This is a genomic window from Roseateles sp. P2_H4, from assembly GCF_056403315.1.
Map to the genome: position 1 here is coordinate 55,613 of NZ_JBFUFR010000002.1, position 57,671 is coordinate 113,283.

General features: G+C 67.6%; 50 protein-coding genes and 1 tRNA gene (2 of these 51 running past the window's edge). 14 read left to right on the plus strand and 37 right to left on the minus strand.

The genetic code is table 11. The features are described from left to right. Positions 1–70, plus strand: partial view of a LuxR C-terminal-related transcriptional regulator gene (locus tag AC1DW3_RS01915; protein ID WP_477928082.1) — the 3' portion only. The gene continues 530 nt to the left of window position 1, outside the view; the window shows 70 of its 600 coding nt (coding positions 531–600); the start codon falls outside the window, past its left edge; it ends in the stop codon at positions 68–70. Next, positions 67–1,062, plus strand: coding sequence for a DUF3667 domain-containing protein (locus AC1DW3_RS01920; protein WP_477928084.1), 996 nt, complete (start codon positions 67–69; stop codon positions 1,060–1,062). The genes AC1DW3_RS01915 and AC1DW3_RS01920 overlap by 4 nt, the downstream gene beginning before the upstream one ends. Here AC1DW3_RS01920 and AC1DW3_RS01925 read toward each other — a convergent pair. The 5 genes from AC1DW3_RS01925 to AC1DW3_RS01945 are packed head-to-tail and all read right to left on the minus strand — an operon-like array spanning position 1,044 to position 3,822. Next, on the minus strand, positions 1,044–1,886 hold the full coding sequence (locus AC1DW3_RS01925) for a 2OG-Fe(II) oxygenase (RefSeq protein WP_477928085.1): 843 nt from the start codon (positions 1,884–1,886) through the stop codon (positions 1,044–1,046). The genes AC1DW3_RS01920 and AC1DW3_RS01925 overlap by 19 nt on opposite strands. Continuing rightward, positions 1,883–2,662, minus strand: a complete 780-nt coding sequence (yaaA, locus tag AC1DW3_RS01930; RefSeq protein ID WP_477928087.1) for a peroxide stress protein YaaA — start codon at positions 2,660–2,662, stop codon at positions 1,883–1,885. Before yaaA ends, AC1DW3_RS01925 begins: the two co-directional genes overlap by 4 nt. A 16-nt stretch (positions 2,663–2,678) precedes the next feature. Then, positions 2,679–3,077 carry a DUF6691 family protein gene (locus AC1DW3_RS01935; protein WP_477928089.1) on the minus strand — a complete coding sequence of 133 codons (399 nt, stop codon included), beginning with the start codon at positions 3,075–3,077 and terminating at the stop codon, positions 2,679–2,681. After that, the gene (locus AC1DW3_RS01940; protein WP_477928091.1) at positions 3,074–3,502 is read right to left on the minus strand and encodes a YeeE/YedE family protein; all 429 of its coding nucleotides are present in this window, start codon (positions 3,500–3,502) and stop codon (positions 3,074–3,076) included. The genes AC1DW3_RS01935 and AC1DW3_RS01940 overlap by 4 nt, the downstream gene beginning before the upstream one ends. Next, a complete protein-coding gene (locus AC1DW3_RS01945; protein ID WP_477928093.1) occupies positions 3,499–3,822 on the minus strand; it encodes a metalloregulator ArsR/SmtB family transcription factor in 324 nt (107 codons plus the stop codon). Before AC1DW3_RS01945 ends, AC1DW3_RS01940 begins: the two co-directional genes overlap by 4 nt. A 55-nt stretch (positions 3,823–3,877) precedes the next feature. On the opposite strand from AC1DW3_RS01945, the gene AC1DW3_RS01950 reads away from it, so the two are divergent. Next, positions 3,878–4,666, plus strand: a complete 789-nt coding sequence (locus AC1DW3_RS01950) for an MBL fold metallo-hydrolase (RefSeq protein WP_477928095.1) — start codon at positions 3,878–3,880, stop codon at positions 4,664–4,666. Here the strand turns inward: AC1DW3_RS01950 and yedA are convergent. Continuing rightward, positions 4,663–5,565 carry a drug/metabolite exporter YedA gene (gene yedA / locus AC1DW3_RS01955; protein WP_477928096.1) on the minus strand — a complete coding sequence of 301 codons (903 nt, stop codon included), beginning with the start codon at positions 5,563–5,565 and terminating at the stop codon, positions 4,663–4,665. The genes AC1DW3_RS01950 and yedA overlap by 4 nt on opposite strands. A gap of 108 nt (positions 5,566–5,673) precedes the next feature. Between yedA and AC1DW3_RS01960 the strand changes: the two genes are divergently transcribed. After that, positions 5,674–6,189: an Lrp/AsnC family transcriptional regulator gene (locus AC1DW3_RS01960; RefSeq protein ID WP_477928098.1), complete on the plus strand. Its 516-nt coding sequence runs from the start codon at positions 5,674–5,676 to the stop codon at positions 6,187–6,189. Between the two features lie 18 nt (positions 6,190–6,207). Here AC1DW3_RS01960 and AC1DW3_RS01965 read toward each other — a convergent pair whose 3' ends face one another. The 3 genes from AC1DW3_RS01965 to AC1DW3_RS01975 form a co-directional block, all read right to left on the minus strand. After that, complete coding sequence (locus AC1DW3_RS01965; RefSeq protein ID WP_477928100.1) at positions 6,208–7,554, minus strand: TolC family outer membrane protein; 1,347 nt, start codon at positions 7,552–7,554, stop codon at positions 6,208–6,210. A 212-nt stretch (positions 7,555–7,766) separates the two neighbouring features. Then, the gene (locus AC1DW3_RS01970) at positions 7,767–8,420 is read right to left on the minus strand and encodes a protein-L-isoaspartate O-methyltransferase family protein (protein ID WP_477928102.1); all 654 of its coding nucleotides are present in this window, start codon (positions 8,418–8,420) and stop codon (positions 7,767–7,769) included. Between the two features lie 46 nt (positions 8,421–8,466). Beyond that, positions 8,467–9,102, minus strand: coding sequence for a TetR/AcrR family transcriptional regulator (locus AC1DW3_RS01975; protein WP_477928104.1), 636 nt, complete (start codon positions 9,100–9,102; stop codon positions 8,467–8,469). Between the two features lie 128 nt (positions 9,103–9,230). Here AC1DW3_RS01975 and AC1DW3_RS01980 point away from each other — a divergent pair, with 128 nt between their 5' ends. The 3 genes from AC1DW3_RS01980 to AC1DW3_RS01990 are packed head-to-tail and all read left to right on the plus strand — an operon-like array spanning position 9,231 to position 13,481. Next, positions 9,231–10,055 (plus strand): undecaprenyl-diphosphate phosphatase, encoded by an 825-nt coding sequence (locus AC1DW3_RS01980; protein ID WP_477928106.1) that lies wholly within the window; start codon positions 9,231–9,233, stop codon positions 10,053–10,055. A gap of 12 nt (positions 10,056–10,067) precedes the next feature. Next, on the plus strand, positions 10,068–10,889 hold the full coding sequence (gene map, locus AC1DW3_RS01985) for a type I methionyl aminopeptidase (protein WP_477928108.1): 822 nt from the start codon (positions 10,068–10,070) through the stop codon (positions 10,887–10,889). A gap of 3 nt (positions 10,890–10,892) precedes the next feature. Next, complete coding sequence (locus AC1DW3_RS01990) at positions 10,893–13,481, plus strand: [protein-PII] uridylyltransferase (protein WP_477928109.1); 2,589 nt, start codon at positions 10,893–10,895, stop codon at positions 13,479–13,481. Here AC1DW3_RS01990 and AC1DW3_RS01995 read toward each other — a convergent pair whose 3' ends face one another. Both AC1DW3_RS01995 and AC1DW3_RS02000 read right to left on the minus strand, forming a co-directional pair. After that, positions 13,482–14,060 (minus strand): DUF3501 family protein, encoded by a 579-nt coding sequence (locus tag AC1DW3_RS01995; protein ID WP_477928111.1) that lies wholly within the window; start codon positions 14,058–14,060, stop codon positions 13,482–13,484. Beyond that, on the minus strand, positions 14,057–14,839 hold the full coding sequence (locus tag AC1DW3_RS02000) for a heterodisulfide reductase-related iron-sulfur binding cluster (RefSeq protein WP_477928390.1): 783 nt from the start codon (positions 14,837–14,839) through the stop codon (positions 14,057–14,059). Before AC1DW3_RS02000 ends, AC1DW3_RS01995 begins: the two co-directional genes overlap by 4 nt. On the opposite strand from AC1DW3_RS02000, the gene AC1DW3_RS02005 reads away from it, so the two are divergent. Continuing rightward, entirely contained in the window at positions 14,720–15,499 is a 780-nt protein-coding gene (locus AC1DW3_RS02005) for a DUF6207 family protein (protein WP_477928392.1), read from the plus strand. The genes AC1DW3_RS02000 and AC1DW3_RS02005 overlap by 120 nt on opposite strands. Here AC1DW3_RS02005 and AC1DW3_RS02010 read toward each other — a convergent pair. Both AC1DW3_RS02010 and AC1DW3_RS02015 read right to left on the minus strand, forming a co-directional pair. Beyond that, entirely contained in the window at positions 15,496–15,915 is a 420-nt protein-coding gene (locus tag AC1DW3_RS02010; RefSeq protein ID WP_056193371.1) for a rubrerythrin family protein, read from the minus strand. The genes AC1DW3_RS02005 and AC1DW3_RS02010 overlap by 4 nt on opposite strands. Before the next feature lie 81 nt (positions 15,916–15,996). Continuing rightward, positions 15,997–16,887 carry an alpha/beta hydrolase gene (locus tag AC1DW3_RS02015; protein WP_477928113.1) on the minus strand — a complete coding sequence of 297 codons (891 nt, stop codon included), beginning with the start codon at positions 16,885–16,887 and terminating at the stop codon, positions 15,997–15,999. A 51-nt stretch (positions 16,888–16,938) separates the two neighbouring features. On the opposite strand from AC1DW3_RS02015, the gene AC1DW3_RS02020 reads away from it, so the two are divergent. The 4 genes from AC1DW3_RS02020 (at position 16,939) to AC1DW3_RS02035 (ending at position 21,913) form a co-directional block, all read left to right on the plus strand. Further along, a tRNA-Ala gene (locus AC1DW3_RS02020) sits at positions 16,939–17,014 on the plus strand. Positions 17,015–17,732: 718 nt separating this feature from the next. Further along, a complete protein-coding gene (locus AC1DW3_RS02025) occupies positions 17,733–18,368 on the plus strand; it encodes a sigma-70 family RNA polymerase sigma factor (RefSeq protein WP_477928115.1) in 636 nt (211 codons plus the stop codon). 31 nt (positions 18,369–18,399) lie between these two features. After that, entirely contained in the window at positions 18,400–20,934 is a 2,535-nt protein-coding gene (locus AC1DW3_RS02030; protein WP_477928117.1) for a protein kinase domain-containing protein, read from the plus strand. A 199-nt stretch (positions 20,935–21,133) separates the two neighbouring features. Next, the gene (locus AC1DW3_RS02035; protein ID WP_477928119.1) at positions 21,134–21,913 is read left to right on the plus strand and encodes a helix-turn-helix transcriptional regulator; all 780 of its coding nucleotides are present in this window, start codon (positions 21,134–21,136) and stop codon (positions 21,911–21,913) included. 71 nt (positions 21,914–21,984) lie between these two features. Here the strand turns inward: AC1DW3_RS02035 and AC1DW3_RS02040 are convergent, their stop codons facing one another. The 14 genes from AC1DW3_RS02040 to sctV all read right to left on the minus strand — a co-directional run bounded on the left by AC1DW3_RS02040 (position 21,985) and on the right by sctV (position 39,039). Then, complete coding sequence (locus AC1DW3_RS02040; protein ID WP_477928120.1) at positions 21,985–26,946, minus strand: MCP four helix bundle domain-containing protein; 4,962 nt, start codon at positions 26,944–26,946, stop codon at positions 21,985–21,987. A 103-nt stretch (positions 26,947–27,049) separates the two neighbouring features. Further along, on the minus strand, positions 27,050–28,081 hold the full coding sequence (locus AC1DW3_RS02045) for an EscU/YscU/HrcU family type III secretion system export apparatus switch protein (protein ID WP_477928122.1): 1,032 nt from the start codon (positions 28,079–28,081) through the stop codon (positions 27,050–27,052). Beyond that, a complete protein-coding gene (sctT, locus tag AC1DW3_RS02050; RefSeq protein ID WP_477928124.1) occupies positions 28,074–28,868 on the minus strand; it encodes a type III secretion system export apparatus subunit SctT in 795 nt (264 codons plus the stop codon). Before sctT ends, AC1DW3_RS02045 begins: the two co-directional genes overlap by 8 nt. After that, positions 28,868–29,353 (minus strand): serine kinase, encoded by a 486-nt coding sequence (locus tag AC1DW3_RS02055; protein WP_477928126.1) that lies wholly within the window; start codon positions 29,351–29,353, stop codon positions 28,868–28,870. Before AC1DW3_RS02055 ends, sctT begins: the two co-directional genes overlap by 1 nt. Position 29,354: 1 nt before the next feature. Further along, on the minus strand, positions 29,355–30,683 hold the full coding sequence (gene sctN, locus AC1DW3_RS02060) for a type III secretion system ATPase SctN (protein WP_477928128.1): 1,329 nt from the start codon (positions 30,681–30,683) through the stop codon (positions 29,355–29,357). Further along, a complete protein-coding gene (sctL, locus tag AC1DW3_RS02065) occupies positions 30,683–31,318 on the minus strand; it encodes a type III secretion system stator protein SctL (RefSeq protein WP_056193343.1) in 636 nt (211 codons plus the stop codon). Before sctL ends, sctN begins: the two co-directional genes overlap by 1 nt. Next, positions 31,300–32,001: a type III secretion system protein gene (locus AC1DW3_RS02070; RefSeq protein WP_477928130.1), complete on the minus strand. Its 702-nt coding sequence runs from the start codon at positions 31,999–32,001 to the stop codon at positions 31,300–31,302. Before AC1DW3_RS02070 ends, sctL begins: the two co-directional genes overlap by 19 nt. Positions 32,002–32,195: 194 nt before the next feature. Then, positions 32,196–32,969, minus strand: coding sequence for a type III secretion system inner membrane ring lipoprotein SctJ (gene sctJ, locus AC1DW3_RS02075; RefSeq protein ID WP_477928132.1), 774 nt, complete (start codon positions 32,967–32,969; stop codon positions 32,196–32,198). After that, on the minus strand, positions 32,962–33,351 hold the full coding sequence (locus AC1DW3_RS02080) for a hypothetical protein (RefSeq protein ID WP_457321805.1): 390 nt from the start codon (positions 33,349–33,351) through the stop codon (positions 32,962–32,964). Before AC1DW3_RS02080 ends, sctJ begins: the two co-directional genes overlap by 8 nt. A gap of 73 nt (positions 33,352–33,424) precedes the next feature. Continuing rightward, complete coding sequence (locus AC1DW3_RS02085; protein ID WP_056193332.1) at positions 33,425–33,619, minus strand: hypothetical protein; 195 nt, start codon at positions 33,617–33,619, stop codon at positions 33,425–33,427. A 111-nt stretch (positions 33,620–33,730) separates the two neighbouring features. Then, positions 33,731–34,864: an FHA domain-containing protein gene (locus tag AC1DW3_RS02090; protein ID WP_477928135.1), complete on the minus strand. Its 1,134-nt coding sequence runs from the start codon at positions 34,862–34,864 to the stop codon at positions 33,731–33,733. Continuing rightward, on the minus strand, positions 34,861–36,585 hold the full coding sequence (sctC, locus tag AC1DW3_RS02095) for a type III secretion system outer membrane ring subunit SctC (RefSeq protein ID WP_477928136.1): 1,725 nt from the start codon (positions 36,583–36,585) through the stop codon (positions 34,861–34,863). The genes AC1DW3_RS02090 and sctC overlap by 4 nt, the downstream gene beginning before the upstream one ends. Continuing rightward, a complete protein-coding gene (gene sctS, locus AC1DW3_RS02100) occupies positions 36,585–36,851 on the minus strand; it encodes a type III secretion system export apparatus subunit SctS (protein ID WP_457355492.1) in 267 nt (88 codons plus the stop codon). The genes sctC and sctS overlap by 1 nt, the downstream gene beginning before the upstream one ends. Positions 36,852–36,924: 73 nt before the next feature. Continuing rightward, entirely contained in the window at positions 36,925–39,039 is a 2,115-nt protein-coding gene (gene sctV, locus AC1DW3_RS02105) for a type III secretion system export apparatus subunit SctV (protein ID WP_477928138.1), read from the minus strand. Between the two features lie 131 nt (positions 39,040–39,170). Here sctV and sctQ point away from each other — a divergent pair, with 131 nt between their 5' ends. Both sctQ and sctR read left to right on the plus strand, forming a co-directional pair. After that, complete coding sequence (sctQ, locus tag AC1DW3_RS02110) at positions 39,171–40,250, plus strand: type III secretion system cytoplasmic ring protein SctQ (RefSeq protein ID WP_477928394.1); 1,080 nt, start codon at positions 39,171–39,173, stop codon at positions 40,248–40,250. A gap of 2 nt (positions 40,251–40,252) precedes the next feature. Then, positions 40,253–40,915, plus strand: a complete 663-nt coding sequence (gene sctR, locus AC1DW3_RS02115; RefSeq protein ID WP_457321792.1) for a type III secretion system export apparatus subunit SctR — start codon at positions 40,253–40,255, stop codon at positions 40,913–40,915. On the opposite strand, the gene AC1DW3_RS02120 is transcribed toward sctR, so the two are convergent. The 10 genes from AC1DW3_RS02120 to AC1DW3_RS02165 form a co-directional block, all read right to left on the minus strand. Then, positions 40,888–41,850 carry an ABC transporter permease gene (locus tag AC1DW3_RS02120; protein WP_457391800.1) on the minus strand — a complete coding sequence of 321 codons (963 nt, stop codon included), beginning with the start codon at positions 41,848–41,850 and terminating at the stop codon, positions 40,888–40,890. The genes sctR and AC1DW3_RS02120 overlap by 28 nt on opposite strands. Further along, complete coding sequence (locus AC1DW3_RS02125) at positions 41,847–42,809, minus strand: ABC transporter permease (RefSeq protein WP_477928140.1); 963 nt, start codon at positions 42,807–42,809, stop codon at positions 41,847–41,849. Before AC1DW3_RS02125 ends, AC1DW3_RS02120 begins: the two co-directional genes overlap by 4 nt. Further along, on the minus strand, positions 42,806–44,329 hold the full coding sequence (locus AC1DW3_RS02130) for a sugar ABC transporter ATP-binding protein (RefSeq protein WP_477928142.1): 1,524 nt from the start codon (positions 44,327–44,329) through the stop codon (positions 42,806–42,808). The genes AC1DW3_RS02125 and AC1DW3_RS02130 overlap by 4 nt, the downstream gene beginning before the upstream one ends. A gap of 10 nt (positions 44,330–44,339) precedes the next feature. Beyond that, positions 44,340–45,341: a rhamnose ABC transporter substrate-binding protein gene (gene rhaS / locus AC1DW3_RS02135; protein ID WP_477928144.1), complete on the minus strand. Its 1,002-nt coding sequence runs from the start codon at positions 45,339–45,341 to the stop codon at positions 44,340–44,342. Positions 45,342–45,443: 102 nt separating this feature from the next. Next, positions 45,444–48,668, minus strand: coding sequence for a glycoside hydrolase family 2 TIM barrel-domain containing protein (locus AC1DW3_RS02140; protein ID WP_477928146.1), 3,225 nt, complete (start codon positions 48,666–48,668; stop codon positions 45,444–45,446). 17 nt (positions 48,669–48,685) lie between these two features. Further along, positions 48,686–50,029 (minus strand): MFS transporter, encoded by a 1,344-nt coding sequence (locus tag AC1DW3_RS02145; protein WP_477928148.1) that lies wholly within the window; start codon positions 50,027–50,029, stop codon positions 48,686–48,688. 11 nt (positions 50,030–50,040) lie between these two features. Continuing rightward, positions 50,041–52,395 (minus strand): beta-galactosidase, encoded by a 2,355-nt coding sequence (locus AC1DW3_RS02150; protein ID WP_477928150.1) that lies wholly within the window; start codon positions 52,393–52,395, stop codon positions 50,041–50,043. Positions 52,396–52,514: 119 nt separating this feature from the next. Next, complete coding sequence (locus AC1DW3_RS02155; RefSeq protein WP_477928152.1) at positions 52,515–55,166, minus strand: TonB-dependent receptor; 2,652 nt, start codon at positions 55,164–55,166, stop codon at positions 52,515–52,517. 353 nt (positions 55,167–55,519) lie between these two features. Further along, the gene (locus tag AC1DW3_RS02160; protein ID WP_477928154.1) at positions 55,520–56,770 is read right to left on the minus strand and encodes a BNR repeat-containing protein; all 1,251 of its coding nucleotides are present in this window, start codon (positions 56,768–56,770) and stop codon (positions 55,520–55,522) included. A 134-nt stretch (positions 56,771–56,904) separates the two neighbouring features. Then, positions 56,905–57,671: the final stretch of a TonB-dependent receptor gene (locus AC1DW3_RS02165; RefSeq protein ID WP_477928156.1), read on the minus strand. 2,110 nt of this gene lie beyond the right edge of the window; 767 of the gene's 2,877 nt are visible here — the last part of the coding sequence; its start codon lies off the right edge, out of view; its stop codon occupies positions 56,905–56,907.

Here is a 57,671-nt window from a genome sequence, read left to right on the forward strand (position 1 = left end):
CGGCCGGCTGATGAAGAAATACCAGGTGAGCAGCACGCCCGAGCTGATCAACAAACTGCTTTCAGCATGAGCCACCCACACGGCAAGCCCGCACTGCCCTACTGCCGCAACTGCCACTTCACGCTGGCCACGCCGCGCCCGGTCTTCTGCGGCCACTGCGGCCAGGAGACCGACCTGCACCCGCCCTCGGTGCGCGAGATGTTCACCGAGTACCTGGGCCATTACGTCGCCTTCGACGGCCCGCTGTGGCGCACGCTGTGGGCGCTGATCTGCCTGCCGGGCTATTTGACGAATGCCTATTTCCACGGCCAGCGGCGCCGCTATGTGCTGCCGCTGCGCGTCTATCTGAGCGCGAGCTTCGTGTTTTTCGTCGGCTCACACCTGTTGCCGCACACCACCGCCGCCGACAGCAACGCCGAGGCGACCGAGGCAGCGCCCGTCGTCGAGCCCGGCAAGCCGGTGCGGCTGCGCGTCAAGCCGGGTGCGACGCCCAACGAGACGGCCGCCGAGGCTGAGGCGCTGGCCAAGGCGCAGGCGGCGTCCGCCGCGGCATCGAGGCCGCCGCGCGGCAAGCAGACGGTCATCACCAAGCTCGGCGACTGCGACGAAGCACAACCGCAGAACTGCACGCGGCTGGAGCGTTGGGGAACCCGGTTGATCAAGAACGCCGGGTCGATGAACAACGAGCAGTGGACGGCCCGCATCGTCGCCCTGGCGCCCTACGGCATGCTGGCCATGCAGCCCGTGTTTGCGGCGCTGCTGCTGGCCATGTTCGCCGGCACGGGGCGACGCTATGCCGAGCACTTCGTGTTCTCCCTGCACAGCCACAGCCTGTGGTTCCTGGCCCTGCTGATGGCGTTCGCCACGGACTTGACGCCGCTGCTGATCCTTGCCGTCTTCGGCCATGGCGTGATGGCGTTGCGGCGCGTCTACGGCGTCAGCCGGGCCGGTGCGTTGTGGCGCGGCCTGCTGCTCAGCCTGGGCTACTTCCTGTTGTTGATGCTGGGCCTGATCGTGCTGGTGGCCGCCATCGCTGCGACCATTCAGGTGAAGACGCCCTGACGCAGCCATTTCGTCGCCACCCATTTCTCGCCGTCCAGCACCGGTGAGCCGCCGTGCAGGGTCTGCGTGGCCGGGTGGGGCCGGTCATAGCTGAAGAAGACGGCATTGCCCTTGACGGGCGCGACGTCCAGGCCGATGTCCGGGAAGATGGTCGAGCCGCCGGCGGTGGGCGTGTTCAGGTAGATGACCAGTGTGGCCACGCGCTGGCCGCCACGCTTCAGGATGCCCGGCGTGCTGACATGGCCGGGGTCGAAGTAGTCGTAATGCGGCTGGTACTCGGCGCCCGGGCGGTAGTGCAGCACCTGCAGGCCTTCGCCATGGTCCAGCGGCCAGCGCAGCAGCGTCGCGATGCGCGCCTCGAGGGTGCGGATCAGCTCGGTTTCGCAGCGCTCGAAGAACATGCCGTCGCTGGTGCGCGCCGAGTTCACCTCGCTGCCCTCGCTGCCGGTGGCCACGGTCTCGGAGCGCGCCAGGCGCTTCTTGGCCAGGGCCATGATGCCGTCGCACTCCTCCTCGGACAGCAGATCACCGAAGACGATGACGCGCGGCTGGCGCAGCGCCATCAGCACCTTGACCTGGCGGTCGCCGGCATTGAGGACGGGCGCGAAGCGGCTCAGGTCGGGCTCGGGCAGGCCCGCCGTCGCGCCGGGCGGCGGCGTCAGCGTGGCCACCTGGCCCAGGGTGCGGGCCAGCGCCTGGCGGGCAACGGTTTCGTCCCAGCCGCTGCCCAGCATCGCGGCCAGGATGCTTTCGGACGCATGGCCGGCACGGCTCTGCTCGGTGATCCATTCACACAGCTCGGGAGTGATGACTTGTTGGCTCATGACTTGCGGCGGAAGACGAGTCGGTCGGGGGAAGAGACGTCGGGAGCGAGACGATAACCGTCCAGATCGAAGCCTTTGAGCCCTTCAGGCGTTTCAAGACGTTGCTGGATGGCGAAGCGTGCCATCAGCCCACGGGCGCGCTTGGCGAAGAAGCTGATGATCTTGTACTCGCCGTTCTTCCAGTCCTCGAACTGGCAGTCGACAACCCGGGGCTTGAGAGCCTTGCGGTCGGCAGCGCGGAAGTATTCCTGCGAGGCCAGGTTGACGATGACCGGCGCCTTTTCGCCTCGCGCCAGCTTGTTCAGGTGCAAGGCCAGGCGGTCACCCCAGTAGTCGTAGAGGCTGGCGCCCGACGACGTGGCCAGGCGCGTGCCCATCTCCAGGCGGTAGGGCTGCATGCGGTCCAGCGGCCGCAGGATGCCGTACAGGCCCGACAGCATGCGCACATGCGCCTGCGCCCAGGCGAGGTCGTCGACGCTCAGCGTGCCGGCGTCCAGGCCGTCGTAGACATCGCCGTTGAAGGCCAGCACGGCCGGCTTGCTGTTGTGTTCGGTGAAGCGCGGCCGCCAGGCTTTGTACCGGTCGACATTGAGCTGGGCCAGCGGCTCGGACAGGTCCATCAGGTCGCGAACGTCGTTCACGCTCTTGGTGCGCAGCACGTCGATGAGGGCGGCGGTGTCATCGAGGAACTGCGGGCGGGTCAAGGCCGGCGCCAGTTCGGCCGGCGTCGGCTTGTCGTAATCCAGGGACTTGGCGGGCGAGAGCAGAAACAGCATGGGCGCGGATTTTGTCTCAGGCCGTCCTTCGCTCCAGCAGTTCGAAGACCGCCATGCCGGCCAGCATCGCCGCGACGAAGCCGAGCGCCTTCCAGTCGCCCAGGCCAGCCACCACGAGCGCCGGCCCCGGGCACAGGCCCGCCAGGCCCCAGCCGATGCCGAACAACAGGCTGCCGCCGACGAGGCGGCGGTCGATGCGGGTCGAGTCCGGCAGCTTGACCTTGGCCCGACGCGCCCAGGCAAAGGCCGGCAGTCCGACCGCGATCGCACCCGCTATTACCAGGGCCAGCGAGGGGTCCCAGGCGCCGGCCAGGTCCAGGAAGCCCAGCACCTTGGCCGGCAACACCATGCCGGACACGATCAGCCCCAGCCCGAACACCAGGCCCACCAGTGCTGCGGTCAGTACGGTCCTCACAGCAGATGCCTCAGCACCCAGACCGTTGCGAAGCCGGCGGCCATGAACACGGCTGTCGCAACCGCCGAGCGCGGCGACAGCCGCGACAGCCCGCAGACGCCATGGCCGCTGGTGCAGCCAGCGCCATAACGCGTGCCGATGCCCACCAGCAAGCCGGCCAGCAGCAGCGTCGCCCAATCGGCGTCGATATGCGGCCGCAGCGGCCCGGCGAACAGCGCATACACCCAGGGCGACACCAGCAAGCCGGCCACGAAGGCCAGCCGCCAGGCCCGGTCACCCACCACCGGCCGCAGCAAGCCGCCGACGATGCCGCTGATGCCGGCAATGCGGCCCGCGAAGCGGATGAGCACGGCGGCGGCCAGGCCGATGAGCAGGCCGCCGGCCAGGGCCGGCCCCGGCGTGAAGGCATTCCAGTCCGGGGTCATGCGCCCTCCTTCGGGCAGTATTGCGTGTAAAGCGTGCGCAGTAGCGCCAGCAGGCGCGGATCGGCCACGCTGTAGAAGACGTTCCTGCCTTCACGCCGCGTCGCCACCATGCCCTCGCGGCGCAGCACGCCGAGTTGCTGTGACAGCGTCGGCTGGTGAATATCGAGCAGGGACTCCAGGTCGGCAACGCTGATCTCACCCTGGGACATCTGGCACAGCAGCAGCAGCCGCTCGGGATTGCCCAGGGCCTTCAGCGCAGCCACAGCCTCGCCGGCTGCCTGGCGCAGGGTGTGGGTATCGAGGGTGGGCGGTCTCGGCATGGCAAACATTATATCGATCGATATAATGAATCATTCTTCATCGCCGGCCAAACCCATGCCAGTCGCCATCCAAGGCTTCCACGATCCCGTCACCGGCACGGTCAGCTATGTCGTGCACGACCCGGCAACACGCCAGGCGGCCGTCATCGACCCCGTGCTGGACCACGACCTCGCCAGCGGTCGGTCCAGCACCGCCAGCGCCGACTTGCTGCTGGCGTATCTGCGCGCGCAGGGCCTCGATCTGCAGTGGATCCTCGAAACCCATGTCCATGCCGACCATGTGTCCGCCGCGCGCTATCTGCGGCGCGAGGCTGGCGGGCTGATCGCCATCGGTGAGCACACCCGCGAGGTGCAGGCCACGCTCGGCCGACTGCGAGGCTGGCCTTCGCAGGACGACGGTTTCGACCGGTTGCTGCGTGACGGCGAGTCACTCCACATCRGCAGCATCGAGGCGACCGCCCTGCTCACCCCCGGCCACACGCCGGCCGACCTGGCCTACCAGATCGAAGATGCCGTCTTCATCGGCGACACCCTCTTCATGCCCGACGGCGGCAGCGCCCGCGCCGACTTTCCCGGCGGTGATGCCGCCCTGCTCTACCGTTCGATCCGGCGCCTGCTGGAGCTGCCGCCCGAGACCCGTCTCTTCGTCTGCCACGACTACCCAGCGGGCCGCGAGGCGCGCTGGCAGACCACGGTGGCCGAGCAGTGCGCGGCCAACATCCATGCGCACGACGGCGTCAGCGAGGCCGAGTTCGTCGCCATGCGCCAGGCGCGCGACGCGACGCTGGCCGCGCCGCGGCTGATGAAGCCGGCCCTGCAGGCCAATATCCGCGGCGGTGGCTAACGCGCCTTCGCCCGCCCGACCAGCAGCAACACGACGCCCAGCAGCACGATGCCCGCGGCCAGCCATTCATTGCCGCTGATCTGCTCGCCGGCCAGCGTGACCCCCAGCAGCATCGCGATGACCGGGTTGACGAAGGAATAACTCGACGCCAGCCCGGCCGAGGCCTCGGCCAGCAGCACCATGTAGGCGTTGAAGGCGATCAGCGAGCCGAACACGACCAGATAGGCCCAGGCCCACAGCGCCTGCGGCTCGATGTGCTCGGGCAGCGTCTCGCCGCTGACGAGGCTCAAGCCCATCAGCACCGCGCCGCCGGCCAGCATCTCGCTGGCAAAGCCCATCGCACCCGGTGCCAGCGGCCACACGCGCTGCGACAGCACGCTGCCCACGGCCCAACTGGCGCAGGCCACGCTGATCGCAACCAGACCGAGGGTCGAAGCACCAAAGCCCTGCCCTTGCGTCAACAGCAGCACGCCGACCAGGCCGAAGGCAATGCCCAGCGACTCCAGCCGCCCCGGCTTCTCGCCCCACAGCAGATTGAGGCCGGCGATCATCAAGGGCATCACGGCGATGAAGGCGACGACCAGGCCGGAACCCACGGTCTGCTCGGCCGTGGCCGTGCCGCCCATGCCGCCACCCAGCATCAGACCGCCGATGACGAGGGCGTGCAGCCACTGGCGGCGACTCGGCCAGGGCGCGCCGCGCCAGCGCATCCACCCGGCCAGCAAGGCGCCTGCGACGAGGAAGCGGCTGCCCATCTGGAAGAAGGGCGGCAGGCTGACCAAGGCGAGCTTGATCGCCAGATAGGTCGAACCCCAGACCAGCCAGGTGGCGGCCAGGCAGAGCATCAGCTTGGGCGAGAGGCCGGGGGTGGACTTCAGCGGCAGGGTCGTCGTGTTCATGGCCGGCATCGTAGAAATTTCAGTCGCCTTGCAACATGCACGCTTGAAGGTAAAGGACGAGTTGCGCCTTAATATTCAAGAACATTCTGCTGCTTTGAAGAGAAATTCATGGCCATCGAACTCGATCAGCATGACCACCGCATCCTGGCCGAATTGCAGGCCGACGCCCGCCTGACGATGGCGGAGCTGGGCCGGCGCGTGCACCTGAGCCAGCCCGCGGTGACCGAGCGCGTGCGCAAGCTGGAGGACGGCGGCGTCATCCGCGGCTACCGCGCCGTCGTCGACGCCAGCAAGCTGGGCTATGGCATCCGCTCCATCATCCGCATCGGCAACCTCGACGAAGGTGAACTGATGCGCGCGCTGGAGCGCAGCCCCGAGGTGGTGACGGCCTATGGCGTGACGGGAGAGGACAGCTGGATCCTGGAGATCGCCGTGCGCGATGTGGCGCACCTGCGGGCGACGCTGTCGCGCTTCTGCCAGCAGGTGCCCACGTCGACGGCCATCATCCTGAATGCGGTGCGCGAGCATGCGCCGATCAGGCCACTGCCAACGACCGCCGAGCCCGAGCCCACGCCCGTGCCGGCCGCAGTCGCCAAGAAAAAGCCCCGCCAGAGCGGGGCTTGATCGCAGCCGTGCAGCGACTTATTTCGCCAGCAGCGTGTTCGCGGCGTTGATGTCCTCGGCACGCAGCTGGCCGGAGGCCTGGCGCAGCTTGAGGCTGTTGACGACGACGTCGTAGCGCGCCTTGGCCAGGTCGCGCTGGGTCGTGTAGAGCTGGGTCTGGGCGTTCAGCACGTCCAGGTTCACGCGCACGCCGACCTTGTAGCCCAGCTGCGTGGCTTCCAGGGCCAGCTTGGTGGACGACTCGGCGGCCTCGTAGGCGGCGACCTGGGCCTTCAACGACTGCACGCCGAAGAAGGCGCGACGCGTGCCCTCGGCCACGCTGCGGCGGGCGAAGTCGAGATCGTTGCGGGCCTTGTCTTCCAGCACCAGGGTTTCCTTGATGCGGTTCTGCGTCGCGCCGCCCGTGTAGAGCGGGTAGCTCAAGGTCAGCGCGACGCTGGCGTTCTTGCCCGTGCCGGCAGCGCCCTGCTGCGCGGCAATGATGGCGGGGCTGGTGTGGGTGTTCTGGCCGCCCAGCGTGGCGCTGGCGTCCAGCGTCGGCTTCTCGCCGGCGCGGGCGATCTGCGTGTCGAGCTGGGCCATTTCCAGGGCCAGTCGGGCGCGGCGGACGTTGGGATGCTGGTCGTCGGCCGTGGCCACCCAGGTGTCGATGTTGTCGCTCGGCAGGGCCGGCAGCGCGACCGGCACGGCCAKGCCCTTGGGCTCGACGCCGACGCGGCCGACAAACTGGTCCAGCGTCACGCGCTTGACGCGCAGGTCGTTGTCGGCGGCCAGTTCCTGGGCCACGGCGAGGTCATAGCGGGCCTGGGCTTCGCGCGTGTCGGTGATGGTGGCGGTGCCGACCTCGAAATTGCGCTTGGCCGAGGCCAGTTGTTCCGCGATGCCGGTCTTGTTGGCGCGCGAGGTCGTCAGCGCGTCCTTGGCGGCCAGCACATCGAAATAAGCCGTGGCAAGCCGCACCATCAGGTCCTGCTCGGACAGGTCCAGGTCGGACTGGGCCAGGGCGTAGGCGCGACGGGCCTTGTCGATGGTCGGGATGTTGCTGGCGTTGTAGACCGAGTACTTGCCCGACAGGCCGGCCTGCAGCGTGCGCGTGTTGTAGGCGCCCGTCGACGGCGGATCGGTGCGCGTCAGCGTGCCGGAACTGGACAGATACAGCGACGGACGGATCAGCGACTCGGCTGCAGCGGCGCGCGCGGCAGCGGCGTCGGCGCTGTTGCGGCTGGCCAGATAGGTCGCGTCATAGCCCCTGGCCGCGTCATAGAGCTCCTGCAGGCTTTGGGCCTGGGCCACGCCGGCGAGCAGGAGGCTGGCGGCAATGGCCAGCGGTTGCAGGGTCAGGCGATAGGCTGTGACGAAGGGCATGGGATTCCTTGACTGGAGCAATGTAGTGAGCGCGGCCGGGTTTATAGAGGCAAAGCCCGCCGATGACTGAAGCCATGTGACGACCTGCGCCCAAACGGGGGCAAGCGGCGTTTTATGGCGACGAACTGCATCCAAGTGGCGCACGGCCGCCCGAAGCCACTGACGCCCCCTCGGGGGGCAGCGGCCAATGGGCGCGTGGGGGCCGACATCACTTAGAAGCTGAACGCCGGCGCTTCGGAAAAACCGGGCAGGCGGCCGGCCACCGTGTCGAACATCTCCACGGTGCGGAAGTCGCTGGCACCGGTGCGAGTGATCAGCACGGCGCGCATGACCGGCTCGCCGCCGACGATGGCCGCCAGGCGGCCACCGACCTTGAGCTGGTTCAGCAGGACTTGCGGCACGGCGGCGACCGAGCCGGACAGCAGGATGACGTCGAAGGGTTCCTCGGCGGCCAGGCCGTTGGCGCCGTCCTGGTTCAGCACGGTGGCGTTGAGCACGCCGGCGCGCTTCAGGTTGGCGGTGGCGGCCGCGGCGAGGCCGGCATCTGGCTCCAGTGCGACGACGCGTTGCGCCTTGTGGCCCAGCAGCGCGGCCAGGTGACCCGTCGCGGCGCCGATCTCCAGCACCTTTTCGTGGCGCTGCACCTTGAGCTCCTGCAGCAGGCGGGCCTCGACCTTGGGCGCCAGCATGCGGCGCGTGGCCGTCAGCGGCAGTTCGGTGTCGACGAAGGCCTGCAGCCTGTGGGCCTCGGGCACGAAGTCCTCGCGGTGCACGACACGCAGCAACTCCAGCACGCTGGTATCGAGCACATCCCAGGGGCGGACCTGCTGCTCGATCATGTTGAAGCGGACTTGTTCGAGGTTCATCTTGTTCTCCGGGCGCGGTCGACGGCAAAAGCCAAAATTCTAGAGGTCAGCCGGGGGTGGCCAGCAAGCCGTGCAGAAGCAGCGACATCTGGGCGTCCAGCAGCTCCTCGGCACCCATGGTCTGGTGGCAGATGTCGTGCTCGCCGAAGGAGTGCTCGTGCAGCAGCATGTGCAGCATGGGCGCGATCAGCATGTGCACGGTGGCCTCGACCGGCACGGCACGGAATTCGCCGGTGCGGACGCCGCGCTCGATGAGGCCGCCGATCAGCGCCTGGGAGGGTCGGATGACCTCTTCCACATAGAAGCGCGCCAGCTCGGGGAAGTTGCGCGCCTCCACCATCATGATCTTGCAGACGACGCCGGCATTGCCATGGCCGACCTTGGCCCACCAGGCCTGCATCATCTGGCTCAGCAGCTCGGCGATGGAGCCTTCGTATTGCGCCGCCTGGGCGGCCGATTCGGCGATGTGCACGGACAGGTTGTCGCGCACCATGGCCTTGAAGAGCTCGTCCTTGCTCGGGTAGTAGCGGTAGAGCGTGCCCTTGGCGACGCCGGCGCGCGCGGCGATCTCCTCGCTGCGGGTGGCGGCAAAGCCCTTTTCGACGAAAAGCGCCAGGGCGGCATCCAGCAGCTCCTGGGGGCGGGCGTCCTTGCGGCGTTGGCGGGGGGTGGCAGTGGCCAAGACGGCTGAGTTAATGACCGGAGAGTCAGTAATGTAGCCGCGGCGGCCAGCCGCCCGCAAGGACGTGACCTGGCTGCTCGCTACACTGCGCCGCCTTTTGAAATTCCCTGCCTTTCGGAGCCGTTTACGTGGATGCCATCCTGCTGATCAAAGCCGCCATCATGGGCATCGTCGAGGGGCTGACCGAGTTCCTGCCGGTGTCGTCCACGGGCCACCTGATCCTGACCGGCAGCCTGCTGGGCATGACGGACGCCAAGTCCAAGGTCTTCGACATCGCCATCCAGAGCGGCGCCATCCTGGCAGTGCTCATCGTCTACTGGGCGCGCATCCGGGAAGCCCTGGGCGGCATCACCAACAGTGCCAAGCAGCAACGCTTCATCGCCAACATTGCCATCGGCTTCCTGCCGGCCGGCATCGTCGGCCTCACCGTCTACAAGGCCATCAAGGCGCATCTCTTCAACGCGCCCGTCGTGGCCGGCGCCTTCATCGTCGGCGCGCTGATCATCCTGTGGGTGGAAAAGCGCGCGCAGCCGGTGGCGCGCGTGCAAAGCGTGGACGACATGACACCGCTGGACGCCCTCAAGGTCGGCCTGGTGCAGTGCCTGGGCATGATCCCCGGCACCAGCCGCTCGGGCGCCACCATCATCGGCGGCATGCTGCTGGGCTTGTCGCGCAAGGCCGCGACCGACTTCTCCTTCTTCCTGGCCATCCCGACGCTGATCTCGGCCGGCGGCTACAGCCTGTGGAAGGAGCGCCATGCGCTGTCGATGGCCGACTTCCCGATGTTCGCCGTCGGCTTCATCGTCAGCTTCCTGGCCGCCTGGGCCTGCGTGCGCTGGCTGCTGCGCTATGTGTCCAGCCACACCTTCGTGCCGTTCGCCTGGTATCGCATTGCCTTCGGCATCGTCGTACTGGCAACCTGGTTGACCGGTACGGTCATCTGGGCGGACTGAGATAATTCAGGCATGGCCATCACGATCAAGACCGCTGCCGATGTCGAAGGCATGCGCATCGCCGGACGCCTGGCGTCCGAAGTCCTGGACATGCTCACGGCTCACGTCAAGCCCGGCATCACGACCAACGAGCTGGACAAGCTCGCGCACGACCACATCGTCAACGTGCAGCAGGGCATCCCCGCCCCGCTGAACTACTGCCCGCCCGGCTACATCCCCTACCCCAAGTCGATCTGCACCTCGGTCAACAGCCAGGTCTGCCACGGCATCCCGAACGACAAGGCGCTGAAGAACGGCGACATCGTCAACATCGATGTCACCGTCATCAAGGACGGCTGGCATGGCGACACCAGCCGCATGTTCGTCGTCGGCGAGGGCTCCATCGCGGCCAAGCGACTGTGCGCCTTCACCTACGAAGCCATGTGGAAGGGCATCGCCAAGGTCAAGCCCGGCGCGCGCCTGGGAGACATTGGCCACGCCATCCAGACCTTTGCCGAGAACGCCGGCTTCTCCATCGTGCGCGAGTTCTGCGGCCATGGCATCGGCCAGGTCTTCCACGAGGAGCCGCAGGTGCTGCACTACGGCCGCCCCGGCACGCTGGACGAACTGGTGCCCGGCATGATGTTCACCATCGAGCCCATGATCAACGCCGGCCGCCGCGAGATCCGCGAGATGGGCGATGGCTGGACCATCGTCACCAAGGACCGCTCGCTGTCGGCCCAGTGGGAACACACCATCCTCGTCACCGACACCGGCTACGAGGTCATGACACTCTCCGCCGGCAGCCCGCCTCCGCCCGCCTTCATCACGCAGGCCGCTGCGGCGACCGCGTAAGCCGTGGCCACGCTTGCCGAGCTCCGCCAGCAGTTCAAGGCGGGCAAGCAGACGCTGATCGACGGCTTTCTGGCCGCGCGGCCCACGCAGGCCGGCGCCCAGAGCCTGCTGCGCAGCCTGGCCCGGCATGTCGACGACACGCTGCGCACCCTCTGGGAAGGTGCGGGCATGCCCGAGGGCGCCTGCCTTGCGGCCGTCGGCGGCTATGGCCGTGGCGAGCTCTACCCGCATTCCGACGTCGACGTGCTCGTGCTGCTGCCCGATGGCGTCGAGGCCCATGTGCCGGGGCCGGTCAAGTCGGCCATCGAGGGCTTCATCACGGCCTGCTGGGACCTGGGCCTGGAGATCGGCTCCTCGGTGCGCACGCTGGGTGAATGCCTGTCCGAGTCCCAGGGCGACGTGACCATCCAGACGGCCCTGCTCGAAGCCCGGGCGCTGGCCGGGGACGCCAAGCTGTTCAAGCTGATGGCCAAGCGCTTCACGCAGGCCATGGACGCCAAGGCCTTCTTTCGCGCCAAGACGCTGGAGAGCCTGCAGCGCCACACCAAGTTCGACGACACGCCCTACGCGCTGGAGCCCAACTGCAAGGAAAGCCCCGGCGGCCTGCGCGACCTGCAGATGCTGATCTGGATCGCGCGTGCGGCCGGCCTGGGCAAGACCTGGAAGGCCCTGGCCCAGCGCGGCCTCATCACGGCCTTCGAGAGCAAGCAGCTGCAGCGCAACGAGGGTCAGCTGAGGCTGATCCGCGCGCGGCTGCATGCCGTCGCCGGCCGGCGCGAGGACCGTCTCGTCTTCGACCTGCAGACCGCCGTCGCCCAGAGCTTCGGCTTCGAGGGCACGGGCGCCCAGCGCGCCTCCGAGGTGCTGATGCGGCGCTATTACTGGGCCGCCAAGGCGGTCACGCAGCTGCACCAGATCCTGCTGCTGAACCTCGAAGAGCAGATCAACGGTTCCCAGCAGGACCTGCTGCGCGCCCTCGAGGGCCAACCCGATTTCCTGGATCGCGGCCGCATGCTGGAGGTCGCCAGCGACGACCTCTACCAGCGCGACCCGCACGCCATCCTGCGCACCTTCCTCGTCTACCAGCAGACGCCGGGCATCAAGGGATTGTCGGCACGCACACTGCGGGCGCTGTACAACGCACGCGGCCTGATGGACGCGGCGTGGCGGCGCGACCCGGTCAACCGTGCGACCTTCATGACCATGCTGCGCGAGCCCGAGGGCCAGACGCATGCCTTCCGGCTCATGAACCAGACCTCGGTGCTGGGCCGCTACCTGTGGGTCTTCCGCGCCATCGTCGGGCAGATGCAGCACGACCTCTTCCACGTCTACACCGTGGACCAGCACATCCTGATGGTGCTGCGCAATGTGCGGCGCTTCTTCGTGCCCGAGCATGCCCACGAGTACCCCTTCTGCTCGCAGCTCGCCGCCCAGTTCGACACCCCCGAGCTGCTCTACATCGCCGCCCTCTTCCACGACGTGGCCAAGGGCCGCGGCGGTGACCATTCCGAGCTGGGCGCGACCGAGGTGAAGCGCTTCTGCCGCCAGCATGGGCTGAACGCGGAGGACACGGCCATGTGCGTCTTCCTCGTCGAGCACCACCTGACGATGTCGCGCGTGGCGCAGAAGGAAGACCTGTCCAATCCCGAGGTGATCGCCGCCTTCGCCGCCAAGGTGGGCGACGCGCGCCGCCTGATGGCTCTGTACCTGCTGACCGTGGCCGACATCCGCGGCACCAGCCCCAAGGTCTGGAATGCCTGGAAGGGCAAGCTGCTCGAGGACCTCTACCGCATCACGCTGCGGGCCCTGGGCGGCGCCAAGATCAATCTCGACGCCGAGATCGAGGCGCGCAAGGCCGAGGCCCGGCAGGACCTGGCCCTGCACTCCCAGCTGCCCGGCACCGAGGAGCCGCTGTGGAAGACGCTGGCCATCAGCTATTTCGCGCGCCATGAAGGTGCCGAGCTGGCCTGGCATGCGCGCTCGCTGTGGCGCCATGTCGAGACCCAGGTGCCCGTCGTGCGCGCCCGCCCCTCACCCATCGGCGAAGGCCTGCAGGTGCTGGTGTATTCGCCCGACCAGACCGATTTGTTCGCCCGCATCTGCGGCTATTTCGACACCGCCGGGTTCAGCATCCTCGACGCCAAGGTGCACACCACGCGCAAGGGCTATGCGCTGGATACCTTCCAGGTCATCCGACCCGAGGCCGACGTGCACCACCGCGACCTCGTGCCGCTGGTGGAGCAGAAGCTCAGCACGGCGCTGCAGGCCGACGGCCCCCTGCCCGAGCCCAGGCGCGGCCGGCTGTCGCGCCGCGTCAAGAGCTTCCCCTACACGCCGCGCATCTCGCTGCGTCCGGACGAACGCGCCACGGCCTGGCTGCTGACGATCTCCACCAGCGACCGCGCCGGCCTGCTCTACGCCATTGCCCGCGTGCTGGCGCGGCATGGCATCAACCTGCAGCTGGCCAAGATTTCGACGCTGGGCGAGCGCGTGGAAGACACCTTCCTCGTCGACGGCCCGGCGCTGCAGCACAACAAGGCGCAGCTGCAGATCGAGAGCGAGCTGCTGGACGCGGTGTCGCTGCCGGCCTAGTTACTTCAGGTCGCCAGCAAGGCTGGCCAGCGTCTCCGGCGCGATCTGCACATGCGCCGGATAGTGGGTGTGGTCGCAGCCCAGCTTGACGGCCGCGCCCGCCTTCACCGCCTGGCGCATTGCCGCGCTCAGCTCGAAACGCACGAAATGCACCGCCGAGGTCTTCTCGTCGTTTTCGCGGTCGAGGTCCTCGTCGGCGATGGCGTAGACGCGAGCCTGGCCCTCGACCTCGATGAAGAGGCGGTCCTCGACGCCGATCAGCCTGGCCAGCTCGCGCTTGCGCTCATTCGGGTCGGGGTACTCGATGAGCAGCGTCCCCTTCCAGTTGCCGCCATCAGGCACCAGGGGCGCATAGGCATCGATCTCGCTCTGGATGCCCTCCTCCTCGAAGATCTTCTCGATGCGCAGCATCTCCTGGATCTGATAGCGGATGGTGCGCTCGTCCTCGAACTGCAGGTTCAGGTGCTCACCCAGCTGCACGCTGCGCAGCCGGCGGTGGGCCACGATGGCAGGCTTCTCGGTCTTGCGAAACCTGGCGTAGGCCTCCAGCGTCATCAGGCTGTCTTTGGTGATGGTCATGGCAAGCCGTAGGCGGTACGCATCAAGGTCAGTGGATGGGCCAGCGCCTTGGCGGGCGTGCCCGCCTGCGCCATGCCCTGGGCGATGTGGTGGCCGGCCAGCGCACAGTCGCTGGCGATGAAGTCGGGCTCGTCCTTGGCCATGGCCTTGAAGACGGGCTTGCCGATCTTCATCGCCACCGGGTGGGTCAGCGTCTTCACGCCATAGGTGCCCGCATGGCCCGAACAGCGCTCGACGGTATTGAGCTTGACCTCCACGCGCTGGCCGATGAGCTTGAACATCTCCTCGGTCTTGCGACCGATCTTCTGCACGCGGCCATGGCAGGGCACGTGATAGCTCACCTTGCCCAGGGCCTGCTTGAAGTCGGTCTTCAGCAGGCCGTCCTTGTGGCGGGCGACGAGGTACTCGAAGGGGTCCCACATCGCGTCCTGCACGAGCTTGACGTCGTCCTCGTCAGGGAACATCAGCGGCAGCTCCTGCTTGAACATCAGCGTGCAGCTCGGGATGGCCGACAGGATGGCGAAGCCGTCCTTGGCATAGGGCGCCAGCGTGGCGATGTTGGCCGTCTTGTGCTTCTCCACCGACGCCAGGTCACCCAGCTCCAGCTTGGGCATGCCGCAGCAGGCCTCCTTCTCGACGATGACGTAGGGGATGGCGTTGTGCTCCAGCACCTTGAGCAGGTCGAAGCCGATGCCGGGCTCGTTGTAGTTGACGTAGCAGGTCGAGAAGATCGCGACCTTGCCCGGCGTGCGCTCGCCCTGGGTGACGACCTGCGCCAGCGCCTTGGGCGCGCTCCAGCGGAAGCGCTTGGACGCCAGCTCGGGCAGCCAGGCGTCCGGGTGCACGCCCAGCTGTTTGTCCATCAGCTTGCGCGCGATCTTCGTGCGGTTCACGGCATTGACGGCCTGCACGACGATGGGAATGCCGGCGAACTGGCCGTGCACATCGGTGGACGCCAGGAACTTCTCACCGCCGCCGACCTCGCCCTTGCGGAACTTGATCGCCTTGGCCCGCAGCATGGTGTGGGGGAAGTCCAGGTTCCATGGGTGCGGCGGCACATAGGGACACTTGGTCATGTAGCAGAGGTCGCAGAGATAGCACTGGTCGACGACCTTCCAGAAATCCTGCTTGGCCACGCCATCCACCTCGCCGGTCTTGCCCTCGTCGACAAGATCGAACAGCGTCGGGAAGCTCTGGCACAGGCCGACGCAGCGGCGGCAGCCGTGGCAGATGTCGAAGATGCGCTCCATCTCGTGGAGGCATGCGGCTTCGTCGTTGAACTCGGGGCTCTTCCAATCGAGCGCGTGTCGGGTGGGCGCTTCGAGGTTGCCTTCTCTGGTGCTCATCGCGTCTCCTGCGCAGTCGTCTGCACGCGGCGCGCGAGCAGACGACTGCGGCCGCTCGTGCAGCCGCTTCGAGCTATGCCCCTGGCCTGCTAGTCCACCAGCGCGTCCAGCGCCTTCTGGTAGCGGTTGGCATGCGAGCGCTCGGCCTTGGCCAGCGTCTCGAACCAGTCGGCGATCTCGTCGAAGCCCTCGTCGCGCGCCGTCCTGGCCATGCCGGGGTACATGTCGGTGTACTCGTGCGTTTCACCGGCGACGGCAGCCGCGAGGTTCTGGCGGCTGCTGCCAATGGGCAGTCCGGTGGCGGGGTCGCCCACGGCCTCCAGGAATTCGAGATGTCCATGGGCGTGGCCCGTCTCACCCTCGGCGGTGGAACGGAACAACGCGGCCACGTCGTTCTGGCCCTCGATGTCGGCCTTGTTCGCGAAGTAGAGGTAGCGGCGGTTGGCCTGGGATTCGCCCGCGAAGGCGTCTTTCAGGTGCTGCTCGGTCTTGGAACCTTTCAAGCTCATCGCAGTCTCCGTTGGGGGTGGGGAGACGAGGACGCTACTCCTGTGCGGCCAGGCTCAGCCAATCGATAGCTTCAATGCACCTCATAGCAGGCCGCTATACCAACGCAGGCCCAGCAGTTGGCGCGCCAGTTGGTGGGAGCGTCCCTGGGGATCTGCCAGGTCGTGCAGCACGGTGAAATGGTTGCAGCCCGGCAGCGCCTCGCAGACGGGCACGGCGCGCGCCCCCCAGGCGGAGCGGATCAACTGGTTCTGGCGCTGGTATTCCTCGCTCTCCTGCTCGCCCACGAGGGCGATCAGCGTCTGCGGGGCACGCGGTGCCGGGAAGTGCACGGGGCTCAGCCGCCGCACGCTGGCCGCATCCAGCTGGAGATCGGTCTGCAGGAAGGGCACGCGCAACAGCGGCGCGAGGTCATGCAGGCCTGAGACGGACATGGCGCCCTGCACCAGGCGTCGCGGCAGGTCGGTGCCCACGCGCTTCCAGTCGCAGCAGCTCAGCATTGCCGCCAGATGGCCACCCGCCGAATGCCCGACCAGGACGATGCGACTGGGGTCCCCGCCCAGCCGGGCCCCGTGCCGCCAGGCCCAGGCGACGGCCTCGGTGAGCTGCATGGCGATGCGCTCGATGCCGACGTCGGGGCAGAGGTCGTAGTTCGGCACGACGACCAGGGCGCCCTCGTCCGTGAAGCTCGCGGCCAGGAAGGAATAGTCCGACTTGTCCAGCGACCGCCAGTAGCCGCCGTGGATGACGATGAGGATGGGCGCGAAGCCGCCGCCAAAGGCCGGGTCGGGCGTGAAGACGTCCAGCGTCTGCTTGGGATCGGCCCCGTAGCGCAGGTCGAGGTGGCAGCTGGAGCGTTCCCGCGTCAGCGCGGAGGCCTGGGCCCAGCGCCCCAGGATGTCGGCGCTGTCGGTCACGCGTTGGCGATTGTTGTACTGGGCCTCGAACCAGGTCGTCGGCTTGCGGGGCGTCATGGGCCAAGACGATAGCAGCCACTTCCCTTGGCTATACTTTCCCGGTCGCGTGGGGGGGTAGCTCAGCTGGGAGAGCGCCGCGTTCGCAATGCGGAGGTCGGGAGTTCGATCCTCCTCCTCTCCACCAACCGATCATCCTGAGCGATCCCGCATCGCCGCAGGAACCAAAAGGCCCTTGAGCATCAATGCTCCAGGGCTTTTTCTTTTTCTCGCGATCAAGTCATCCTGCGGCGCCGGAGATGCCCGCGTCCTTCCACGCAGCACATGACTTTTGATCGGGGCATGCCGTCCTGGCGGTGCTTCCTGTCGCCATCAATGTCATCAGATGTAAACCCAAATGACATCGATAACATTAAGCCGCACAGTGCGGGACATCAGCAGCCGGCGAGGGTCGCGCCGGCTCGAAAACCCACAACGACCAACGGAGACAACCCATGAACCGCTACCCAGCTGCGGCACGTACCGCAACGAAGCCGATCGGCCTCGCCCCGTCCAAGCCCTCTTTCATCCGCACGCTTGGGAGCCCGCTGCGGGCATGACGCCGACAGCTTCGGTTGGACACCAGCCGCACAAGCGATGGACGAGTTAGCAAAGACCTTCGTCGCCGATGGCGGATACGCCAAAGCTTAGCCTTCAGTCCAGCAGCGAGAAATGCCCAAGGACGAGCAAGAGACGGCGCGCTCATCGACGACACGCCGCTTGCATGTAAGCGATTTCAATGTCCCTGAAACGAGGCTGCTGCCAAAAAACGGCGCGTCGATCGCCGTTTGCAGACGTAGGCTGCGCACCCCGAGCAGTTTGAGCGAGGAGCTAGTTGCATCATGACGAGCGGACCCGTTGATGAGATGGCCTATGGCCCGGTGACGCAATTGCTTCGGAAATGGGCCGAGGGCGATGGCCAGGCGTTCGAGCGCTTGATTCCGCTTGTCTATGACGATCTGCGTCATCTCGCGCGCCGCCATCTGCGCGGCGAGCGCTCAGGTCACACGCTCCAGGGCACCGGCCTGGTCCACGAAGCCTTCCTGCGGTTGTCGCAGGAACGCGCAGTGCAGTGGAAGTCGCGCTCCCAACTCTTTGCGCTGATCTCCAAGCTGATGCGCCACATCCTGGTCGATCATGCGCGCGCACGCCAGACAGGCAAGCGCGGTGGCGGTCAGATCGCGGTGAGCCTCGAAGAGATCCATGAGGTGCCCACGCATTGGGACCAGTCCGTCCAGGCGGGCGAGTTGGCGCTCAACATCCTGGCGCTGGACCAGTGCTTGCAAAGGCTGGAACGCCTCGACCCGCAGCAGAACCAGGTCGTTGAACTGCGCTACTTCGGCGGGCTCAGCATCGACGAGACCGCCGAGACGCTGGGGATTTCTGCGGCGACGGTGAAGCGGGAATGGGTGACGGCGCGCGCCTGGCTGCTGCGCGAAATGGCGCGGCCCGCTGCAGCAGCGCCCCGCCACGACCAGTACTCCGCCGCGGCGCCGGCATGAGCGGGTATCGCTGTCCCGGGAGACCCCACCCTTGAGCGCATCGCTGGAAGCCGAGCTGTGGCGGCGTGCCAAGGCCGTCGTGGCCGACGCCATCGAGCGTCCTGCACACGAGCGCAGGGCTTTCGCGCGGCAAGCCAGCGGCGGCGACGCCGTGCTGATGCGCGAGGTCGAAGAACTGCTAGTCGCCGCTGACATTGCGGCCAGCCCCCTGGACGAGTCCCCCGCCGAATTCATGCTCGAGGCGCTGGAGCAACGCGCGTCCGGGGCATGGCTGGGGCGGACACTGGGTACCTACCGGCTCGTGTCCCTGATTGCCCGCGGCGGCATGGGCGAGGTCTACCTCGGTGAACGCGCCGACGGCCATTACGAGCAGCAGGTGGCCATCAAGGTGATGAGGGCCGATGCCGACCAGGCCGTTGCGCTGGAACCGTTCTGGGCCGAGCGGCGCATCCTCGCCTCGCTCGACCATCCCAACCTCGCCAAGCTGATCGATGCCGGCGTCACGGATGACGGCGCACCGTGGTTTGTCATGGAGCTCGTTCAAGGCGACGCCATTGACGCCTACTGCGACGACCGCGCGCTCGGGGTGGACGAACGGCTGCGACTTTTCGTCACCGTCTGCCAGGTCGTGGGCTACGCACACCGACGCGGCGTGGTGCACCGCGACCTGAAGCCGAGCAACATCCATGTGCGCGACGACGGCACGGTGAAGCTGCTGGATTTCGGCATCGCCGAGCAGCTGCGTCCGGCGCCGGCCGACCCCAAGCCCACGGGCGGGTCCTATCGCATCCTGACGCCCGAATACGCCAGTCCCGAGCAGATCCGCGGCGAGCCGGTCTCGCCGGCGAGCGATGTCTACTCGCTGGGCGTGCTGCTGTACCGGCTGCTCGCCCGGACCAGCCCCTACGGTCGCGACGTCGGCGACGGCTCGCTGAACCAGGCGATTTGCGAACGCGACCCTCCCTGGCCAAGCCAGGCAATCGACGCCGCCTTGACCGGCGCCCGCGCCTTGAGGCGGCAGCTGCGCGGCGGCCTGGATGCAGTGGTCATGAAGGCCCTCCACAAGTCGCCGGCGCAGCGCTATGCCAGCGCCGCGGAACTGGCGGACGACCTCTCCCGGCACCTGCAAGGCCTCGCAGTGGAGGCCCGGCCCCATGCGTGGCGCTACCGCATGGGCCGCTTCCTGCGACGCCACCGCGTGGTGCTCTCGGCGTCACTGCTGGTTCTGGTGGTCGCCTCCACGGTGGCGGCCTATGAAGCGTATGAGGCACGTCGGCAGAAGGCCCGTGCGGAGCAGCACTTCGCCGATGTCCGCAAGCTGGCAACCCTCATGCTGCGTGACCTTCAAAAGGCGCTCGCCCCGTTGCCGGGAGGCACGGCGGCGCGACGCATGGTCGTTCAGAACGCGCTCGACTCGCTGCGGCATTTGAGCGCCGAAGCCGCAGGGGACGCCGAGCTGCAGATCGAACTGGCCAGCGGATACCGCAGCATCGGCGACATCCAGGGGCGCCCGTATTCGGCCAACCTCGGCGACCCGAAGAGCGCGCGCGAGAGCTATGACCGCGGCATCGCGCTGGTGAAGGATCTGGTCGGCAACCCGCGCGTCACCGAGCCGACCCAGTCCCATGCCATGGCTGCGCTCGCCCAGCTCTATCAGCGCAAGGGCACGTTGCTGGCCTCCCAGGATGACGATGCCGCCGCGGAGCCACTGGTGGCCCAGGGTGTCGGGCTGATGGACAAGCTGGCCGCACGTGGCCCGCTGGATCCCGAACTGCAGACCATCCATGCCGCCATGCATTCCCAGCTGGCGCAGGTCCAGCGCTTCGTCGACAAGGTGGAGCCCTTCTTCAAGAGCCTGGAAGCCGCCCGGCGCCTGTACCTGGCCATCCTGGCCAGCCGCCCTGGCGACGAGACGGCCACGTCCGGGCTCGCCACCACCTACCTGGAAGAAGGTACCTACTATTTCGAGCGCGATGCGGAAGCCGCGACGGTCCAGCTGGCCATCGCCTCATTCCGACGCGCCCTCGAGCTGCAGGAACCGATCGTGAAAAAGCATGGCGACGACGCGCGCCTGAAACGCAATTTCGCCGCCCATCACGCCAACCTGGCCGCGGCCCTGATGCGCGCCAAGCAGCCACGCGACGCGGCCAACGCCTACCGGCAGGCGGTCCAGATGCTCTCCGAGCTGAGCGGCCGGGACCCCAGCAACGCGCAACTGCGCGCCGAGGTGGCCATCGTCACCGGTTCGATGAGCAAGGCGCTGCTGGCCAACGGGGACGCGGTGGCCGCCGTTGCAGCGGCGCAGCAGGCGGTGGAGGGCTACAACAGCCTTCCCGAGGGTTCGCTGCGCGACCTGAATACCCGCTACAAGCAGGGTGTCGCCCACTATCTGCTGGGCCAGGCCCTTGCCGCCGGCCACCAGCATCAACGGGCGTGCGCCGCGTGGCGACGCAGCCTGGTCATCCTGCAGGAAGTGCAGAGCCGCAACGGTGTCGGGCCGACCGGCACCACGCCGGACGTCGTGTCGCAGTCACTGCGTCGCTGCGACCCATCGACACCCAACTAAAGCGTATCCAGCTGAAACGCCATGAGCTGGTCGCTCCGCGTTTCTCGCCTTAAGCGGTATCTGGAACTGGTGCGCAGCCGAGGTGGATGGCATGGGAATGTTGACGTCTTTGGGATCGGCGTTCCGCCGTGATGACTACCTTCAGCAGCCGGGAGCAAACGGCGTGGCGCCGGTCTTGCTGCACGACGAGCCGCCAGGAGTGGAACGAGACCTGACCCAGCAACGCCTGCTGCCGGCACTGCTGGTCGCGCTGATGGCTGCCGAGACGCCCGAGCTGCGCCAGCGCTCGGTGAAGGCGATGCTGCAGTCGCTCGGCTTTGAATGGCTGGGCTACGGCTGCTTCAGCCAGGCAGGGGACCGGCCCGTGCCGCGGTCGTTCTGCACGACCTATGCCGATCCTGCCTGGACCCAGCGCTATTTCACCGAGTCCTACCACCTGGTCGATCCGCGGCTGCAGCGCGTTCCCGAGTCTGGCCTGCCGGTCATGTGGACGCTTGACGAGCTGGAGGTCGAGGCCGACACGCCTTCCTACCTGCGGGGCCTGCGCCAGCGCTTCTTTGATGACCTGCGCGCCACCGGCGCCGGCAGCGGCGTGATGATGGGCCTGCCGGGCATGCCGGGGCGTGACCGCCACATCATCAGCCTGGTCTCGAAGCGACCGAGCCGCGACTGGATGACCGATGCGGTATTGGGCCAGGTCCTGACCCTGGCCCTGTGCCTGCATGAGTTCTACAGCCGCTACACGCTGGCGCCGCAAGCAAACGATCCGCGCAGCGCGGCCGGCACGCTGACGCCGCTGCAGAGCGAGATCCTGGCGCGGCTGGCGCGCGGCCTGCCCGACAAGCTCATTGCCGCCCAACTCGACCTCTCGCTGCACAACGTCGACTACCACATGCGCCAGTTGCGCAAGCGCTTCGGCGTGCGCAATCGCCTGCAACTGATGCAGGCCGCACTGGGGCCCACTCCGCACGTCGCCTGAGCGCCCGCCCGCTGTTGCGCGGGCGGCCTCGTCGGATGGACCCGCCGACGGGCCGGCGGCCCGGGTGGCGTTCATGACTTCGGCGCGTGGTAGCCATCGGGCAACACCAGCACATCGCCCACTTCGATGTAGTTGGGGTTCTGGCCGCCGCGCGCGTTGATGGGACGCTTGTCGCTTTCCATGCGGTCGTTGAGCCACAGGTTGTGGCCATAGATCCACTCCACGACCTTGGGATCATTGCCGGCGATGCTCCAGACGCTCTCATCCGCCTTCACGGTGTAGGTGTTGCCGCGTGCGGTCTTCGACGTGTCCACCGGCGCGGGCGGCGTGTCGTCGGGCTTGGGCAGGGGCGGCGGCGCCATGCCATGCGCCTGCAGCCAGTTCTTCAAGCCCTCACCCCCACGGGCAGACAGCCGGATGTTGACGTCGGCCATGCAATGGATCTCGCGCGACTCCGGGTTGTAGTCGATGAAGTAGTGCGCCTTGCTGGGGTCGTTGACCTTGGCGGCGCCGGGTGCGGCCGCGATGTCCTTGTCGTAGACCCAGCTGCCACCGCGGTAGTAGGTCTGCGTCATCGGGTCCTCGAAGCGCTTCTTGCTGCCGTTGTAGGCCACGCTCGAATAGGAAAGATCCACCTTGGTCGGGTCCTCGGGCAGGGCCAGGAAGGCCTCGTAGTGCTCCGGCGCCTGCTTGTCGGTGTCGTATTCGGACGCCTGGCGTACCTGCTCCAGCCGACCCGTGCGCTGCAGCTCGTTGACCCAGTCCACGAACTTGTCGGGGTCGCCCTTGGCATCGCTGTAGGCATCCAGCAGCCCCTCGGCCAGCGACTCGCCGCTGAGCCAGCGGTTGAAGTTGGCCTTCAGCAGGTCGCGGTCGGCGAGATTGTCGGCGGCGCCCGGCAACATGCCGGCGGCGGAGAGGAAGTCTCGATCCACCGATTCCAGCTGCTTGTGGATCTTCTGCTCATTGCCGTACCAGTTGACCAGGTCGGTCGCCGTCCAGGCCATGGTGGCCAGCCAGCCTGCAGGGCCGGCCTCCATGAAAGGGAGCTTCTTGGCCATGAACTTGCCGACCGCCTCGTAGATATTCGCCGGCGTCATCACCGCCTTCAAGCCGAAGCGGCCGAGCGCGTACTTGTTGACGGCGCCCTCGATGGCCAGCTGCGCCGCCTTGATCGGTCCATCGCGCGTCACAGCCGCGCCACCTCGTGCGGCGATCCGCTTGGCCTCCTCGGTGGTGACCAGCGGATCCTTCAGCAGGTTCCAGGCCCCCTTGAACTCGAGCGTCGAGATCGCGACGTCGTTGGACAGGTTGACGGTGGCGGTCCAGAAGTTGCGCTGGTCCACCGGTTTTCCGTCGATGAAGTTGTTGACTTCACCCTTCGCGCGGCTCAAGTCCCACACCGCGGCATCGGCATGCAGCAGGCCGAAGAAGCCGATGGACTTCCATTCGGCGGTGCGGGTGAACTCGCTGCCGCGCTCGATCGTGCTGAGGCTCGGCAGGCCCCTGGTGTCGTTGAGAACCCTCTGCATGCTCGGCGGCAGTGCCTGGGCGCCCTTGTGCGCCAGCGCGGCACCGGCCTCGAGCACCTTGATGCCCGCGAAGCCCCCCACCAGCCCCAGCAGCACCGGCTTGCGCCAGGACTCGCTCGAGTCGAACTTGAGGTTGTGATAGAGGTAGTCCGTGAACCACAGCTGCGTGACGCCCACCGCGCCCCAGCTCGCCGCCGCCGCCGGGCCATGGTTGCCCAGCCGCCCATAGCCAGCACCGTAGACCCCCTTGAGCTTGTTGTTCTCGATGGCGTTCTCGGCGAAGTCGCCGGTCCACTGCAGGTACAGGTTCACCGGCACCACCCCTGCAGCCGCAGGCGGTGTGATGCCGGCGTCGCGCATCCAGTTCAGCGACGAATGCACCGCCTGCTCCTTGATGCGGGTCGAGGCGGCATCGCTGCCCATCAGCATGGTCTTGGTGTAGTCGTCGTCCAGCAGCGCCGTGCGCTTGTCGTCCACCTGGCTGTAGCCGTCCTGCTTGCCCAGCCTGTCGTCCTGGCCATAGAAGGTGACCATCTCGGTGTCGCGCAGCAGCTGGTAGCCGCGCGCGTCCAGGGCGCGCTTGCCGTCCTCGAAGGCCTTGGCGAAGTCGGGGTGCTGCTTGATCACGGCCTGCAGCGCTTTCTGCTGCTGCTCCTCGGTCATCAGTTTGCCGAAGCGCAGCTGCGGCACTTCAAGCGCGGCCATGTCCTTGTGCTTGTCTTCGAACAGCTGGCGCGAGTTTTTCTTCAGGTCGTCCAAGCCCTTGGCGGTGCTTTGCAGGGTTTCCTTTGCGAGGTCGACCTCATGCCCGCCGGCCGGGCCCCAATCCATCTTGAACTGGAAGTCCTTTTCCTGCCTGGCCGTCTCCAGAGCCAGCGTCGCCCCTGAACCGTTGGCGATGGCGCGCTGGAAGCCGCCATTGAGACGCCCCTGCTGCGGCCCCCAGTTCTCGACGATGTTCATCGTGAAGGACTGCCCGGCAGACTCGACAGCCTTCTGCACTTCGTCGGATTCCCAGGCCATCACCGGCTTGCCGTCCGCGCTGTTGCCAGTCGGATGCGAGCCGGCCGCGGCGCGGTCGATGACCGTGCTGACACCGCCAATGATCTCGTCGAAGTCCTTCAGGCCGTAGCCCATCAGCATGTCGTTGTCCATGCCGCGGAAGGACTTGAAATCCTCAGGCGTGCCGTCGATCGTCATCAGCTCCGCGGAGTGGTCGCCATGCAGCGAGACGTCGTCGATCACCTTGTCCAGGGTGCCGTTGCCGTCCGGACCGAACAGCTTGTTGACGATGCGCGCCGTGATCTCGGGCGTGAGTTCGGGATGCTGGGCCGGGTCGGTCAGCTCCATCAACTTGCGCGTGGCCGCCGTGGCGGGTGCCGCATAGTTCTTGTCCCGTCGGTAGGTGTCCCCGTACTCGTCCTTGTAGTCCTTGACGCCCTTGTCGTAGGCGTCGGTGACGGCCTGGGCCGATTCGTTCACATAGCTGTCGACGAGCTTCTTCACGCCCGGGTCCGACATCACCAGCTCGCGGATCTGCAGGCTGGTGTCGGCCGGCATCGCCTTGCCGAGGGCGAGCATCTGGTTGGTCGTGCCGCTGGCGCTCTCGGTGTGGCTGATGATGCGCGCCGCTGCGGCCATGCGGGTCAGGTCTTCGTCACCCAGGTAGCGGTCGACCAGGCTCATCGCGGCGTCGTCGATCGCCTTGTCGCGCGCGGCGCCGTCCGGCTGCCCGGCGGCGGCCAACGAGATCTCGTGCCCCAGGGTCTCCATCACGGCATTGCGCTTGGTCTCGTAGTCAGCCAGGGCCGTCTTGTAGGCGCCCTCATCCGTGTGGCCGGTCGCGTTGAGCTGCGCCTGCAGCGTCGTGACCTGGTCGGTCGCGCGGTGGAACTCGTAGAGCTTGTTGCCGGTGTCGCGCTGCTGGGCGTTCTCGGTCTTGACCGTCTTCAATGCGGCGTCGACCACCATCTGCGCCTCGGGGTCGTCGCGGAAGCGCTTGGCGATCTCGTGCGCCGCATCCTCGGTGGCCACCGCGTTCTTCGCGTCGGCCTTGTAGGTCTGGCGCAGCTCCGCCGCGATGGCCTGCTCGCTCTTGGCGCGTTCCCGGATCGTCAGGTTGGCGGCGCTGCGGTAGGCCTGGGCCGCCTTCTCGTAGTCCTCGCTGCCGGGCTTGTACTTGGCGAGCTCCGCTTCCTTCTTGCGCGCGTCCAGCAGCAGCTCGTGGGACAGGTCGATCTCGTCGTCCGTGTAGGTCTTCATCGCCGCCAGGTCGGTGGGCGACGCACCTGCCACACCCGCCGGCTCCGGCACGCCAGCGATCAGCCGCACCGTGGACGCGAGCGTGTCGGGCGATGCCGCCAGCACCGAGCCCGCCGGCGCGTTCTGCGGCGATTGCAAGGCAAACAGCACCGCGTCGTGCAGCGCCCCCTTGCCGACGTTGTGCGCGCGCAGCGCATCGCCGAACAGGTCGAGCCCGTCGGCACCACCGCCTGGCTTGGCTGGCGCGGCGAGGTGATCCAGCAACGTGCGCGCGAGTTGCCGCGCCTGCGCCGGGTCGCCAGCGGCATCGGCCGCCGTGGCCAGGTCGTCGACCAATGCGTGGTACTCCGCCTTGTCGTCGATGCCCGTGGTCTTGCCGGCCTGGCCGTCGGTCGGCAGGTCGGTGTGGCGCGCCTCCTGGCCCGCCGTCTCGGCAAGCTTGCTGACCACCGGCTGGGCCTTGGCCATCAGCTGCTTGCGCTGCTCGGGGCTCAGGCTCGTGTCTCCCATCGCCTGCGCGAGCTGTTGGGCAGCGGTGGCGGCGCCCGACTGGGCGTAGACGTCCTGGATCTGCTGGGCATAGCCGTCGACGTCATGCTTGGCGACGGGCACGCCCTGCATGGGCTGCAGGAACGGTGGCGGATTGCCGCCCAGGGGCGGCTTTGGCTGCAAGGGCCCCAGCCCGGGCGACAGCGGGTTGTTGCCACCGAGCGGAGGCGTGGCGCGCAGCGGCCCCAGGCCGTTGACGAAGGGCGAACCGCTGTTGAAGAGGGGCGCGGCTGCCAATGGATCGTAGAAGGCGTAGGTCGCCCTGGCCTTGTCGACCTGCTTCTGCGCTTGCTGGGTGGCGGCCGACGGCGCGGCCGGCGCGCGGTTGTCCTGCGCGTCCTTCAGCCTGGCCTTGGCGAGGCCGTGTTCCTTCTCCTTGAACACGGCCTGGGCTTCGGCCTTGAGCGCATCTGCTTGCTTGGCCTTGTGTTCGTCCTTCAGCTTCGCTGCCTTCTCCTGGTCCTGTTGGGCCCGGGTCTGCTCCGCCTTGGCTTGCGCTTCCTCGGCAGCCTTGCGCGCGGCTTCGGCCTGGCGCTTGGCTTCCTCGGCGCGGCGGCGGGCCTCCTCGGCACGGCGGCGCGCTTCCTCGGCGGCGCGACGTGCGGCCTCCTCGGCACGGCGACGCGCTTCTTCGGCCTGTGCGGCGTCGTCCCGGCCGACGAAAGAACTGGACCCTACGGCGTCAAGCATTCACTCTCTCCTTGTCTGTGGCGGATGGGCCTGATGTGCATTCCTGCCCGGCGATCAACAGTAGTTGCAGGGGTGTCGCCATCGCAACTACGAGTCCACGTAGCTAGCTGTCGGGCTGCGCCCACTGCAGCAGCCGGGCCACCGGCGCATACAGCGAGCGCGGAATCGGCTGGTCCTGCGGCACCTCGTCGTACAGCAGCTCGGCCAACTGCGGGTCGAAGGCCATCGGGATCAACGCCTCGCCCGCCACGCGGCGGATCTGTGCGGCCAGCTCGGCCTCGCCGCGCACCAGCACGCGCGGCAGGTCGTGCTCGCCGAGGTACTGCAGGGCCACCGCCACGCGCTGCGAATGGATGACGGCCGAGGCCATGCGCACGCGGTCCGCCAGACTCGCGTACACGGCCTCGAAGTGGGCGCTGCGGCGGCGCGAGCGGTTCAGCGGGTCGCCCTCGGCGTCCTTGTGCTCGCGCCTCACCTCGTCGATGGACATGCGCAGGCCCTTGATGAACTCGTAGCGCGTGTGCGCGTAGTCCACGCCCGCCATCAGCGCATAGACGAGCCCCGCCCAGGCGAAGCTCTGCAGCACGAGGCTGGCGCCGACGCTCATCGCGGCCGACGGCGTCGCATAGCCGAGCTTCAGCGCGGTATCGAGGCAACCGCGGATCACCAGCCACATCACCGATGCGAGCAGCGCCGTCTTGACCATCATCTTCAGCAGGTTGATGAGGTTGCGCGTCGAGAAGATCTTCTGGAAGCCCTGTGCCGGGTTGAGCCGGTTGACGTCGGGCTTGATGCGCTCCCAGGCCAGCAGCCCGCCCACCTGCGCGAACGAACCGACGAAGCCGCCCGCCGCCGCCATCGCGCCCAGGCCCAGCATCGTGGCAACCAACACTCGCCCGGCGTGCAGCAGCAATGCCGGCACGCCGTCGTCCGGCGCGATGAACAGGCGCTCGCTGGTGGCATGCAGCCACAGCTCGCGCCACAGGCCGAAGATCGTGGCGCCGGCCAGCCACAAGGCCAGCACGGCGAACAGGAAGACGGCGCTGGACGCCACGTCGTGGCTGAACACCACCTCGCCGCGCTTGCGTGCGTCGCGCAGCTTCTTGGACGTCGGAGCCTGATCCTTCTCAGCCACCGCGGGGCCTCATGGAAGAGCGCAGGAACTCGAGCACGCCGTTGTCGGGCCGCAGGAACTGCTGCAGGGAATCCCACAGCACATACATGAACAGCATCATCATCAGTGCGGCCAGCAGGCCCTTGAGCGACTGCGTGCTCTGGAACACGTTGAGCTGCGGTGCCACGCGCTGCAGCAGGCCGGCGCCCAGCTCCACCAGCATCAGCACCAGGATGACCGGCGCGGCCAGCTTGACGATCCAGGTGAACAGGGTGTCGCCCTGGCGGATGGCGAAGGCCTCGATGACGTGGCTCAGGTCCGGAAAGAAGTCGGCCACCGGCCACAGCCGGTAGGAGTCCACCACCGCACCCACCAGCGCCAGCATGCCGCCCGCCGACACGAAGAGGTTGATGACGACCCAGCCGAGGAACTCGCCGGTGGGGCCGTTGTCATGCCCTGCCACGGGGTCGAAGAAAGCGGCGTTGCTGGTGCCGGTCTGGAAGTCGATCAGGTCGCCCACGCTCTGGATGGCCCAGAAGAAGATGCCGAAGCCCAGGCCCAGCATCACGCCGATCAGCGCCTCCTTGGCGGCGATGGCCACCCACATCGTCACCGACAGCGCCGGCATCACGCCAGCCAGCGGCGACATGAACAGCGCCAGCATCAGCATCAGCGAATTGCGCGACATGCCGGTGATGACGTTGGGCGACAGGAAAGGCGTCACGGCGAACACGGCGAACAGCCGCGGCATCGTCAGCGCGATGGAAGCGAGCAGCTGCTCGGGATGGAGGAAGGCGGACTCGTCCATCAGGCCCGCCGCGCCGCCGACCACAGCTGCACCGAGGCTTCCTCGGTCGCTTCGTCCTGCCGGCGCTCCTGCTGCGCACGTTGCTCTGCCAAGGCGCGCTGCTGCATCTGCCTGGCCTTCTCCAGCTCCGCGCTGGCGCGGCGCAGCTGCGCGCGGCTCGCGTCGAGCAGCCCTGCAGCCTGCGCCACCACGACCTGTGCCTGCACCGCGGCCGCGCCGGCCGTCACGATGCGCCCGTCGAGCGCGCGGCTCCAGGCTCCCGCCTGGCGCATCTGCGCCACGCTGCAGCCGCCCTCGCCCACGGCCGCCACAGTGGACTGCCAGTGCTGCGCCTTGGCCTGGTGCTGCTGCAGCCATTGCTGCTCGGCCTCTTGCGCCCTCGCCTCGCAGGCCTGCAGCGCCCGCTGGTCACGCCCGACGGCCTGCAGCGCGCTGCGCTGATGGCGCTCGCGCACGTCGGCCAGCAGCTTCCAGGCGATGGCCATGTCACACGCCCTCGGCGAGCCGCCGCAGCGCCGCCAGGGTCTGCTCGAAGGCTTGGCGGTCGCCGGGCTTCTGCGCGAGGAACTGCTGCGTCGCAGCCCGGCGCTGCACCGCCAGGTCGGCCAGCGCTTCGGCGCCCTGGCGGTACTCGCCGATCTGGATCAGCAGCTCCAGCTCCTGGTACTTGGCCATCAGGGAGCGCAGGCGCCCGGCCGCCTGCGCATGCTCGGGCGACGCCACGGCCGACATCACGCGGCTCACGCTGGCCAGCACATCGATGGCGGGGTAGTGGTTGGCCGCGGCGAGCTTGCGCGACAGCACGATGTGGCCGTCCAGGATGGAGCGAACCTCCTCGGCGATGGGGTCGCTGTCGTCCTCGCCCTCGGTCAGTACCGAATACACGGCGGTGATGGAGCCGCGCTCGCCCTGCCCCGCGCGCTCCAGCAGTTGCGGCAGCATCGAGAAGATCGACGGCGGGTAGCTGCGCCGCGTGGGCGGCTCGCCGCTGGCCAGGCCGATCTCGCGCTGGGCGCGCGCAAAGCGCGTCAGCGAGTCCACCAGCAGTAGCACCTTCTGCCCCTGGTCGCGGAAATGCTCGGCGATGGTGGTGGCCACATAGGCCGACTTGATGCGCTCCATCGGGGGCCGGTCGGAGGTGGACACCACCATCACCGTGCGAGCCATGCCATCGGTGCCAAGGCTGCGCTCGATGAACTCCTTCACCTCGCGGCCACGCTCGCCGATCAGCGCCACCACGTTGACGTCGGCCGTGGAGCCCCGCGCCAGCATGCCCAGCAGCGTGCTCTTGCCCACGCCGGGCGGCGAGAACACACCCACGCGCTGGCCCTCGCCCAGCGTCAGCAGGCCGTCGATGGCGCGGATGCCGGTGGCCAGCGGCTCGGCCACCATGCGTCGCGCCAGCGGGTTCACCGGCTGACGCTGGACCGGCATGCGCGCCATTGCCTTCAGCGGGCCCTTGCCGTCCATGGGCTCACCCATGGCGTCGAGCACCCGCCCGAGCAGCCCGGGCCCGACGGGGCAGACATGGCCGCGGCCCGAGGGCACCACCTCGGTCAGCGCGGAGATGCCGGTGGTCGGCCCCAGCGGCGTCAGGATGGCCACCTGCTTCTGGAAGCCCACCACCTCCGCCAGCAGCGGTGGCTCGCCCGGCGTGCGCAGCTCGCAGAGTTCGCCCACATGGGCCTGGATGCCGGTCGCGTCGATCAGCATGCCCACTGCCTTGCTGACGCGGCCGCGCACGCCCACGGTGGGCAGGTGGCCGAAGGCGCGCGACAGGTCGTCGACGATGCTTTGCGTGGCCAGCTCGTCCATCAGCCCTGCTCCGTGGGCTGCAGCAACCCGCTGCGCTCCACCGCGGCGCGAAACGCGTCGAGCTGCGCATCAACACCGATCTGCAGCGTGCCCGAGGGCGTCTGCAGCACGCAGGCCTGGGCCGGCAGGGCCGGGTCGGCCACCACGGCCAGCGCCTGGGCCCAGGCCAGCTCGCCGCCGATCTGCCGCAGAGCCGTGCGCACATGCTCCTCCTGCGCAGGCGCCACGCGCAACATGACGAAGGGCTCGTGGCGTACCAGGGTGTCGACGCGGCGCAGCGCGGTCTCCAGCAGCGCCGCCGGATCGGCCTCGCCCAGGAACTGCCGCACGGCCTGGGCGACGATCTGCGCCATCGCCGCGCGCAGTGCCTGYAGCTGGCGCTGCGCGGCCAGGGCCTCGCCCACCAGCTGCTGGGCGTACTCGGCGCGTGCCGCCTCCAGCCCCTGCTCATGACCCTGGCGGCGGCTGTCCTCGGCCTGCTGCCGGGCCTGCTGCTCGATGCGGCGCGCCTCCTGCCGCGCGGCCTCCACGACGGCCGAGGCGTCCAGCAGCGCGGCGTACTCGGCCTCCTTCAGCACCTTGCGCTCGCTGAGCAGCTGCAGGTTGTCGGTCGTGATCAGAAAAGCCAGTCCCATTGCGGCAGTCTTTCCGGGACGATGCACAGCAGCATCAGCTCCCTGAGTTGTTCGAGCTGGCGCGGCTGCAGCGGTGGCACGCGCAAGCGGCTCACGCGCTGCGGCAACTTGRGCCGGATGCGCTGCAGCACCGCAGCCCCCTCGGGCAGCAGCGCGCCCGTCAGCAGCCGGTAGCCGCGCTGCACCATCACATGGCCGGCCGCATGAGGGTGCTCTTGCAGCCGCTGCACGTCGACGCGGATGTGGGTGAGCTGGGGCACGCGGTCGAGCATGAAGTCGACCGCGTCATCGGCCACGCGCAGCGCCTGCCGCCGCACCTGGCTCCCCAGGCCACCCCGCAGACCGAACAGCGGCTTGTGCGCCGCGAAGCCACAGTAGATGGCCAGCAGCCGCAGCGAGGTGGCGTCCATCAGGTCCACGCGCTTGAGCTGGGAATCGAACTGCAGGTCCACGGTCTCGTCGGCCAGGCCGCGGGCGCGCAGCAGTTGGCCAAGCACCGCACGGCCGGCGGGCCCGAGTTGCGCGGTCGTGCGATGGCGCACCGGCCAGTCGGGCGGCAGCCAGCTGGGATGCAACCCGTCCTCGGGGTGCAGTCCCTGGCGCAGCGCCAGTCGCAGCATGTCGAGCGGGCCATGCTCGGCTGCCGGTGGCGCTGCGTCGGTGACAGGCTGCAAGGTTCGCACGTCAGTTGCTCCACCGCGCTTTGCGCGGCCCGCGGCACACAGAACTTGCGGGCCGAGCGCCGGGCCGCTCCCTAGCCGGCCCGCGCTGGCGATGTGCTTGCGGCTCGATGCCGCAAGCATCGCCGTCCCCTCGGGGGACCGACCGGACTCGCTCGCGTTCAGCGATGCGAGGTTGGGCGAGGGGCAGCTTCATTTCAGCGCTTCAACAGCTGGCGCCGCGCCCAGGTGCGCCAATCGAGGCCCTGCCGGCGCAGCAGGCCAGGCAGCGCGATCAGGCAGGCCACTGCGGCCAGCAGCAGCACAGCGAGCGTGATCATGGTGCGGTCAAACGACAGGCCGGCCACCTCATAGCGCGGTGGCGTGTCGACGGCGGCCAGCGCCGCACCGCCGGGCCGCTTGGCCTCCACCAGCGACAGCGAGACCTGGTCATGCGACAGCCCCTCGATGCTGTGCGCCACCATGTCCTTGACGGTGGGCGCCAGCAGCCGCAGGTCCACGTCGGGGCGGTATTTGATGAAGACCGCTGCCGACGAGGGCTTGAGCTTGTCGCTCAGCGGGTCGTTGGCCGGGATCACCACATGCACCCGGGCGGCCACCACGCCGTCGATGGTGCGCAGCGTCTGCGACAGCTCCTGCGACACCGCATAGATGTAGCGCATGCGCTCTTCCGACGGCGTGGACACCAGGCCCTGCTTCTGGAAGACGTCGCCGATGCTGGCGTAGCGGTCGTGCGGCAGCCCCTGCGAGCGCAGCACGTCCAGGGCCGCGGGCAGGCGGCTTTCCTCGACCTTGAGCTGCCAGAGGCCGCCCTCGGCAGCCTCCTTCTCGGCGGGGATGCTCTCCGAGGTCAGCGCGGCCAGCATCTCGTTGGCCTCACGCTCGTTGAGGTTGGAATAGAGGTCGACCTTGCAGGCGGCAAGGGCGAGGCACACGACCAGGGCCGCGGCGGTGCAGAGTTGCCTAGCCATTGTTCTTCAGCAAGGAGTTGAACTGGTTGCTGCAGGCGCTGGCCAGGGCCGTGCACATATGCATCTTGCTGAAGTAGGTCATGGAGTCGTTGCTGAACCTGACGATCTCCATCTGCGCGCGACCGAATTCGACGGCGGCGGTCTGCGGATCGCCCAGGTCGGCTGCCGGCACCATGCGGTGGGCCATCAGCTCGCTGGCCCCGGGGCGCTGGCCGAAGAACTGGTCGGCAGCGCTGGACAGCGATTGCAGCGAGCCGGTGCCGCCGCTTGAAGGGCGAACCATGTAGCCGGCGAATTGCTTCGCCTCTGCCGGATCGATCGCAGCCGGCGCCGTGGCGCTGGCCTGGACCGCAACGGCCATGGCATCAACGGGTTGGACCATGATGACCTCGCTGGGGTGAAAGGGATGAAGAAGAAATGCCGCCCCGGCGCCGGGGCGGCGAGACGCGGGAAGGTCAGACCTTCTGCGACTGCTGGCGAACGTCGCTGGCCGCCTGCAGGACCGTGTTGGTCTGCTGGGCGTTGGCCGACGTGATGGCCGCGGTGCGCTGGGCGCTTTGCGACGTCACGGTGCTGAAGATGGTCAGCTGCTTGTTCTGTTCCAGGATTGCCTTGCTGTCCAGTCCGGACTCGGGTGCGGCTACGGCCATGGTTTGACTCCTAACGTCAAAGGTTGATGACATGACAAAAATCGCCCCCGCCCTCATGGACGGAGGCATTCCGCACGAAGGCCAGGCCTCCGGTGCGAAATCCTGTGGTGCTCATCGCGCGCCCTCCCTGCCTGGTGACACCACCAGGCCATCGGCCTCGATGCGCTTGAGTTCGGCGCCCGACTTGAGCACCGCCCCCTCGTAGTAGCGGTTGCCATTGGCGAGCTGGATGTAGCTCATGCCACTGGCGTCCTGCGTGATGCTGACCATGCGCGACGGCAGCACGCTCTGCCACGCGTCCCACTGCGCGCGCTGCTGTTCGCCCGCGCGGTCGACCTGGGGCCGCGGCCGCAGCTTCACCTGGTCGGACACCAGCACCGCGGGATGCAGGTCGTCGGCCAGGCGACGGATCTTCTGGCGCACCGATTCGTCCTCGGTCGCGCCGGCCACCACCAGCCGGCCCTGGCCCGCGTAGCTCATCGAGATGCCGGGGTCGCTCACGTAGCGGCGCGCCTGCTCGACGATTTCCTCGGCCGCGTGCACGCTGGTGCTGACCTGCCGGCCAAAAGGCGCCATGGTCTCGGCCAGTGCCTGCTTGCGCTGGCGCGATTCGACGTAGCCGCGCACGTTGAAACGGCCGCCGGCGACCGCGACCACTTCGACCTCGGGGAAGGGCTTCAGCGCCTTCTCCACCTCGGCCAGGTCGACCGTGGCGGCGCGGGTCGAGCTGCCCGCACCGCCGGCCCAGGCCAGCACGCCGGCCGCCCCGCCGACCGCCAGTACCACCACCGCCACGCTCAGCCAGGGCGAGCCACGGCGCGCGGGCGCCTGCAGCAGGGCGGCGGGCGGCGCGTCGCCGGGCATGATGCTTTCGGCCCACTCGGACGCCGGGTCGTCGTGCTCGGGCGCGGGATAGCTGCGGTCGACCTGGAAGTCGATGCTGCCGACCGACACCACGTCGCCCGCCACCACGCCCTTGCGCTGGGCCTGCACGTCCTGGCCGTTGAGCCTCACGGCGGCCGCGCCGACCTTCTGCAGCGACATCGCCAGTTCACCCACCGTGAACACCAGGTGGCGCGGCAGCACGTCGCTGCCGGGCAGCATGACCTCGCACTCGCCCGAAGCGCCCAGCGTGTTGACGCCAGGCTTGAGCGCAATGGTGCGGCCCTTGACCGCGCCACTGAGAAAGCGCAGGCACCAGCCCGGCACGGCGGCCGTGGTGGTGGTGTGGGCCCGCGCGTTCATTGCGTGGGCTCCTGCTGCACTGGCAGCGGCGGCTTGCTGCCGGGCGTGACGAGGCGCGGCGTCAGCAGATAGAAGCGCTCCATATTGTTCTGCTTTTTCTCGCTGTACTGGAACAGCTTGCCCAGCACCGGGATGCTGGACAGCAGCGGCACGCCCGAGGTCGCGTTGGCCTTCTCCTCCGAGGTGTAGCCGGCGATCAGCAGGCTCGTGCCTTCGTCCACCAGCGCCTGGGTGTTGACGGTGCGCCGCCGCACGACGGGGATGCGGTCGACGGTGGTGCTGCTGACGTCGCCGTCCTCGATGTCGATGGACATCAGCACGCCGCGGCCCTCCTTGTCGTCGACGATCAAGGGCGTCACGCGCACCGCGGTGCCGGCCGTGACGCTGTACAGGCTCGAATCCTGGAAACCGTCGACCCGCACATAGAACTCGCTGAGGTTCTCCAGCACCGCCTCGTTGTTGTCCAGCGTCAGCACCTTGGGCCGCGCGATGAAGTTGGCATTGCCCTTCTGGGCCAGCGCGCTGACGCGAGTCAGCAGGTAGTTGCGCAGGTCGTTGCCGATGGAGGCGGTGAACAGCGCGCCCAGCGGCGTGCTGGGGTTGCCCTGCGGGTTGACGGTGACGACCTGACCGGCCTCGGAGTTGGCGTTGCCGAAGGTCAGCGGCGGCAGGTTGCCGCGGCCGATCTGCAGGTCGCCGTGGCGGGCATGCAGCCGCCAGTCCACGCCCAGGCTGTCCAGCGTGTTGGTGCTGATGTCCATGATCGTGACCTCGATCTCGATCAGGCGCGGCCGCACGTCCATGGTCTGGATGAGCTTCTCGTAGCGCGCCATGCGCTCGGGCGTGTCGCGCACCAGCACCGCATTGAGCCGCGTGTCGGGCTGGAACTGCGGCAGTTCGCCGCTGGAGAACTCGGGGCCGCCGCCGTCACCATCATCCTCGGTCGCGCCGCTGCCCTCGCTGGACAGCTTGGCCACGCCGGCGTCGGCGCTGACGCCGAGCTTGGTGCGCCGCACCGGCCCGGTCACGGCCGAGGGTGCCGCTGCGCGCGCTGCCCCGGTGCGGCCATACAGATTGCGCAGCACGGTCGCCACGCCAGGAATGGACACCTGCTTGCCGGCGCGATTCATCTTGAAGTCGGCGGCCCAGGCATAGCGCAGCGGGAACACCTGCACCTCGGCACGGTCGTCGCGTGCCGCGCGCTGGTCGATCAGCCGCACCGTCTGGCGCACCAGTTCCACATAGCGCTTGGGACCCGAGACGTAGACGTTGCCATCCGCCTCGCTGATCTGCAGCGGATAGCGGGCGTCGGCAATCTTGAGCCGGGCCAGCGTGTCGGCGATGCGCTGCGCGTTCTTGCCGGCGATGGTGAACACCTCGCTGCGCGTGTCGGCGGCGGGGTCGACAAACAGAAAGGCACCGTCGTAATACCAGGTCAACCCGTTGGCCGCGCAGATATTGCTCAGCACCATCTGCACCGCACCGGGCTGGCTGCCGGTGATGGCGAAGCGGCCGCTGATGGTGCCGCCGACCTTGCCGTCGATGACCGCCGTGACGCCCTGCGACGCCGCCAGCTCGCGCAGGAAGTCGCCTACCGGCTTCTCGTTGGCTTCCATGCGGAAGGGCCGGCCGTTGCGCGGCAGGTCGGCCGCCCTGGCGGGGCTGGCCAGCAATGCCGCGACCAGGCCGGCGCAAAACAGGAGGTAGACGAAGCGCAGCATCAGCTCAGCGAAGTCAGGGTTTGGAAAGCGCGCTCGGCGAAGCGCAGCACATCGCGGCCGAGCCAGCCGGCCGTCACCACGAGGGCGATCAGCACTGCAATCAGGCGGACCGATTGGCCGATGCTCTGGTCCTGGATCTGCGTGACCGCCTGCAGCACGGCCACGACCAGCGAGGTCAGCGTGGACACCAGCACCATGGGCAACGAGACCATCAGCACGATCAGCAGTCCTTCGCGCGTGATGTCGAGGATGCTCTGAGGGGTCATTGATGCACCCTTCGGCCTGCGGCCTGTCCCGCCGAGCGGGAGCGAACTTGCTTGGGGCGGCCCAGCGCGGCGTTCATGCCGCCTCCGCGATCGGGGTGAAGGCCTGGGGCTGCGGGTTGCTGACCCAGCCCACCGGCTGCAGTGCGACGTCCTCGTCGACCTCCTGGTAGGACAGCACCGCCAGCTGGGGCGCCACCGGCTCGATCAGCGTCTTGATGTAGCGCCGCGTGTCGGACGACACGATGGCCACCACGCGCTGCTGGGCGCCACCGAGGATGCGGCGCACCTGTTCGCGCACGTCCTGCGCCACCGCGGGGTCGAGCAGCAGCAGGTTGCCGCGCGGCGAGCGTTCGATGGCGGCCTGCACGCGGTCGATCAGGCTGGACTCGAACAGGATGGCGTGCAGCTCGCGCCGCGCGCCGACGTGGCGGCTGGTGATGAAGCGGCCCAGGTCGATGCGCACCAGCTCCGTCAGCGCAACGACGTCGGGCTCGGTCGGCGCCCAGATCGCCAGGCTCTCGAAGATGGCATGCAGGTTGCGGATGGGCACGTTCTCCTGCAGCAGCCGGCGCAGCACCTCGGCCAGGCGCTGCAGCGGGACGGCGCGCGCCACTTCCGCCGCCAGCTCGGGCACCTCGCGCTGTGCCGCATGCAGCAGACGCTGCACCTCCTGCAGGCCGATCAGCTGGGCGATGTGGCGGCGTACCGCATGGTCCACATGCAGGCCCAGCACTTCTTCGCTAGTCCAGCTGCGGATCGCCGCCGGGGCGGTATCGACCCATACGACGCGGGGAAACGGCCCAAAGGGCTCCGCCACCTCGGCGCCCGCCGGCGGCGTGACGGCTTCGGCCGCGTCGAGCAGCCAGTGTCCCGGCCGCAGCGCGCCCTGGGAGACCACGACGTCCTGCACCAGCACCTGGTACTGGTGCTCGCCCAGGCCGCTGCCCCAGCCGACCTGCACGCGCGGGAACACCGGCCCCAGGTCGCTCTCGACGCGGGCCTTGGCCGCAGCCATGCGCTGGTCCAGCGCGGGGCGGTCCAGGCGCCCACGCAGGCCGGTGGACAGGCGCAGCTCCAGCGGTGCGGCGATGGCGCCCTGCACCACTTCCCCACCGTCGTCGTCCGCGTCGCTATAGGACATCCAGGCCGGCGTGCGGCGGCTGTCGAGCAGCCGGCGCGTCATCAGGCCGGCCCCCAGCACCATCAACGCCAGCGTGCCGAAGACCCACTTGGGAAAACCGGGCACCAGCAGGAAGCTGGCGGTGGCCAGGCCCGCGATCACCAGCGCGCGGGGATGAGCCATCAACTGGCGAGTGATCTGGTTGGCCAGCTGGCCCCCGTGCGGCTCGCCGACGGCCGACACGCGGGTGATGACCACGCCTGAGGCGATGGACACCAGCAGCGACGGGATCTGCGACACCATGCCGTCGCCCACGGTGAGGATGGCGTAGCGCTGCAACGCGCCGCCGATGCTCATGTCGTGCATCAGCGTGCCGATGGCCAAGCCCGCGAGGATGTTGACCAGCGCGATGACGATGCCGGCGATGGCGTCGCCCTTGACGAACTTCATCGCGCCGTCCATCGCGCCGTGCAGCGAGCACTCCTGCTCCAGCTGCTGGCGGCGCTTTTGCGCCTGCACCGACGACAGCACGCCGGCGCGCACGTCGGCGTCGATGCTCATCTGCTTGCCGGGCATGGCGTCCAGCGCGAAGCGCGCCGCCACCTCGGCCACGCGTTCGGAGCCTTTGGCGACGACGATGAACTGCACGATGGCGATGATCAGGAACACCACGCCGCCGACCACGACGTTGTTGCCGACGATCAGCTTGCCGAAGGTGTCGATGATGTGACCCGCATTGGCGTGCAGCAGGATGAGCTTGGTCGATGCGATGTTCAGCGCCAGCCGGAACAGCGTCGTGAACAGCAGCAGCGACGGGAAGGTGGACAGCGACAGCGCCGACGGCACATACATCGCCACGATGAGCAGGGTCAGGCTCATCGACAGGTTGGCGGCGATCAGGAAGTCCAGCAACGGCGTGGGCAGCGGCAGCACGAACAGCGCGACGATGGCCACCAGCATGCCGGCCAGCAGCAGGTCGTTGTGGCGGCCCGCGCTGGCGATCAGGTCCTTCATGCCGCTGCGTCGCGGCAGGTGTCTTTGCAGTGCGTTCGATGCGGGGTCGGCCATGCGAAGCACTCTATGGCGTGACTTTTTTACGCACCACTACGAGTCCCCGTAGCGCCCCGCCGTTATGCGCGGTGCTACGAATTCACGTAGTTCCTCCCAGCCCCGCGGATGGCTACGCTCGCCGCGTGCTGATGCCTACCGCCGTGATCGACCTGAGCGAGGTGAGCGCGTTGACGCGCTTGCCGACGCCTGCCTGCCTGGCTCTCAACCGTCTCTACGACCGCCGCGCGCCGCCCATCGAGCTGACGCTGCGGGGCGCGAGGCATCGCCTGCAGTGGCATTTCGGCAGCATCCAGGATTTCACTGGATTTGGCCGTTATCGATTCCGCCTCGGCCCTCACACGGGCTGGCTGATGCTGGATTCCCCCGCGCAGGCCGCACTGCTGCAGGAGCGCAGCCATGCCCTGCTGCCAGCCGAGTTGCGCTATGTGCTGCTGGCCGATGCACTGCAGCCGGTGGCCACCGCACTGGAGGCCACGCTGCGCCTGCATTTCGAATGGTCGCCCGGCGAGCCCGATGAGGACGCCGAGTCACTGTTGCCGCCGGAGTCCGCTGTCTGCTTCACGGTAGCCGCCGACGACCAGCCTCGGCGCTGGCAGGGCTTGCTGCTGTTCCAGGACCCCTCGGCGCTCGACAAGCTGGTGCCGCCTTTGCCGGCGGCCTCGGCCCGCCCCTTGGGCAGCGGCTTCGACAGCCTGCGCGTGCCGCTGGCTTTCCGCATCGGCGCCAGCGTGCTGAGCCTGGCCGAAGTGCGCGGCATCCGGCCGGGCGACATCGTCAGCGTCGAACACTGGACCGCCGCCGGCGCGGGCCTGGTCGTGCAGGCCGAGCTGGGTGGCCCTGCGGGCCGGCAACTTATCGCGCGTGCCGAGGGCTCGCGCATCACCGTCACGCAATGGAGAGACCTTTCGATGAAACGAGATGAGCTTGCCCCCGCCACTGAGGGCGACGACGCGACGGGCCTGCCGCTGGACCGACTCGATGCGCTGGAAGTGGCGCTGCGCTTCGAGGTGGGTCATCTGAGCCTGTCGCTCGGCGAGCTGAGGAACATCGGCTCCGGCCATGTGTTCGATCTGACGCAGCCGCTGAACCGCAGCCCGGTGCGCATCCTGGCCCATGGCAACGTGCTGGGCAAAGGCTTCCTGGTGGCGGTCGGTGAACGCCTGGGCGTGCGCGTCTCCGAGTTCGCGCCGACCGAGCTGAAGAACTGACGATGAACACCACCGGCATGCCCGAGCCCATGACGCTCGTGGCGCTGATCCTCGCCTTCGGGGTGGCGCCCTTCGTCGCGATGATGGTGACCAGCTATACCAAGCTGGTCATCGTCTTTGGCCTGCTGCGCACCGCGCTCGGCCTGCAGCAGACGCCGCCGAACATGGTGCTCAACGGCATCGCCATCATCCTGTCGGTCTACATCATGGCGCCGGTGGGCATGGAGGTGGCCGATGCGCTGCGTCACCGCCAGGCCGGTGCCAGGAGCGAGGGCTGGACTGACGTCGTGACGGTTCTGGACGCCGGCAAGGCGCCGCTCAAGGCCTTCCTGCAAAAGCACACGCATGAGCGTGAGCGTCAGTTTTTCCTGAAGTCGGCCGCGGCCATCTGGCCCAAGGAACAGGCTGACAGACTGCAGGCTGACGACTTTCTGGTGATGGTTCCCAGCTTCACGCTCAGTGAGCTGACCCGGGCATTCCAGATCGGTTTTGTGCTCTACCTGGTGTTCGTCGTGGTCGATCTGATCGTGGCGACGGTGCTGCTGGCGCTGGGCATGTCAATGATCTCGCCGACCACCATTTCGCTGCCGTTCAAATTGCTGTTGTTCGTCATGCTCGACGGGTGGGCCCGCTTGATTCACGGGCTGGTGCTTTCGTATCGATAGCCGTGCGGTAGCACCATGACGCAGATGAGCAATCCGCCAACGACGGTCGTCATCACCATCCCGGAGACGTTCAGCATGCCGAGTGCGAAGGTGAAGCCGCCCAGCAGCACTGTCGCGAGCAGCACGCCGACGATGCCGCCGCGGCCACCTTGGATCGCCACGCCGCCAAGGATGACGATGGTGATGGCGTCCAGCTCCCAACCCAGCGCGAGGTTGGGCCGCGTGCTGCCAATGCGGCCGGTCAGCTGCACGGCCGCCAACGCCGCCATCAGGCCGGCAAGCGTGAAGAGCAACAGACGGTAGCGCTGCACCGCGATGCCCGAGAAGCGCGCGGCCACGGGGTTGGCGCCAATGGCGTAGATGCGCCGGCCATGGACCGTGCGGTGTTGCAGCAGCATGAACACCACCGCCACGGCCAGCATGACGCCGAACTCGATCGGCACGATCAGCCACGGCCAACCCGCCAGATCCCCCAGCGTACCGTTGCCCCACTGGCTCAACCATTCCGGGTAGCCCGTGATGGCCTGGTCGCCCAGCAGCACCAGGGCCAGGCCGCGGTAGAGCGACAGCGTGCCGATGGTGACGACGATGGAGGGCAGCTGCCAGCGCGTGACCAGCCAGCCGTTGAATGCGCCGCACGCGATGCCGCAACCCAGAGCGGCGGCGATCATGCCGGCTGGGCCTGCGCCGGCCTGCATCGCATAGCCCATGGCCAGGGAGCACAGCGCCATCGTCGCGGCGATGGAGAGGTCGATCTCGCCCGCGATGATCAGCAGCGCCATGGCCATCGCGATCAAGGCCTTTTCCGACATATTGGTCGTGCTGTCGGCGATGGCGTACGGTGAGGCAAAGCCGTCGATGCCGAGCCCGAAGCCGACGTAGACGGCCACGATCAGTGCCGCCAGCACCCACTCCCAGGAACCCCAGGCTTTCATGCGGCTGGCCTTTCCAGGATCTGCTGCCCCGACCGGCGCTGCGCTCGCGAGTTCAGCATCACCGAAACCAGGATGACGGCGCCGGCAATCGCCTGCTGCCAGAACGGCGAGACGTGGATCACCGGCAGGGCCGCATTGATGACGCCGATGAACAGCACGCCCAGCAGCGCGCCACCGACCGTGCCGACACCCCCCGCGATGCTGACGCCACCCATGACGCAGGCCGCGATCACCGTGAGCTCGAAGCCAGCGGCGAGTTCGGTGAAAGCGATGGCATAGCGGCCGACCCAGAGCAAGCCGGCGAGCCCGGCCAGCGCGCCAGACAGCGTGTAGGCCATGCGGATGCGCTGCGGCACCGGGATACCCACGACCCGCGCAGCAGCCGGGTTGCCGCCGCAGGCGTAGAGGTCACGCCCTTCCCGGCGCCAGCGCAGCAGCCACCACCCCAATACAGCGACGGCGGCGGCGATCCACACCAGCAACGGCAAGCCCAGCAGCTCCGCGCGAGGCAAGGCCTTGATGGACGCGTGGATGTCTTGATCGTTGACCCATGCGCCCCCACTGACCAGGAAGATGGCGCCGCGATACACCGACATGGTGCCCAGCGTGACGACGATGGGCGGCAGCTCGAAACGCGTGATCAGCCAGCCGTTGAGGGCGCCCTGAGCCGCGCCCAGGGCCAGCGCGAGCACGATCAGCACCGGCGCGCCGGCACCCGGAAAGAGCTTGCCGAACAGCGCCACCAGCATGCCCGTCAGGGCCAGGTTGGCCGCCACGGAGAGGTCGATGCCGCGCGTGAGCAGAACGGGCATCTGGCCGATGACGAGGATGGCGAGCAGCGCCGAATCGTTGGCAATGTCCAGCGCATTGCGCGGGGTGAGAAACACGGGGGATCGCAAGCCCACGGCCAAGGTGATCGCCATGATGACGGCGGCCAAAGCCCATTCGCGGCGCGTCATGCGGCGTTCCTGCTCAGGCCCGAAGCCGCAGCCACGACAGTTTCTGCATCCACCTCGCCACGCTGGAACTCGGCGACTTGCCGGCCACGCTTCATGACGACCACGCGGTGGGCCAGGTGCATTACTTCGGGCAGCTCGGAAGACACCAGGATCACGGCCAGCCCCTGCTCCACCATCTCCGCCACCAGTTGATAGACGGCCTGCTTGGCGCCGACGTCTATGCCCTTGGTGGGCTCGTCCAGGATAACCACGCGCGGGGCCAGTCCCAGCCATTTGCCGATGACCACCTTCTGTTGGTTGCCGCCGGAGAGACCGGACAGCGGCGTGTCCTGGCTGGCGGTCTTGATGCTCAGCCGTTCGATCAGGCGCTGTGCCAACGCGCTCTCGCGCAGGGCAGACAACCAGGGCCCGCGCGAGACCTGGCCCTTCACCGCATGCGCGGGCCCGGCCAGCGCGGCCAGACTGAGGTTGTGCCGCACCGAGAAATCGAGAATGCCGCCCTGGCGCTGGCGCTCCTCGGGCACATAGGCCAGGCCCAGCGAGATGGCGTCGGCCGGGTCACGGATGCGCCGCTCCTGGCCGTCGATGGCGATGCTGCCGCGAGCCAGCGGCTTCAGCCCCATCAGCGCCAGCATGACCTCGCTGCGGCCCGCGCCGACCAGGCCGTAGAAGCCCAGGATCTCGCCACGCCTCAGCTCAAAGCTGATGCCGTCGAACTCGGTCGAATGGCTGAGATCGCGGGCCTCCAGCACAGTCGGACCAGGCTGTGTGTCCACGCGCGGGTACACCTGCTCGATGCTGCGGCCGGCCATCAGGCGCAGCAGCTCGGGCTCGGTGGCGTCCTGCATGCGCCCGGTGCCCACCGAGGCGCCATCGCGCAGCACCACGTAGTTGTCGCAGACGGCGAACAGCTCGTCGAACTTGTGCGAGATGAACAGCACCGCCACGCCGCGAGCCAGCAGCCCGCGCACGAGGCCGTAGAAGTCGCGGATCTCCGACTGCGACAGCGCGGCGGTCGGTTCGTCCAGGATGACGACGCGGGCCTGGTGCGACAGCGCCCGCGCGATCTCTATCAAGTGCCGTTGGGCCAGGCTGAGCTGGCTGACCGGCACCGTGGCGTCAAAGCCCGCGCCCACCTCGTCAAGCACCTCCTGCGCCAACCGGTTCATCGTCGCCCAGTCCACGACATGCAGCCCCCTCGGGCCCCGCATGGGCTGGCGGCCGATGAAGATGTTCTCGGCCGCCGTCAGCTCCTCGAACATCACCGTTTCCTGGTGCACGGCGACGATGCCGACGGCCTGGGCGGCGTGCGTGTCGTGCAGGCACAGCGGCTGACCGTCCAGCCACAGTTCGCCTTCGTCGGGCTGATGAACGCCGGTGAGGATCTTGACCAGCGTCGACTTGCCCGCGCCGTTCTCACCAATCACGGCAAGCGCCTGGCCCGGCCTCAGGTCAAGATCCACCCCGCGCAGCGCATGCGTCGGCCCGAAGCGCTTGTGGATGCCCCGCAGGCGGAGCACCCCGGCCGGGTCAGAAGAACTTGGCGAACTTGTCGACATTGCCGGCGTCGTAGGTGAACGGTTCGGCCATCACCGCCTCGGTGTTCGCGTCCAGCGTGACCGTGCCGACGCGGCCCACGCCGATCTTCGCGCCCGCGCTCGCCGTCGCCTTGCCGGTGACGAGGCCGTGGGCGATATAGACCGCCGAGTAGCCCAGGTCGATGGGGTTCCAGATGGCAAAGCTTTTCACCACGCCACTGTGCACGTGGCCGGCCATTTCCGATGGCAGGCCGAGGCCGGTGACGAAGACCTGGCCCACCCTCTTCTCGTCCTGTACGGCCTTGGCGGCCGCCGCGACGCCGACCGTCGTCGGCGCGACGATGGCCTTGAGGTTGGGGTAGCTCTTCAGCAAACCCTGGGCCTCGCGATAGCTCTTGTCGGTCTGGTCGTCGCCGTAAACCACGCTGACCAGCTTCAAGCCCTTGGCTGCGGGCTCGGCCAGCGCCTTCTTCATCTCTGCGATCCAGAGGTTCTGGTTGGTGGCCTGGGCGGTGGCCGACAGCACCGCGATCTCGCCGCTGCTGCCGATGGCGTCGGTCGTCAGGGCCACGAGCTTCTGGCCGATCAGCGCATTGGACGAAGGCGCGAGATGCACGAGGCGCCCATCCTTGCGCACCGCCGAATCGAAGGACACGACCTTGATGCCACGTGCCATGGCCTTCTTGAGCACCGGCACCAGCGCGTCGGGATCGTTGGCGGACACGACGATGGCCTTGACGTTCTGCGCAATCAGCGTGTTGATGACCTCGATCTGGCCCTCGGCCGTGGCCTTGGCCGGGCTGGCGAGCACGATCTCCACGCCGCCCAGCGCCTTGGCGGCTTCCTGCGCGCCCTGGTGGGCGGCAATGAAGAAGCCGTTGCCCGAGCTTTTGGCGACAAGGGCGATCTTGTCGGCGGCCAATGCGCCTTGGGCGGCCAGGCTGAAGGCTGCGGCGGAGACGGCGAGCGCCAGCGTGCGACGGCGAAGGGTCATGGTGCGTTCCTGGAAAGAGAGGCCAAGGCTGCGGCAGGCTACCCGGTCTCTTGGCCCACAACGAGCAAGCGGTTGAGCGAAGTCGCCAGCACCCGGGCCGCCCTACTGCGGCATCGTCGCCTGTGCGGGCATGGCTTTCTCCGGCGTGCTGCCCTCGCCGTCGAAAGGCCGCAGGCGGAAGGCGACGCGAACGGGTTCCAGCTTGGTGCGGTACTGCATGTGCGGCTGGCCGACATGGCTCCAGGAGTTGTCGCCCCCCACACCCCATTGCGCGCCGTCGATCAGCAGCGTGCCGTGGTCGTGGGGCACGATGTCGCTGCTCTTCCAGGTGCCGGGTGGGCGGCGGTAGAGGTCGGTGTAGGGGAAGGCCAGCGCGTTGGCCATCAGCAGCGCCCTGCCCTCCACGCGCAAGCCGCGGCCGCCGCCGGAGACTTCGAGCCAGCGCACATCGACCTTGTTGCCCGTGTCCTGCGGGCGCATGTAGTCGTGGTTCTGCTCGGCGATGGCGCCGCGCCACAGGCCGACGGCCGCACCGGTCTTGCGGTCGACATAGCTCTCGTGCGGGCCGCGTCCATACCAGCCGACCGTGGCCAGCGTTTGCGGAATGTCGAACCACAGGCCGACGCGGACGGGCGGCGGCAGGTCGCTCTTGAGCGGGGTGAACACGCCTGCCACGTCGACGCTGCCGTCTGCGCCCATGGTGTAGGTGGTGCTGAAGCGCGCCGCGCCGGCGCCGAGGTGGTGATCGACCGTGACCTCCACCGCACCGCCGGGCAGACGACGGCTCAGCACCGAGCGCACCTGACGCTCGTGGGTCATCAGCTTCCAGGGCGCTTGCTGGCGGACCGTGCCGGTCAGCGTGTCGTTGTCGGTCTCGGCGCGAAAGAAGTTCGGCCGGCCGCCGCTCAGCAGCGGTGCGCCGGTCTTGCCATAGCTGGTCAGCAGACCGGTCTTGCGGTCGAGTGCCAGCGTCGTGCCTGCGGCCGACAGCGTCACGGCGTCTGCGCTCTCCGTCAGCTGGACCGCGCCCTTGGCCGGCGGGCTGGATGCAAGCGCATGCGGCGCGAGGGTGAACTGCTCCCAGCCGACGACATAGCCCTCGGGCGTCAGCGGCACAGCACCCGCCTTCGCCTTGGCGCGAACGGTGATGAAGTACTCCGCGCCGGCCTTGCGAGCGATGCCGGCCAGCGGCAGCTTCACCTTCTGGGTTTGCCGCGCCTGCGTCGACAGCGCCGCCAGCGACCCGGAGGCGACCGTCACGCCGTTCTCCTGCAGCGCCCACTCAAACGCAAAGCCCGACAGGTCGCGGAAGTCGTGGCGGTTGCGCACGGTCACCGTGGATGAGCGCGGATCGAAGGCCTCGAACTGGATCGGCGAGTAGACCTTCTGCACTTCGTAGACATGCGGGTTGGGTGTGCGGTCGGGCTGGATCAGGCCGTCGCCGAACTCGATGTCGCCGCCGGGGTTGGGCCCGTACTCGCCGCCGTCGCCCCAGTAGCGCCGGCCGTCCTGGGTGGTGCGGAACATCGACTGGTCCACCCAGTCCCAGATGAAGCCGCCCTGCAGCTTCTCGTGCTGGTAGATCGTGTCCCAGTAGTCCTTGAAGTTGCCGCCCGAGTTGCCCTGCATGTGGGCGTACTCGCACTGGATCATGGGCTGGGTGCGGGTCGGGTCGGTCGCCCAGTCCACCATCTTCTCGATGTCGTCATACATCGGCGCGTAGATGTCGACGTAGGCATTGGGTTGGTGGTCCCAGTCGAGCGTGCCCCAGCCTAGGTAGGAAATCAGCCGCGAGGGGTCGCGCTGGCGCGCCTGTGCGGCGGCCTTCTCGAACGTGGGGCCGATGCCCGCCTCGTTGCCGAGCGACCAGAAGATCACCGAGGGGTGGTTCTTGTCGCGCTCGACCATGTTCATGACGCGGCTGACATGCGCAGCCTCCCACGCCGGGTCGAAGCCGAGTTGCAGCTTCTGGCGGAGCTCCGGGAACTTGTTGCCGTAGTCCATGTAGGCATGGCTCTCGATGTTGGCCTCGTCCATGACGTAGAGGCCGTACTCGTCGGCCAGCGCGTACCAGAGCTCGGCGTTCGGGTAGTGCGAGGTGCGCACGGCGTTGATGCTGTTGCGCTTCATCAGCTCGATGTCGCGGCGCATGGACGCTTCCGAGATCACATGGAAGGTCTCGGGGTCGTGCTCGTGGCGATTGACGCCGCGGATGACGATGGGCCGGCCGTTGACCATCACGAGGCCGCGCTTGATCTCGACGGTGCGGAAGCCGATGCGCTGTGGCGTTGCCTGGATGAGCTTGCCGTCGGCATCAAGCAGCTCGATCAGCAGCGTGTAGAGGTTGGGCGTCTCGGCCGTCCACTGGCGCACGTTCGGCACCGGCGCGGCCAGCGTCTCGGTGCGGGCCGCGCCGGCCGCGACCGTGGCGGCCTGGGTCGCGACCACCTTGTCGCCGTCCAGCAGCGTCATGCGCACTTGCAGCGGCTGGGCGCGCTCGGTCAGCGCCACGTCGGTCGACAGAAGTCCGTGGCGATAGTCCTTGTCCAGACCCGCATGCACGAAGAGGTCGGTCAGGCGAGTCTTCGGCACTGCCTTCAGGTAGACGGAGCGCTCGATGCCCGAGACGCGCCAGAAGTCCTGGTCTTCCAGATACGAGCCGTCGGACCAGCGGTGGATCTGGATGGCGACGACATTCTTCTGCGCCGGTTTCAACAGCGCCGTGACGTCGAACTCGCTGGGCAGCTTGGAATCCTCCGAGTAGCCGACCTCCGCACCGTTCACCCACACACGGTACGCGGAGCCGGCCGCGCCGATATGCAAGATGGCGTCCTGCCCGGACCAGCTGGCTGGCACCTCGACCGTGCGACGGTAGGAGCCCACCGGGTTGGTGGCGTGCGGGATCAGCGGCCTGTTGGCCGGGTGCGGATAGGTGATGTTGTTGTAGCGGGCCTGGTCATAGCCCTCGGCCTGCCACATGGCCGGGACCTTGATGGTCTTCCAGCCGGAGACGTCGTAGCCGGGCTTCTCGAAACCGGCCGGCACATCGTCCGAGGACGGCGAGAGGCTGAACGACCAGGGGCCGTCCAGCGTCTGGTAGCGGGCCGAGCGGGTCTTGTCGCCGGCCAGTGCCGCCTCGCGGCTCTCGAACGGGAAGTGGGTGGCTGAGGCCGGCAGCTTGCCGCGTGCAAAGACGGCCGGGTTCTCCCAGTCGGGCCGCGAGGCGTCCACCTGCACGGCCTGCACCTGGGGTGCCTGCGCCACCGCAGCTGCGGCACCCAACAAAAGCACCACGCTCAGGTGGGCGGCCATCAGTCTTGCATGCACAGGCATCTCCTGGGTTCTCAAAGCACGGTGATGTCTTTGTGCTGCGGCACGAGCGCCTTCATGGCGGCCCAGGCGACGAGGTAGGCCAGCGCGCAGATGGAGAACATGATCATGTAGCCCGTCGCCAGTTCACCGCGGGCACCGTAGGCGTCGAAGATCCAGCCGCCCAGCTTGGACACCGCCACACCGCCCAGCCCGCCGGCCATGCCGCCAATGCCGACGACCGAGCCGATGGCCCGCTTGGGGAACATGTCCGACACGGTGGTGAAGAGGTTGGCCGACCAGGCCTGGTGGGCTGACGCACCGATGCCGATGAGCAGCACGGGCAGCCAGTAGCTGATGCTGCCGAGCGGCTGCGCCAGCAGCACCACCAGCGGGAAGAAGGCGATGACGAGCATGGCGCGCATGCGGCCGTCATAGGGCTTGTAGCCGCGCTGCATGAAGTAGGTCGGGAACCAGCCGCCGCCGATGCTGCCGATCATGGTCATGCTGTACAGAACGGTCAGCGGCAGCGCGATGTCCGTCGTGCTCATGCCGTACTGGCTGGTGAGGTATTTCGGCAGCCAGAACAGGTAGAACCACCAGACGCCATCGGTCAGGAACTTGCCGGCGACAAAGGCCCAGGTCTGGCGATGCGCCAGTAGGCGAAACCACGGCACCTTGGCGCCTTCAACGGCAGGCTCGGTGGCTTCGCGATCGCTGTTGATGTAGGCCAGCTCCGCGGCGCCCAGCCGGCGCTGTTGGGGCGGCGCGTCGTAGAAAGTGAGCCACAGCGCGACCCACAGGAAGCCGATGGCGCCGATGGCGATGAAGGCCATCTGCCAGCCCCAGGTGACGGCGATCCATGGGACGGTGAGCGGCGCCAGGATGGCGCCGACGTTCGCGCCCGAATTGAAAATGCCGGTCGCGAAGGAGCGCTCCTTCTTGGGGAAGTATTCGGCGGTCGCCTTGATGGCGGCGGGGAAGTTGCCGGCCTCGCCGAGCGCCAACACGGCGCGCGACACCATGAAGCCGATCACCGACACGGGCAGCCCGATGCCGAGGGCCACCACGATGCCGCCAATGGGCACGGAGAAGGCATGCATCATGGCGCCCAGCGACCAGACGACGACGGCGATGGCGAAGGCGCGCTTGGTGCCGATGGCGTCGATGAAGCGGCCGGCGAACAGCATGGAGATCGCGTAGCCGAACTGGAAGACCGCCGTGATGTTGGCGTAGTCCGTGTTGGTCCAGCCGAACTCCTTGGACAACGACGGCGCCAGCAGGCTCAGCACCTGCCGGTCCAGGTAGTTGACGGTGGTGGCGAAGAACAGCAGCGCGCAGATGGTCCATCTGTACTTGCCGATGACTTGCGGGTTCATGGTCGTCCTCTTCAATCGTTGTCGACCAGCTTGTCGCCGACGAACACGCGGTAGCGGCGGATTCGGCCGGTGACGCCGTCCGGCCCCTGGCGCGGCGTGTAGCGCATGCCGGCGATGTCGACCGGCGCGCCGAGATCGATGATGAGGCGCGGGGGACCCGAGGGACGGACGGTACCGCTGTAGGCCGTGTGCCAATAGTCAGTCGCCTGACCGTTGATGGCATTCAACGCGCCGCCATCTTCCTTGCGCGCCTCCTCGCTGCTGGCGTAGGCGATGGTCCAGGCCGTCTGGTTCAGCGCCTTGCCCTGCGCGTCGAGCAGCGCGAGTTCGGCTATTGCCGCATGGGGTTTGCCGTCGAAGGTGTCGAGTACCTCGATGCAGAGTTGGCGGCCGCGGGCGGGCTCGGCAAAGCGCACGTCCTGGGTGGCCGGGCCGCTGGCGAACTGGCCGGCATGCACCGGCGCCAACCCCGCCAGACGCGGGCGCGCCTTGCTGGGCGGCCGCGCCAGGTCGAGCTCTGGCCGCAGCTGGTCGAGCACGGGCGCGGTCTTGCCTTCGATGCGATTGGCGCGCGGCCCGGTCAGGTCGAGCACCACGACCTCGTTGCGGCCGGCCTTGATCCACGGGCCCGGCAGATACATCGTCTGGGTGGGACCGATGCTCCAGTAGCGGCCCAGGCAGTGGCCGTTGATCCAGACAATGCCCTGACCCCAGGACGACATGTCGAGGAAGGTGTCGGCAGGTGCCGCCGCGTCGAAGCCGCCGCGCCAGAAGGCGGGGCCGGCGGCTTTCTTGGATTGCCAACGCAGCGGCGGCAACTCGCCATCGGCGCCGAAGTCGATGGCGCGAATTTCCCAGTCCTTGAGTTCCTGAGCCGCGTTCTTCGAGGTGCGGAACAGCACCGGGCCTTGCAGGCCCTTGCGGTCGTGGACCTCCATGCCGAAGTTCACGCGGGCAATCGTGTACAGCAGGATCTCGACCGTGGTGTCACGGCTGCGCGCCGGGATATCGACGCTGAAGCGGCGGTGTCGCGTGTCCATGGTGCCGGCCAGGCGGCCGCCGACAAACACCCAGGCCAGGTCGCGCGCATTCGCCGCCTCCAGCTTGCCCGCAGGGCCGGCGGGCAGCGTGACGCGATAGGCGACCAGGCCGCGACTGATGTCGTACTGCTCGATGTTCTTCGGCGATTCGGCAGGAATAGCCTGCGCCGGCAGGTTGGCGAGCACCGGTGCCGTCTCGGTGAGCGCGAACGAAGGGATCGTCATCACCGGCAACCTGGCCGGCGGATCGGGCAGGATCTCGCCCGGCTTCAGGTGCTTCGCGAGGCATTCACGGTAGGTGCGGAACTTCTCGCCGAGCCAGCCAGCCTCGCCGATGGGCGCGTCGTAGTCGTAGCTGGTCGTGTCGGGTCGGAAGGGCCGGTCACAGCCGCCCCAGAGGCCGAAGGTCGTGCCGCCATGGGCCATGTAGAGGCTGAACGAGCCGTTGGCCTTCAGCATCACGTCAATGTCCTGCACGGCGCGCGCGTTGTCGCCGCGGCGGTGGGGTGCGCCCCAGGTGTCGAACCAGCCGGAGTAGTACTCGCCGCACATCAGCGGCCCCTTCTGCAGATCGGCCAGCGCCTTGAAGCCGGTCGCCGGGTCGCTGCCGAAGTTGGCCACCATGAACAGTTCCGGGATGTGCGTCCTGGCCACCGCGTTGGTCGGGTTGCACTGGAACAGCGGCACGTCGAAGCCGCCGTCGACGACCGCCTGACGCATCACGCGCATGTACTCGCGGTCGTCGCTGAGGAAGCCGTATTCGTTCTCCACCTGCACCATCAGGATGGGGCCGCCCTGCGTGACCTGCATGGGCGCCAGCACCCGCCCGACTTCCTTCATCCAGCGCCGCGCCGGCTGCACGAAGGCGTCATCGCGGCTGCGCAGGAAAGCATCGCCCGGGTGCTTCAGCAGCCACCACGGCAGGCCGCCCATTTCCCATTCGGCGCAGGCGTACGGCCCGGGGCGCAGGATGACCCACAGACCTTCGGCCTGGGCCAGCCGGCAGAACTCGACTGCATCGCGCTGGCCTTCCCATCGGTACTGGCCTTCGCGCCATTCGTGGAAGTTCCAGAACAGATAGGCGCAGACCGTGTTCATGCCCATGGCCTTGATGGCCTGCAGGCGATGCTTCCAATACTCACGCGGCACCCGCGCGAAGTGCATTTCGCCGCAGCGGATCTGCAAGGGCTTCCCATCGAGCAGGAAGTCGGCCTCGCCGATCGTGAAGCGCTGTGCGGCCGCGCTGGCAGACGGTGGATTCAGCAGAAGCGTGGCGCCAGATGCTGCCGCCCCGAGCAGCCGACGACGAGGTAGTAGAACGGTCATGGTGGGTTCCGGATTCGGCAGTCTGGATCAAAAAACACCCCGCCTCGCGGGGCGAGACAGGGTGAACAGCAAGCGCCTGAGCGCCGCACGGAGAAACAGGAAAAAGGCGACAACGAGCCTCAGAACGCCACCCGCACACCCACGTTGAAGCGGCGCCCGACGTCTTCCAGCGTCAGGAACTGCGACTCGTTGTTGGCGTACTCGTGCATGCGTTCGTTGTTCAGGTTGATCGCGTCGGCATACAGCGAAATCGTCGGCGTGACGTTGTAGCGCACGCTCGCATCGGCTTGGCCATAGGCGGCACGGGTGCGCGGCAAGGTGCTGCCGCCGCCGCAGTCGACGGAGAAGTGGTTGCGCCAGTTGTAGCTCAGGCGCGCCTGGAAGCGGCTGTTCTCGTAGAACACCGAGCCGTTGTAGGACTGCTTGGACAGGCCCGGATAGCCGCAGGTCGCCACACCGCCTTCACGCTCGGCGTTGGCATCCACATAGGTGAAGTTCGCCGCGACGCCGAAGCCCTGCAGAAGGCTGATGCCCGAGTCGAAGGCGTATTGCCCGGCCAGCTCCAGCCCCTTGATCTTGCCGTGCTGGCCGTTGCGGATCCGGGTGTCGTGCGCGATCTCGGCGTACTGCGGCAGCTGGACGTCGACCAGCTGGGTTTCCAGGAAGTCGGTGACCTTCTTGTGGAAGACGGCCGCGCTGAGGTAGTTGGTCTTGGACAGGTACCACTCCAGCGACGCGTCCAGGTTGGTCGAGCGCATCGGCCTGAGGTAGGGGTTGCCGCCGCCGGTCTGCACGTCGCCATAGCGACCGCCATACCAGTTGTCCACACCCATCTGGTTCAGCGTCGGGCGCGTCAAGGTCTTGGAGGCGGCCAGGCGCAGCACCAGGTCCCGGGTCAGGTCGAGTTTGAGGTTGGCCGACGGCAGCAGGTTGTTGTAGCTGTTGTCGACCGAGTTCACGGTGCTTGGGCCGTAGTTCAGGATGTAGGTCGTGTCGTTCGGGCTCTTGACGGCCGACAGCAGCACCCGGCTGATGCCCATCGACGTGGAGTTCACGTGCACATAGCGCACGCCTGCATTGCCCGACCAGCCATCGCCCTCCCACTTGCTGTCCACGAACAGGCTGGACACCTTCTCCTTGACGGCCCACATCGACGGCTTGGTGTAGTCGATGGCCATCGGACCGTTGGGGTACTTGGTCTTGTCGCCGTAGAGCGCCGGATCGTTCGACTGCGCGATCAGCGACGGCTGGTTCAGGTAGGCCATGTAGGCGTAGGGGTCGAACCTGAGGAAGGTCGATGGCATCGCGCCTTCCGCGCCCAGGATGTTGTCGAGCTTGCTCACCGTGAACAGCGATGCCGGCAGCGACACGTGATAGCCGCTGAAGGCGTTCCAGGAGTCACTGTTCCACTGGGTGCGGTCGACCTTGCGGCGCGAGGCCGACAGCCCGAATTGCAGGCCCTTGAAGGCACCGATCTCGTGGTCCCACCCCAGGTTGACGCGACCTTCCTTCAGGTCGTCGCCGTTGCGGATCTGCCCGTAGGCGACCGCGTGGGCGCGCACGGCGGTGGGATTGGAGAGGCTGTCGCCGAAGTGGATGGTGGGCGTGCCGTCGAAGGTCAGCACGTCGCCGTTCTTGGGCACCATGCCGGCGACGATCCACATGTCGGGCGAGCCCGAGGTCGTGCGCGACGTGGACAGGTCGGCTTCGAGGTTCCACTCGGGCGCCAGCGCCCACTTGGCATTACCGCCGAAGGCCTTGGTCGTCGACAGGCGGTCGCCGGCCTTGACGATCATGTCGTTCGAGTTCGCCTCGCCGAGCAGCTTGCCCGGGCCGGCGATTTCGGGGTTGTTGGCGAAGAAGGTCGAGCCGGGTCGCAGGAAGCTGGTGATCTGGTTGTCGGCGTTGAACTTGACGCCGAGCTGGGTGGGGTTGTTCCAATCGCTGACCGCGATGACGTCGTTCTTCTGGTCCAGGCGCGAGTACAGCGCATCGGCCGAGAGCTTGAGTGCCGAGGTCGGATTGAACTGGACCGTGCCCGCGGCGACCAGGCGCTTGCGGCGCTCGTTCTCTTCCTGGAAGCCGAAGCTCTGCGGGATGTAGAGCTTCTTGACCGTCACGTCGGCCATGGTCAGGTTCTTGGAATTGAGATCGCCGTTGATCAGCGACACGTCCTTGTAGTTCCACGCGTCGTTGACGACCTTGGTCTGCTTCGAGGCGCGGTCGGTATACGACAGGGAACCGCTGATGCCGAAGCTGCGGTCGTCGTTCGCGAACGAATACATCGCGCTCGCGTTGGGCGTCTTTTTCTTGGAGTTCGAATCGTAGGAGCCGGACAGATTCACTACCGCGCTGTGACCTTTTCGGCCCAACAGCGGGCGCGCCGTTTGAATATCGACCGTGGAGCCGATACCGCCTTCCGGAAGGAAGGCCTGGGCCGTCTTGTAAACCAGCGCCTTGGAAATGAGATCGGGCGACAGCAGGTCGAACGAGAACTCACGGCCGCCGGTATCGCTGGTCAGCGTTCGCCCATTGACGAGCACATTGTTGAATTCAGGACCTAAACCCCGGACGGAAATATACCGACCCTCGCCGTTGTTGCGCTGGATCTGCACGCCGGTGACACGTTGCAGCGACTCGGCGATATTGGTGTCTGGGAATTTGCCGGCGTCTTCGGCAGACACCGCATCCACCACGCCCTCCTGCATGCGCTTCGTCGCGACCGACGATTCCAGCGAGGCACGGATGCCGGTGACGACGACACGCTCCAAGTCCGTCTTTTCCTTGGTTGCGTCCTGGGCATGCACTGGGGATGCCAGCCACAATTGACCAATCAAACCGGCGAGGACGGTTTTTATGAAATTCTCTGACCGCATGCTTGTCTCCGTGAGGTGAATACGCGGCGCGCGAGGAAAAAACCGCGCCGGCCGCGCTATTGATAGCGAGGATTACGCTGCCCGGCGAAATAGTTCGCTGAACATGTAATATCAACAGGCTAGCATCGGCAGTTTTTTAATTCTTATGCCGTTTCGCCCGCGTCGCATTCAAAGTTCATATAGCTGCAAACATGTAGTTACGAGTATTCGCAGGCCCTTGGGAGATAGGGATATCTCGGCGCCCGAATTTATGGCCGCCACTGCAGCACGCGCACCTTGCTGGCCGGAACATCGGCGGCACCCTCCCCGTCCACCTGCCTCACGGTTTGCAGGAACAGATTCAATTCGCCTTGCTTGCGCCACAACGCCGTGTCGAAGCTGGGCTCCCACGCCCCCACGGAATCCGTTGTCAGGTCGCGCACGGTCCAGCGCTTGGCGCTGAAGTCGGTGATGCGGGCGACCGACACCTTGCTGCCGCGCTCTTCATCACGGAACACCAGCAGCGCCGTGGGCTGGCTGCCTTGCAGGCTGACCATGATCTGCGGCCGCGACACGGGAATCGCCTTGGTGCCCACGCCGCTGAGCGAAAACGGCGTGCGTCGGAAGCCCAGCTCCAGTTCCCGCCAGGCGCCGCCGCGGCGGTAGACGACCTGATATTGCGGCACCGTGCTGCCCGCCCGCCGCCAGTAGCTGGCGATGTAGGGCTGGCCGTCCTGGTCGGCCGACATCGACGTCTGGTTGATCAACTCGCTGTGCTGCGGGATGCGCGCGGCGTACTCGGCGCTGGCGGCCGTGATGGGCAGCGTGTAGGGCCGGCCCTCCGACGTTTCCCAGGTCCGGCCGCCGTCGCGCGAGCGGGCATAGGCCATGTCGTGGTTGCTGGCGACGTCTGGCGACTCGCGCCAGACCCAGGACATGTGCAGCGTGCCGCGGTGGTCGACGAAGGCCTGCCAGTAGGCGTTGCGCTTGCCTTCCCCGCTGATCAAGTTGCCGTGCAACCGCGTCCACGTTTGAGTCGCCACGTCGTAGCGGTTGATGACCAGGTTGCCGCGGCCCGAGCCGCCGTCGCGGTAGAAGAACAGCAGGTGGCCGTCCGGCTGGCGGTGGAACTCCGGGTAGGACACGGAACCCTCGTCCTTCCCCGTCATCGGCATCTCGCTCGTCATCTCCAGGGCGCCGGGCTGCAGGCTGCGCGCGTAGCGCAGCGCGCTGTTGTGGTGGTCCCAGGCGAGATGCAGGTAGCCCGCACCGTCGACCATGATGCTGATGCTGTTGTGCGCGTCCAGCGCATTGCCTTTGTAGGGCGTGGTCTTCAGCTCCCAGGCGTCGCTGCCCAGCTTGCGCTTGCCCAGGACGACGTTGGCGTCCTGGTCGTAGTAGGCGATGTACTGCACGTCGCCCTGCGTGACGAGGGAGTTCTTGCGGAACACGACGGCATTGACGGAGTTCCGCGCCCAGCCATCGGCCACGTCCACCAGACGCACGTCACTTGCGGGCACAGCCTCGCGTTGCGGCGCGATTGCGCAACCGGCAACCAACGCCGCGATGACCAGAGCTAACGATGCTGTTTTCATGCGAGTGCAAAGGAGCGAGCCTCGCATGGAGCCCGCTCTGCATTCAATCAACGTCGTGCTCAGAACTTGCCGCGCAGCCCGATCTTGAAGGTGCGGCCGTCGTACTTCGCGTAGTCCATGCGGGTCTTGTTGCCCAGGCCGTACTGGCCGGTGGCGTCTTCGAAGTAGTCGTAGGCCAGCGTGTTGGACAGGTTCAGCGCGTCCAGGCGGATCTCCAGCGAATCGTTGATCTTGTAGCTGACGTTGGCGTCCAGATAGCCACGGCCGGCGCGCCAGCGGATCAGGTCGTCACCGTTGTTCTTCGGGTTGTCGCCATGCAGCGAGCGGCCCTTGTAGTTGTAGGACGTGCGGAAGGCGAACGGACCTTTCTCGTAGTAGAGCGTGGTGCTGTAGGCGTACTTGGGCACCGAGTTCACGTCGATGGTGTTGCCCGCGTTGGTGATCCACTGCGCGCTGTTGAACGGATTGATGTGCGTGTAGCTGGCCAGCGCACCGAAGCCCTTGAAGGGATCGGGCAGGAAGTTGAAGTCCTGCTGGTAGGCCAGCTCGAAGCCCTTCAGGGTCTGCTTGCCGGCGTTGCTGAAGGTGCGCAGGTTCATCGGCAGCGCAGGGTCGACCTTGCCCTGCGCGTTCTGGAAGATGGCACCCAACGCGGTATCGGGCAGGCCCAGCGCACCGAAAGTGGTCTGCGTGGTGGCGGCCACGGTGGCGTCGGTCAGCTCCTTCTTGAAGAGCGCGGCCGACAGCATGCTGCCCTTCTGGAAGTACCACTCCAGGCTGGTGTCCAGGTTCTTGGACTGCTGCGGGCGCAGGCTCGGGTTGCCGG

Coding starts and splice junctions, on each gene's coding strand:
- AC1DW3_RS01920 (WP_477928084.1), top strand. CDS start 67: ATGAGCCACCCACACGGCAAGCCCGCACTGCCCTACTGCCGCAACTGC.
- AC1DW3_RS01925 (WP_477928085.1), bottom strand. CDS start 1,886: ATGAGCCAACAAGTCATCACTCCCGAGCTGTGTGAATGGATCACCGAG.
- yaaA (WP_477928087.1), bottom strand. CDS start 2,662: ATGCTGTTTCTGCTCTCGCCCGCCAAGTCCCTGGATTACGACAAGCCG.
- AC1DW3_RS01940 (WP_477928091.1), bottom strand. CDS start 3,502: ATGACCCCGGACTGGAATGCCTTCACGCCGGGGCCGGCCCTGGCCGGC.
- AC1DW3_RS01945 (WP_477928093.1), bottom strand. CDS start 3,822: ATGCCGAGACCGCCCACCCTCGATACCCACACCCTGCGCCAGGCAGCC.
- yedA (WP_477928096.1), bottom strand. CDS start 5,565: ATGAACACGACGACCCTGCCGCTGAAGTCCACCCCCGGCCTCTCGCCC.
- AC1DW3_RS01960 (WP_477928098.1), top strand. CDS start 5,674: ATGGCCATCGAACTCGATCAGCATGACCACCGCATCCTGGCCGAATTG.
- AC1DW3_RS01970 (WP_477928102.1), bottom strand. CDS start 8,420: ATGAACCTCGAACAAGTCCGCTTCAACATGATCGAGCAGCAGGTCCGC.
- map (WP_477928108.1), top strand. CDS start 10,068: ATGGCCATCACGATCAAGACCGCTGCCGATGTCGAAGGCATGCGCATC.
- AC1DW3_RS01995 (WP_477928111.1), bottom strand. CDS start 14,060: ATGACCATCACCAAAGACAGCCTGATGACGCTGGAGGCCTACGCCAGG.
- AC1DW3_RS02010 (WP_056193371.1), bottom strand. CDS start 15,915: ATGAGCTTGAAAGGTTCCAAGACCGAGCAGCACCTGAAAGACGCCTTC.
- AC1DW3_RS02015 (WP_477928113.1), bottom strand. CDS start 16,887: ATGACGCCCCGCAAGCCGACGACCTGGTTCGAGGCCCAGTACAACAAT.
- AC1DW3_RS02025 (WP_477928115.1), top strand. CDS start 17,733: ATGGCCTATGGCCCGGTGACGCAATTGCTTCGGAAATGGGCCGAGGGC.
- AC1DW3_RS02040 (WP_477928120.1), bottom strand. CDS start 26,946: ATGCTTGACGCCGTAGGGTCCAGTTCTTTCGTCGGCCGGGACGACGCC.
- sctT (WP_477928124.1), bottom strand. CDS start 28,868: ATGGACGAGTCCGCCTTCCTCCATCCCGAGCAGCTGCTCGCTTCCATC.
- AC1DW3_RS02055 (WP_477928126.1), bottom strand. CDS start 29,353: ATGGCCATCGCCTGGAAGCTGCTGGCCGACGTGCGCGAGCGCCATCAG.
- sctN (WP_477928128.1), bottom strand. CDS start 30,683: ATGGACGAGCTGGCCACGCAAAGCATCGTCGACGACCTGTCGCGCGCC.
- sctJ (WP_477928132.1), bottom strand. CDS start 32,969: ATGGCTAGGCAACTCTGCACCGCCGCGGCCCTGGTCGTGTGCCTCGCC.
- AC1DW3_RS02080 (WP_457321805.1), bottom strand. CDS start 33,351: ATGGTCCAACCCGTTGATGCCATGGCCGTTGCGGTCCAGGCCAGCGCC.
- AC1DW3_RS02085 (WP_056193332.1), bottom strand. CDS start 33,619: ATGGCCGTAGCCGCACCCGAGTCCGGACTGGACAGCAAGGCAATCCTG.
- AC1DW3_RS02090 (WP_477928135.1), bottom strand. CDS start 34,864: ATGAACGCGCGGGCCCACACCACCACCACGGCCGCCGTGCCGGGCTGG.
- sctC (WP_477928136.1), bottom strand. CDS start 36,585: ATGCTGCGCTTCGTCTACCTCCTGTTTTGCGCCGGCCTGGTCGCGGCA.
- sctS (WP_457355492.1), bottom strand. CDS start 36,851: ATGACCCCTCAGAGCATCCTCGACATCACGCGCGAAGGACTGCTGATC.
- sctV (WP_477928138.1), bottom strand. CDS start 39,039: ATGGCCGACCCCGCATCGAACGCACTGCAAAGACACCTGCCGCGACGC.
- sctQ (WP_477928394.1), top strand. CDS start 39,171: ATGCCTACCGCCGTGATCGACCTGAGCGAGGTGAGCGCGTTGACGCGC.
- sctR (WP_457321792.1), top strand. CDS start 40,253: ATGAACACCACCGGCATGCCCGAGCCCATGACGCTCGTGGCGCTGATC.
- AC1DW3_RS02120 (WP_457391800.1), bottom strand. CDS start 41,850: ATGAAAGCCTGGGGTTCCTGGGAGTGGGTGCTGGCGGCACTGATCGTG.
- AC1DW3_RS02125 (WP_477928140.1), bottom strand. CDS start 42,809: ATGACGCGCCGCGAATGGGCTTTGGCCGCCGTCATCATGGCGATCACC.
- rhaS (WP_477928144.1), bottom strand. CDS start 45,341: ATGACCCTTCGCCGTCGCACGCTGGCGCTCGCCGTCTCCGCCGCAGCC.
- AC1DW3_RS02145 (WP_477928148.1), bottom strand. CDS start 50,029: ATGAACCCGCAAGTCATCGGCAAGTACAGATGGACCATCTGCGCGCTG.
- AC1DW3_RS02150 (WP_477928150.1), bottom strand. CDS start 52,395: ATGACCGTTCTACTACCTCGTCGTCGGCTGCTCGGGGCGGCAGCATCT.